The sequence below is a fragment of the Pseudoalteromonas lipolytica genome, from assembly GCF_001306915.1.
GTDB lineage: Bacteria > Pseudomonadota > Gammaproteobacteria > Enterobacterales > Alteromonadaceae > Pseudoalteromonas > Pseudoalteromonas simplex.
The window spans coordinates 57,672-115,342 of the sequence record NZ_LJTC01000001.1; the positions used below are offsets into that span (position 1 = coordinate 57,672).

49 protein-coding genes (2 of these 49 cut by a window edge) are annotated in these 57,671 nt (G+C 42.5%); 24 read left to right on the forward strand and 25 right to left on the reverse strand.

Annotated features, from left to right (window positions below; all coding sequences use genetic code 11):
* From cgtA to AOG27_RS00285, 3 genes are all read left to right on the forward strand, one after another.
* A protein-coding gene (cgtA, locus tag AOG27_RS00275; RefSeq protein WP_054551016.1) for an Obg family GTPase CgtA crosses the window boundary here: on the forward strand, positions 1 to 173 show its final stretch. It extends 982 nt beyond the left edge of the window; only the last 173 of its 1,155 coding nucleotides appear in the window; the start codon falls outside the window, past its left edge; its stop codon occupies positions 171 to 173.
* A 79-nt stretch (positions 174 to 252) separates the two neighbouring features.
* The gene (folA, locus tag AOG27_RS00280) at positions 253 to 732 is read left to right on the forward strand and encodes a type 3 dihydrofolate reductase (RefSeq protein WP_082389164.1); all 480 of its coding nucleotides are present in this window, start codon (positions 253 to 255) and stop codon (positions 730 to 732) included.
* 79 nt (positions 733 to 811) lie between these two features.
* Positions 812 to 1,189 (forward strand): DUF3718 domain-containing protein, encoded by a 378-nt coding sequence (locus AOG27_RS00285; RefSeq protein WP_054551017.1) that lies wholly within the window; start codon positions 812 to 814, stop codon positions 1,187 to 1,189.
* A 146-nt stretch (positions 1,190 to 1,335) separates the two neighbouring features.
* Here the strand turns inward: AOG27_RS00285 and AOG27_RS00290 are convergent, their stop codons facing one another.
* Positions 1,336 to 2,304 carry a class 1 fructose-bisphosphatase gene (locus tag AOG27_RS00290; protein ID WP_054551018.1) on the reverse strand — a complete coding sequence of 323 codons (969 nt, stop codon included), beginning with the start codon at positions 2,302 to 2,304 and terminating at the stop codon, positions 1,336 to 1,338.
* Positions 2,305 to 2,464: 160 nt separating this feature from the next.
* Here AOG27_RS00290 and AOG27_RS00295 point away from each other — a divergent pair, with 160 nt between their 5' ends.
* On the forward strand, positions 2,465 to 4,894 hold the full coding sequence (locus tag AOG27_RS00295; RefSeq protein ID WP_054551019.1) for a zinc-dependent metalloprotease: 2,430 nt from the start codon (positions 2,465 to 2,467) through the stop codon (positions 4,892 to 4,894).
* Positions 4,895 to 4,999: 105 nt separating this feature from the next.
* On the forward strand, positions 5,000 to 5,782 hold the full coding sequence (locus tag AOG27_RS00300; protein WP_054551020.1) for a YggN family protein: 783 nt from the start codon (positions 5,000 to 5,002) through the stop codon (positions 5,780 to 5,782).
* Positions 5,783 to 5,844: 62 nt separating this feature from the next.
* On the opposite strand, the gene AOG27_RS00305 is transcribed toward AOG27_RS00300, so the two are convergent.
* Both AOG27_RS00305 and rsuA read right to left on the reverse strand, forming a co-directional pair.
* A complete protein-coding gene (locus tag AOG27_RS00305; protein ID WP_054551330.1) occupies positions 5,845 to 7,419 on the reverse strand; it encodes a methyl-accepting chemotaxis protein in 1,575 nt (524 codons plus the stop codon).
* 154 nt (positions 7,420 to 7,573) lie between these two features.
* Positions 7,574 to 8,272 carry a 16S rRNA pseudouridine(516) synthase RsuA gene (rsuA, locus tag AOG27_RS00310; protein WP_054551021.1) on the reverse strand — a complete coding sequence of 233 codons (699 nt, stop codon included), beginning with the start codon at positions 8,270 to 8,272 and terminating at the stop codon, positions 7,574 to 7,576.
* Between the two features lie 58 nt (positions 8,273 to 8,330).
* Here rsuA and zapE point away from each other — a divergent pair, with 58 nt between their 5' ends.
* Entirely contained in the window at positions 8,331 to 9,440 is a 1,110-nt protein-coding gene (gene zapE / locus AOG27_RS00315; protein WP_054551022.1) for a cell division protein ZapE, read from the forward strand.
* A gap of 48 nt (positions 9,441 to 9,488) precedes the next feature.
* Here zapE and AOG27_RS00320 read toward each other — a convergent pair whose 3' ends face one another.
* Positions 9,489 to 12,509, reverse strand: a complete 3,021-nt coding sequence (locus tag AOG27_RS00320; RefSeq protein ID WP_054551023.1) for a TonB-dependent receptor domain-containing protein — start codon at positions 12,507 to 12,509, stop codon at positions 9,489 to 9,491.
* A 330-nt stretch (positions 12,510 to 12,839) separates the two neighbouring features.
* Between AOG27_RS00320 and AOG27_RS00325 the strand changes: the two genes are divergently transcribed.
* Positions 12,840 to 14,969: a winged helix-turn-helix domain-containing protein gene (locus tag AOG27_RS00325; RefSeq protein ID WP_161804333.1), complete on the forward strand. Its 2,130-nt coding sequence runs from the start codon at positions 12,840 to 12,842 to the stop codon at positions 14,967 to 14,969.
* A gap of 1 nt (position 14,970) precedes the next feature.
* Here AOG27_RS00325 and AOG27_RS00330 read toward each other — a convergent pair whose 3' ends face one another.
* Together AOG27_RS00330 and AOG27_RS00335 are read right to left on the reverse strand one after the other, a co-directional pair.
* Positions 14,971 to 15,300 (reverse strand): 5-carboxymethyl-2-hydroxymuconate Delta-isomerase, encoded by a 330-nt coding sequence (locus tag AOG27_RS00330; protein WP_054551025.1) that lies wholly within the window; start codon positions 15,298 to 15,300, stop codon positions 14,971 to 14,973.
* Between the two features lie 10 nt (positions 15,301 to 15,310).
* Positions 15,311 to 15,898, reverse strand: a complete 588-nt coding sequence (locus AOG27_RS00335; RefSeq protein WP_054551026.1) for an outer membrane beta-barrel protein — start codon at positions 15,896 to 15,898, stop codon at positions 15,311 to 15,313.
* A gap of 103 nt (positions 15,899 to 16,001) precedes the next feature.
* Between AOG27_RS00335 and AOG27_RS00340 the strand changes: the two genes are divergently transcribed.
* From AOG27_RS00340 to AOG27_RS00365, 6 genes are all read left to right on the forward strand, one after another.
* Complete coding sequence (locus AOG27_RS00340) at positions 16,002 to 16,472, forward strand: CreA family protein (protein ID WP_054551027.1); 471 nt, start codon at positions 16,002 to 16,004, stop codon at positions 16,470 to 16,472.
* Between the two features lie 3 nt (positions 16,473 to 16,475).
* Positions 16,476 to 17,258, forward strand: a complete 783-nt coding sequence (locus AOG27_RS00345) for a hypothetical protein (RefSeq protein ID WP_054551028.1) — start codon at positions 16,476 to 16,478, stop codon at positions 17,256 to 17,258.
* A gap of 6 nt (positions 17,259 to 17,264) precedes the next feature.
* The gene (locus AOG27_RS00350; protein ID WP_054551029.1) at positions 17,265 to 17,885 is read left to right on the forward strand and encodes a LysE family translocator; all 621 of its coding nucleotides are present in this window, start codon (positions 17,265 to 17,267) and stop codon (positions 17,883 to 17,885) included.
* Between the two features lie 7 nt (positions 17,886 to 17,892).
* On the forward strand, positions 17,893 to 18,408 hold the full coding sequence (locus AOG27_RS00355) for a gamma-glutamylcyclotransferase family protein (protein WP_054551030.1): 516 nt from the start codon (positions 17,893 to 17,895) through the stop codon (positions 18,406 to 18,408).
* On the forward strand, positions 18,405 to 19,952 hold the full coding sequence (locus AOG27_RS00360) for a serine hydrolase (protein ID WP_054551031.1): 1,548 nt from the start codon (positions 18,405 to 18,407) through the stop codon (positions 19,950 to 19,952). The genes AOG27_RS00355 and AOG27_RS00360 overlap by 4 nt, the downstream gene beginning before the upstream one ends.
* Positions 19,953 to 20,020: 68 nt before the next feature.
* Entirely contained in the window at positions 20,021 to 20,941 is a 921-nt protein-coding gene (locus tag AOG27_RS00365; protein WP_054551032.1) for a histone deacetylase family protein, read from the forward strand.
* On the opposite strand, the gene AOG27_RS00370 is transcribed toward AOG27_RS00365, so the two are convergent.
* A complete protein-coding gene (locus AOG27_RS00370; RefSeq protein ID WP_054551033.1) occupies positions 20,938 to 21,231 on the reverse strand; it encodes a hypothetical protein in 294 nt (97 codons plus the stop codon). The genes AOG27_RS00365 and AOG27_RS00370 overlap by 4 nt on opposite strands.
* A gap of 78 nt (positions 21,232 to 21,309) precedes the next feature.
* On the opposite strand from AOG27_RS00370, the gene AOG27_RS00375 reads away from it, so the two are divergent.
* Positions 21,310 to 23,814 carry an EAL domain-containing protein gene (locus tag AOG27_RS00375; RefSeq protein ID WP_054551034.1) on the forward strand — a complete coding sequence of 835 codons (2,505 nt, stop codon included), beginning with the start codon at positions 21,310 to 21,312 and terminating at the stop codon, positions 23,812 to 23,814.
* On the opposite strand, the gene AOG27_RS00380 is transcribed toward AOG27_RS00375, so the two are convergent.
* The 13 genes from AOG27_RS00380 to rsmD form a co-directional block, all read right to left on the reverse strand.
* On the reverse strand, positions 23,811 to 24,620 hold the full coding sequence (locus AOG27_RS00380; protein WP_054551035.1) for a DUF2797 domain-containing protein: 810 nt from the start codon (positions 24,618 to 24,620) through the stop codon (positions 23,811 to 23,813). The two genes, AOG27_RS00375 and AOG27_RS00380, sit on opposite strands and share 4 nt — an antisense overlap.
* A 46-nt stretch (positions 24,621 to 24,666) precedes the next feature.
* Complete coding sequence (locus AOG27_RS00385) at positions 24,667 to 27,165, reverse strand: EAL domain-containing protein (protein WP_152967102.1); 2,499 nt, start codon at positions 27,163 to 27,165, stop codon at positions 24,667 to 24,669.
* 93 nt (positions 27,166 to 27,258) lie between these two features.
* Positions 27,259 to 28,545, reverse strand: a complete 1,287-nt coding sequence (gene purD, locus AOG27_RS00390) for a phosphoribosylamine--glycine ligase (protein ID WP_054551037.1) — start codon at positions 28,543 to 28,545, stop codon at positions 27,259 to 27,261.
* 15 nt (positions 28,546 to 28,560) lie between these two features.
* Positions 28,561 to 29,382, reverse strand: a complete 822-nt coding sequence (locus tag AOG27_RS00395) for a class I SAM-dependent methyltransferase (RefSeq protein WP_054551038.1) — start codon at positions 29,380 to 29,382, stop codon at positions 28,561 to 28,563.
* Positions 29,383 to 29,481: 99 nt separating this feature from the next.
* Positions 29,482 to 31,068: a bifunctional phosphoribosylaminoimidazolecarboxamide formyltransferase/IMP cyclohydrolase gene (gene purH / locus AOG27_RS00400; RefSeq protein WP_054551039.1), complete on the reverse strand. Its 1,587-nt coding sequence runs from the start codon at positions 31,066 to 31,068 to the stop codon at positions 29,482 to 29,484.
* 337 nt (positions 31,069 to 31,405) lie between these two features.
* The gene (gene fis / locus AOG27_RS00405; RefSeq protein WP_002957804.1) at positions 31,406 to 31,696 is read right to left on the reverse strand and encodes a DNA-binding transcriptional regulator Fis; all 291 of its coding nucleotides are present in this window, start codon (positions 31,694 to 31,696) and stop codon (positions 31,406 to 31,408) included.
* A 21-nt stretch (positions 31,697 to 31,717) separates the two neighbouring features.
* The gene (gene dusB, locus AOG27_RS00410) at positions 31,718 to 32,689 is read right to left on the reverse strand and encodes a tRNA dihydrouridine synthase DusB (protein ID WP_054551040.1); all 972 of its coding nucleotides are present in this window, start codon (positions 32,687 to 32,689) and stop codon (positions 31,718 to 31,720) included.
* A gap of 270 nt (positions 32,690 to 32,959) precedes the next feature.
* A complete protein-coding gene (gene prmA, locus AOG27_RS00415) occupies positions 32,960 to 33,841 on the reverse strand; it encodes a 50S ribosomal protein L11 methyltransferase (protein ID WP_054551041.1) in 882 nt (293 codons plus the stop codon).
* 64 nt (positions 33,842 to 33,905) lie between these two features.
* Positions 33,906 to 35,765 carry an RNA polymerase sigma factor RpoD gene (rpoD, locus tag AOG27_RS00420; protein WP_054551042.1) on the reverse strand — a complete coding sequence of 620 codons (1,860 nt, stop codon included), beginning with the start codon at positions 35,763 to 35,765 and terminating at the stop codon, positions 33,906 to 33,908.
* A gap of 123 nt (positions 35,766 to 35,888) precedes the next feature.
* Entirely contained in the window at positions 35,889 to 37,640 is a 1,752-nt protein-coding gene (gene dnaG / locus AOG27_RS00425; RefSeq protein ID WP_054551043.1) for a DNA primase, read from the reverse strand.
* 136 nt (positions 37,641 to 37,776) lie between these two features.
* The gene (locus AOG27_RS00430) at positions 37,777 to 38,223 is read right to left on the reverse strand and encodes a GatB/YqeY domain-containing protein (RefSeq protein WP_054551044.1); all 447 of its coding nucleotides are present in this window, start codon (positions 38,221 to 38,223) and stop codon (positions 37,777 to 37,779) included.
* A gap of 21 nt (positions 38,224 to 38,244) precedes the next feature.
* Complete coding sequence (gene rpsU, locus AOG27_RS00435) at positions 38,245 to 38,460, reverse strand: 30S ribosomal protein S21 (protein WP_002957797.1); 216 nt, start codon at positions 38,458 to 38,460, stop codon at positions 38,245 to 38,247.
* Positions 38,461 to 38,605: 145 nt separating this feature from the next.
* The gene (gene rsmD, locus AOG27_RS00440) at positions 38,606 to 39,223 is read right to left on the reverse strand and encodes a 16S rRNA (guanine(966)-N(2))-methyltransferase RsmD (RefSeq protein WP_054551045.1); all 618 of its coding nucleotides are present in this window, start codon (positions 39,221 to 39,223) and stop codon (positions 38,606 to 38,608) included.
* 209 nt (positions 39,224 to 39,432) lie between these two features.
* On the opposite strand from rsmD, the gene ftsY reads away from it, so the two are divergent.
* The 5 genes from ftsY (at position 39,433) to glsB (ending at position 45,470) form a co-directional block, all read left to right on the forward strand.
* Positions 39,433 to 41,619, forward strand: coding sequence for a signal recognition particle-docking protein FtsY (ftsY, locus tag AOG27_RS00445; RefSeq protein WP_082389165.1), 2,187 nt, complete (start codon positions 39,433 to 39,435; stop codon positions 41,617 to 41,619).
* A gap of 53 nt (positions 41,620 to 41,672) precedes the next feature.
* A complete protein-coding gene (gene ftsE, locus AOG27_RS00450; RefSeq protein ID WP_054551046.1) occupies positions 41,673 to 42,350 on the forward strand; it encodes a cell division ATP-binding protein FtsE in 678 nt (225 codons plus the stop codon).
* Positions 42,347 to 43,333: a permease-like cell division protein FtsX gene (gene ftsX, locus AOG27_RS00455; protein WP_054551047.1), complete on the forward strand. Its 987-nt coding sequence runs from the start codon at positions 42,347 to 42,349 to the stop codon at positions 43,331 to 43,333. Before ftsE ends, ftsX begins: the two co-directional genes overlap by 4 nt.
* Positions 43,334 to 43,605: 272 nt before the next feature.
* A complete protein-coding gene (gene rpoH, locus AOG27_RS00460; protein ID WP_054551048.1) occupies positions 43,606 to 44,469 on the forward strand; it encodes an RNA polymerase sigma factor RpoH in 864 nt (287 codons plus the stop codon).
* Positions 44,470 to 44,549: 80 nt separating this feature from the next.
* Positions 44,550 to 45,470 (forward strand): glutaminase B, encoded by a 921-nt coding sequence (gene glsB / locus AOG27_RS00465; RefSeq protein WP_054551049.1) that lies wholly within the window; start codon positions 44,550 to 44,552, stop codon positions 45,468 to 45,470.
* A gap of 6 nt (positions 45,471 to 45,476) precedes the next feature.
* Here glsB and AOG27_RS00470 read toward each other — a convergent pair whose 3' ends face one another.
* Positions 45,477 to 46,781 (reverse strand): inosine/guanosine kinase, encoded by a 1,305-nt coding sequence (locus tag AOG27_RS00470; RefSeq protein ID WP_054551050.1) that lies wholly within the window; start codon positions 46,779 to 46,781, stop codon positions 45,477 to 45,479.
* A gap of 180 nt (positions 46,782 to 46,961) precedes the next feature.
* Between AOG27_RS00470 and tadA the strand changes: the two genes are divergently transcribed.
* Positions 46,962 to 47,459, forward strand: coding sequence for a tRNA adenosine(34) deaminase TadA (gene tadA / locus AOG27_RS00475; protein ID WP_054551051.1), 498 nt, complete (start codon positions 46,962 to 46,964; stop codon positions 47,457 to 47,459).
* On the opposite strand, the gene AOG27_RS21555 is transcribed toward tadA, so the two are convergent.
* A complete protein-coding gene (locus AOG27_RS21555) occupies positions 47,460 to 47,630 on the reverse strand; it encodes a hypothetical protein (protein ID WP_165385080.1) in 171 nt (56 codons plus the stop codon).
* A 94-nt stretch (positions 47,631 to 47,724) separates the two neighbouring features.
* The gene (gene mltF / locus AOG27_RS00480; RefSeq protein ID WP_054551052.1) at positions 47,725 to 49,194 is read right to left on the reverse strand and encodes a membrane-bound lytic murein transglycosylase MltF; all 1,470 of its coding nucleotides are present in this window, start codon (positions 49,192 to 49,194) and stop codon (positions 47,725 to 47,727) included.
* A gap of 311 nt (positions 49,195 to 49,505) precedes the next feature.
* On the opposite strand from mltF, the gene purL reads away from it, so the two are divergent.
* The 4 genes from purL to AOG27_RS00500 all read left to right on the forward strand — a co-directional run bounded on the left by purL (position 49,506) and on the right by AOG27_RS00500 (position 56,597).
* On the forward strand, positions 49,506 to 53,390 hold the full coding sequence (gene purL / locus AOG27_RS00485; protein ID WP_054551053.1) for a phosphoribosylformylglycinamidine synthase: 3,885 nt from the start codon (positions 49,506 to 49,508) through the stop codon (positions 53,388 to 53,390).
* Between the two features lie 203 nt (positions 53,391 to 53,593).
* The gene (locus tag AOG27_RS00490; protein WP_054551054.1) at positions 53,594 to 56,077 is read left to right on the forward strand and encodes an intermembrane phospholipid transport protein YdbH family protein; all 2,484 of its coding nucleotides are present in this window, start codon (positions 53,594 to 53,596) and stop codon (positions 56,075 to 56,077) included.
* Positions 56,070 to 56,252: a YnbE family lipoprotein gene (locus AOG27_RS00495; RefSeq protein WP_054551055.1), complete on the forward strand. Its 183-nt coding sequence runs from the start codon at positions 56,070 to 56,072 to the stop codon at positions 56,250 to 56,252. The genes AOG27_RS00490 and AOG27_RS00495 overlap by 8 nt, the downstream gene beginning before the upstream one ends.
* A 9-nt stretch (positions 56,253 to 56,261) precedes the next feature.
* Entirely contained in the window at positions 56,262 to 56,597 is a 336-nt protein-coding gene (locus AOG27_RS00500; RefSeq protein ID WP_054551056.1) for a YdbL family protein, read from the forward strand.
* Between the two features lie 75 nt (positions 56,598 to 56,672).
* Here the strand turns inward: AOG27_RS00500 and AOG27_RS00505 are convergent, their stop codons facing one another.
* Together AOG27_RS00505 and waaA are read right to left on the reverse strand one after the other, a co-directional pair.
* Positions 56,673 to 57,215 carry a DUF1415 domain-containing protein gene (locus AOG27_RS00505; protein ID WP_054551332.1) on the reverse strand — a complete coding sequence of 181 codons (543 nt, stop codon included), beginning with the start codon at positions 57,213 to 57,215 and terminating at the stop codon, positions 56,673 to 56,675.
* Between the two features lie 50 nt (positions 57,216 to 57,265).
* On the reverse strand, positions 57,266 to 57,671 hold the 3' portion of the coding sequence (waaA, locus tag AOG27_RS00510) for a lipid IV(A) 3-deoxy-D-manno-octulosonic acid transferase (RefSeq protein WP_054551057.1). The gene runs 854 nt beyond the window's last position; 406 of the gene's 1,260 nt are visible here — the last part of the coding sequence; its start codon lies beyond the right edge, outside the window — the gene reads right to left on this strand; it ends in the stop codon at positions 57,266 to 57,268.

The window sequence follows — 57,671 nt, forward strand, 5'->3', positions numbered from 1 at the left end:
TTATGGCGCTACTTGATAGTATGCCGAAAGAGAAATTCGCTGAAGAAGAGAAAGAAGAAGTTGAATTTAAGTGGGATACTTATCATCAGAAAGCGACCTCTCAAGATGATGATGATTGGGATGACGACTGGGATGATGATGACTACGATGTGGAAGTTATCTACCAACGATAAAATTTAAAACTGAAAAGGAGCCATGCGCTCCTTTTTTATTAATAAGAAAAAAGTATTAAGGTTTAGTGTGAAAATTTCAATGATTGCTGCGATGGCAAATAACCGAGTAATTGGCCAAGACAACCAAATGCCATGGCATTTACCCGCCGATCTGCAACACTTTAAAAAAGTAACCATGGCAAAGCCTGTGATCATGGGCCGTAAAACATTTGAATCAATAGGTCGGCCTTTACCGGGTCGTCAAAATATTATTATCACGCGTAATGCTGATTACACAGCTGAAGGTATTGAGGTGGTTACTTCACCAGAGGCTGCGCTGGAATTGGTTGCTGATGTTGAAGAAGTAATGATTATTGGTGGCGGAAATATATACGAACAATTCCTGTCTCAAGCAGATCGTCTATACTTAACTTTTATCGACCTTGAAGTGGAAGGTGATACGCAGTTCCCAGATTACGAAAGTGTTGCTAATTGGACAGTTGCCGAGCAAGAAAAGCATCAGCCTGATAACAAAAACCCTCACTCGTATACTTTTGTAACCCTGTACAAAAATTCGTAACATTATTGCGGTAAAATTAATTAGTTGGTACAATATTACACAATCTTGGTAAGAAAAAAGTATTACATAAGGGCAAAATATGATGAAGTTACCAAATATGTTACTTGCAGCGGCTGTTGTATCAGCGTCAGTTGCGTATACAGCACCAGCAAAAGCTGATGATCAATTAGCGGTTTCTATCTGTGAATATATCGCAGCTGATGATAAAAACCGTTTGCGTAGTAAGCTTAAAAGCTCACGTGTGAAAATTCGTAACATTTTTGATGCTGTGAAATGCAATGGCAATAACATGCTTCGTCATGCAATCGAAAGCGGCGCGGCAGATACTGGTGAGTATATTGTTAAGAACTTATCAAAAAGCTCTTTAGAAGATGGTGCTGATATTGCTTGGGCTGAGTCGAACGGTCACGGTGGTTCACCACTAATCGCTGTTATTAAAGACCGCGCAGGCCTTTAATTTAAGCGCCAAAAGAATATAAGAAACCGCACTCGTTGCGGTTTTTTTGTGCCTGTAAGGTAAGTAACTTGTTGAGAATCTCTCGTTTATTAAAAACTGGAAGCTTCTAAAGTTGAAGCCTTCCAGTTTGAGGCATTTACTGCTTGTTATTTATGGTAGCTTAAACAGGTTTCTACTTCGTTCTTCGAACCTAAGATCACCGCCACACGTTGGTGAATAGCGTCAGGTTGAATGTCCATGATGCGCTCAGTGCCTGTAGAAGCTATGCCGCCAGCTTGTTCGATTAACATTGCCATTGGATTTGCTTCGTATAATAAACGTAATTTGTTAGGTTTATTTGGATCTTTCGTGTCGGTTGGGTAAGTAAAAATACCACCACGGCATAATACACGGTGCACATCACCCACCATTGCAGCAATCCAGCGCATGTTGAAGTTACGACCACGTGGGCCTGTGACACCAGCAATTAAGTCATTGATGTAATTTTGCATCGCAGGTTGCCAATGGCGTTGGTTTGAAGCATTGATAGCAAATTCGCTGGTCTCTTCAGGTACGCTTGCAAAATCTTGTGTTAATAAGAAGGTACCGTGCGTTTTATCTAAGGTGAAAAAGCGTGTGCCCTTGCCGGTTGTTAACGCCAGCACGGTTGATGGGCCATATAATACATAACCCGCTGCAACTTGGTTTTTACCCGGTTGCATAAAAATACTAGGATCAGCTGGATCTGAACCTTCAGGCGCCGCCATAATTGAGAAAATCGTACCAACGAGTGAGTTGATATCAGTATTTGATGAGCCATCAAGTGGGTCGAATGCAACAATGTAGTTGGCATCTGGATTACCCGCAACGGTGAAGTCTTCTTCTTCAGAGGCAATGGCTTTTACGTAGCCCGATTCTAATAAAATATCTTTTAAAAGTTGATTAGTTAGAACATCGAGTTTTTTCTGAGTTTCACCCTGAATGTTTTCGTCTAGGGTTGAGCCTAATACGCCAGATAGGGCGCCTTGACCAACACGAAATGAAATTTCTTTACATGCCGCAAGTACCGTTCTGATCAATGAGATCAGTTCACGAGGGCAACCATCTTCTAACAATACCGGTGGGAGTCTACGCATTCTATTTTCCTGATAACGTTGTAGCCAGACATTTTTAGTGTGAGAGAGAATGTCTTAGCAAGCGCTGAATTTCGTCTTAAATAGCTGATTTTTATAAACGGTACTTTATACTGCTTAATACCTATACAGTATTTAAAACGCGAATAACAAAGATAAGATTATGCAAAAAATACCATTACTACGATATCTGCTCTTAGCTGTGCTACTTACTATGATAACTCAAGCACACGCAGCAATTAAGTCTATAAATGATTTTACTGAAAAAATGACTCATTTTTCAGGCTATTTTTCATTTTACTACGACACAGAAAACGGCAAATTGTATCTTCAAGTGGATAAACTCGAGCAACAATTTTTACTACAACAAAGCCTACCTTACGGTGTTGGTTCAAATGATATTGGCTTAGATCGCGGTCAGTTAGGTGACACACATTTAGTACAGTTTGAGCGTTTTGGCGATAAGGTAATGCTAAGAGCCATCAATACATATTACCGCGCTAATACTAATAACCTTGCGGAACAACAAAGTATTAAAGAGGCGTTCGCATCGAGTATTTTAGCGGGTTTTGGTGTTGTAGCTCAGTCAGATACTGCGGTACTTGTGGATTACACCCCTTATTTATTAAGCGATGTTCATGGTGTAAGCCGTCGTTTATCGGCAACCGGGCAGGGAAGTTTTAGTCTAGATAGTAACCGCAGTGCGGTATATTTAGCACGTTCAAAAGCGTTTGAAAAAAATACAGAATTAGAAGCCGTACTTACTTTTCAAGGTAATAACCCAGGAAAGTATGTACGCCAAGTGAGCGCAGACCCTTATGCGCTGACAGTACATATGCATCACTCATTAATTGAATTACCTGATGATAACTACACCCCGCGCAAGTTCCACCCTCAAGCAGGTTTTTGGAGCATTGAGCACAAAGATTATGCGGCAGCGCTGGGTGAGTCTATGTATGTGCGTTACATCCCGCGTCATCGTTTAGCAAAAAAAGATCCGAGCCTGCCAATCAGCGAGCCCGTTGAACCGATTGTTTATTACTTAGATCCGGGCGTACCAGAGCCAGTTAAAACAGCGTTACTTGATGGTGCTAAATGGTGGAATGATGCCTTTAATGCAGCAGGTTATAAGAGCGCATTTATCGTTAAAGTGCTCCCTGATGATGCCGACCCTATGGATATACGCTACAACGTAATTCAATGGGTGCACCGTGCAACCCGTGGTTGGTCGTATGGCAGTTCAGTGATTGACCCTCGAACTGGCGAAATTATCAAAGGCCATGTGACACTCGGGTCACTGCGTGTTCGTCAAGATATCCTAATTGCAGAAGCATTAGCAGCTCCCTATTTTGAAGGCAATGAAGTGGCTAAGCGTTTACAAGCCATGGCGCTTGATCGTATTCGTCAATTAAGCGCTCATGAAGTAGGGCATACTTTAGGTATTTCGCATAACTTTGCAGCGTCAGTGGCAGACAGAGCTTCTGTGATGGATTATCCACACCCACTACTGAGCTTCAATGAGCAAGGTAAATTAGATGTAAGTCGAGGCTATGCTGCTGGCATGGGCGTGTGGGATACCCAAGTTATTAAATATGGTTATAGCGATTTCACTAATCAAGATGAAGCACAGCAATTGGCTGCTATTTTAGCCGAGAACAAAAGCAAAGGGTTGGAGTTTATCTCAGACAGTGATGCCCGCGCTCAAGGGGGCGCTCACCCAACTGGGCATTTATGGGATAACGGCAGTTCACCGAGTGATGAGCTTATGCGGGTACTAGATGTTCGTAAACAAGCGCTGACGAGCTTTGGTATCGAAAACATCAAAACGGGCACAGCTTTATCACAACTAGAAGAAATGCTGGTGCCACTTTATTTGTTCCACCGCTATCAAGTTGAAGCGGCGGTTAAATTAATTGCCGGTGTAAATTACGAATACGAAGTTCGTGATGGTTCACAACCAAAAGGGGCGCAGGTTGTGGCAAAGCAAACACAACAAGCGGCAGTGGATGCCGTACTTGCGACATTAAAAGCTGAAAACCTTGTTTTACCTGAGTCGGTATTAGCGCTTATTCCACCAAAAGCGTATGGTGAATCAAAATCACGGGAGAGTATTGTTGGTCGTACAGGACTAACGCTTGATGCGATGGCGCTGCCTGAGGTTGCTGCAGCACATAGCTTGAGCCTACTTTTTAATAGCCAACGCATTAACCGTTTAGCACAGCAGCAAGCACGAAGCGATGCATTTTATGGTTTAGATGCGCTATTAGCACAAACTTATCAGCAAGTTTTTGAGCAAAAAATTGCTTCAGGGATGGCAGGTAAAATTAGCCAACGTGTGCAGCTTTTAACGGCGAAACAATTTGCTGACCTAGTCGCAAGCAATGAGGTGGCACCCGAAGTACAAGCTCAGCTTCGTTACTACTTAGCTAAACTTGCAAAGAGTTACCAGCAAGAATCAATGCTAGGCAGTGCATCCGTTGGTAATAGTGCATTTAAGCAATACTTAAACGAGCAAATCAGTCACTTTTTAGAAAACGGTGAATGGCCTGCAAACTTTAAAGTGTTACCAATGCCACCGGGTTCGCCAATTTAACTCACCTTTCTTTTAAGGCGCCTAGCATAGCTAGGCGTTTTACTTGCATAAAATTGGATATTTGCTAATCTAGCGGCCTTCCTTTTTTGTCTTTTTGAGGTGTATATGGCGTTCTTTTCTCGCTCGTTGTTAGCAGCGGCCATTACATTCTCTAGCTTTTCCAGTTACGCAACCCTAGAAAAAAAACAATGCGATGTAGAGCTAAGCCATGGCTTAATCATCACTGATGATGTCATTCGTATTGTTGATAAAGGTCAAACTCGCGTACAAATCAACAACGATAACCAATTGTTTATAAGAGGTTATTGGGTTGATTTAAGCCCAGATGAAAGCAAAGTTGTAGAGCAGTTCAGCCGCGGTATCAGGCAAACAGTCCCTGAACTTGTTGACTTGGCGACCGATGGTGTAAACCTTGGCTTAAGTGCCATCGAGCAAGTTGTTGAGGGCATGTCAGACAAAGAGCCCGAAGTACTAAAAACTCAGCTGCAATATGTTGAGCGTGCGCTGATGGATAAATTTAAGCGTGGTGATGACTTTTTCTTTATTGCTCCGCAGTCGCTGTCGAAAATAGATGACTTTTTTACCAAAGAAATCAGCCAAAAAATTCACTCTGCAGTGCATGGCTCACTTGGCGCTATTTTAGTCTCGTTAGGCGATGCTTTTAAATCGCGCGAAGGTAACATCGAAGACCGTATCAATGATATGGGGCAGCGTATGGATATCATCTCAAAAGAAATTGATAAATCACTACAAAAGAAAGCAGAGCAATTAGAGATGAAAGCCTCAGAATACTGTGAGTGTTTGAACTCATTAGATGTCACCGAATCGCGCTTACAACAAATGGTGCCTGGTATGGCCGATTTTGATTTGGTACAAATAAAGTCTTAATGCGAATTTAAAACGAAAAAGCCCAGCAACTGCTGGGCTTTTTCGTTTTTAGTTGATTTAAATTAACTGAATTTAGCGGTTTCAGTTTCTAAATTGCTAGTAAGACCTTTGATCAAATCAGTTGCTGTATGGGCCTGATTTGATACATCAGCCGTTTGTGAAGCCGTGTCTGAGATAGTTACGATGCGCTTGGCGGTGTCTTCACCTGCATCAAGTTGCTCTTTTGCAGCAATGGCTATTTGATGGCTCATTTGTGCAATTGCGCTGAGTGAGCTGGCAACGCGTTTTAGCTCTTCATTGGCTTTAGTCGACTTTTCAACGGTTTGTTCACTGGTACTAATGCTAAGCGAAACCGATGACTTGGCATCTTGGGTTGCAGCTTGTAGTTTGCCAATCATATTGCGGATTTCTTCAGTGCTGGTCTGTGTGCGCTGGGCAAGCCCACGAACTTCATCAGCAACTACTGCAAAACCTCGTCCTTGCTCGCCTGCACGGGCAGCTTCTATCGCCGCATTAAGCGCAAGTAAGTTCGTTTGTTCGGCAATACCTTGAATAACACTGAGCACATTTGCGATGTTATTTACCTCATCATCAAGCACTTGAATGTTATTACCAGCGCTGTCAATTTGCTGCTCTAAAAGCGCGATGGTATCAGCAGCCTCGCTGGTTAAGTGGCTGGCACTTTGACCTTGTTGCTCAGCTTCTTGCACTGAGTAAGCCGCTTGTTCAGCATGTTCTACAACGGTTTGCGCTGAGGCTGTTAACTCGGTAATTGCTGAAGCTACCATTTGAGTTTCTTCGTTTAGGCTACGAGTCAGTTTGTCAAGCTCAACAGAGCGAGATTCGTTATCAACACTTTGATTTTTTAAGCTATCTGTAACGCCTTTAATGCCGCCAACAACGCCACGTAAACCTTGCTGCATGTAATGCATGGCAGCAATAATGCTCTCAGGTGGAGCATCTTGGCGAATATGTGAGTTTAAGTTGCCGCGAGAGACGTTTTTTACAATACCAATTACTTCGTCAATTTCGCCGCCCAAGGCATTAGTGAGCGATGAACCAAAGCGGGCAATGGCAAAGGTCAGCGCAATGGCAATAAGCATAGATAAGCCCAGCAGCCACTTTGCAGTATTCCAATAACGTTCATCAACTTCTTTGGCGCTAATGCCTGTACCAACATACCACCCAAACAGCGGTGTTTTTTGTACTACAGAGGTTAAATCAACGGTTTCACCATCTCGCACTGAATCCCAGTGATAGGTGATGATTTTATTGGTCGTGTTACCCACGAGCTTTTCGACCATACGGCCGATACTGTTGCCGCTGGCATCTTTAAAATCGTTAAAGCTGGTGCCGTGTAGTTCTGGGTCGTGCGGAGTGGCGACAAAATCTAAGTTGTTGTCGACGACATAGACATATTCTGAGTCGTGGTATTTATTTTCTCGAAGTACCTGAATCGCGAGCTTCTTTGCTTGTGCTTCTTCGAGTTGATTGCTTTTAACCATCAACTCAAATTGCTCAACAATATTGGTGGTGCTCTTCATGAGCTGGTTGATACGCGCGATGTTGTCGCTTTCGCTGGCATGGCGTAAAGATTGTAAGCCAAGTAATGCTATCGCCGATAACGCAATAAACATAGCGATAGCAAATAAGGTGATTTTTGTTTTTAAAGCTAATCCTGATAACACAGTCAGCCTCCTTTATTATTTCCCCTGTTAACTTCTACCACGTTTGTCTGGTTTTATTAAGGGAAAATGACAGCGTTATCATGATTTTTACTCAAGTACCTATTTAGAGCTTCAGTTCGGCTTCTGTCAGGGCACGATATTCACCGCTTGCAAGGCTTTCATCAAGGGTGATGTCTGCTATTTTTTCACGATGTAATTCAACAACTTTATTACCTACAGCTGCAAGCATTCGTTTAACTTGATGGTATTTACCTTCGCAAATTGAAAGGCGTAAGCTGTAGCTTGCAAGCTTTTCAACAATAGCAGGGCGGGTTAGTTCTTTTTCGTTGTGTAATTGCACCCCTTGCTCTAATGCTGCAATGGCTTCTTCATCAATAGGTTCTTGAGTTTCAACTAAATAGGTTTTGAATTTGTTATGCTTTGGTGCAGTAATTTTGTGTGACCAGTCGCCGTCATTGGTGATGATCACTAACCCTGTGGTGTCGATATCTAAACGGCCGGCAACATGAAAGTCGCTCATATTTGGTTCATCAAGTAAGTCGAATACAGTTGGGTGAAGGTCATCTTTGTTGGCACACACATAGCCCGCTGGTTTATGGAGCATAAAGTAGCGTTTGCCTAAAAACACCAGCGGCTCGCCTTGCCAGCGCACGTCGTCATCTTGGTTGATTGAATAATCAAATGAGGTGATCACCTCGCCATTAACAGTGGCGTATTTACGTTTGATACCTGCTTTGGTTTTGCTGCGAGGTAACTCGGCAATATGGCTAATAAATTTATCTAAACGGCATGGAAATTTCATTGGGATCACATTTTTAGTCGGCTACAATGGCGGCGAGTATAGCGGATACTAGTTACCTATGACAGTACAGCAAGGACAAATATTACAGCATTACCAAGCGCAAATAGCCAAAGGTGATTTGCAAGAAGACCGTGCCCAGCGCATAGCGATAAATGCTCTTGATAATCTAGCCACAGAATTGGCTGCACCAAGCCATTGGTGGCAAAGCGCTAAGCCAATAAAAGGGGTTTATTTGTATGGTCCAGTAGGGCGTGGTAAATCCATGTTAATGGACGTGTTTTTCAAGCTTGTTAATATTGACGCTAAGCAGCGTTTGCACTTTCATCATTTTATGAAGCAAGTGCATGAGCGCTTAACTCAGCTGCAAGGGCAAAAAAATCCGCTGACGGTGATTGCTAAAGAGTGGGCAGAGCACATTCGCTTGATTTGTTTTGATGAGTTTTTTGTGTCTGATATTGGTGATGCCATGATCTTAGGTGGCTTATTCAAAGCCTTGTTTGAGCAGCAAGTAGTGTTAGTGGCAACGTCAAACTGCCAACCGGAGCAGTTATATCGTAATGGTTTACAGCGAGCACGATTTTTACCCACTATCGATTTATTAAATGAGCATTGCCATGTTTTAAGTGTTGAAGGCGACACAGATCATCGCTTTCGCTTTGGCAAACAAACCGCACATTATTTTATTAATAACAAAGAGGCGCTAACAGAGCGCTTTTTAAAGCAAGAGCAAGTAATACAAAGGCAAACAACGATAGAGGTTTGCCACCGCGAGCTTAGCTGTATCTTGCTCGCTCAAGACGCCATTATGTTTGATTTTATGACGCTTTGCTCAGGACCTAGAAGCACCGCGGATTATATTGATTTGGCAGAGCGTTTTCAGCGGGTGTATTTACTCAATGTGCCAGTAATGGGGCGCGGAGCCACAGGCAAACAAATTGTGCATGGTATTGAAGATAGCTACCAGCGAGAAAAGCAAGATTTACAAGAACACTTTTTAGATGATGAAGCGCGGCGCTTTATTGCTTTGATTGATGAGTTTTATGATCGCAGCCGATTATTGGTGATTTCGGCTGAGGTGGGCATTAGCGATTTATATCAAGGCCAAAAGCTGGCATTTGAATATGCGCGTACCGAGTCTCGATTAGTTGAGATGCAAAGCTGGCATTGATAAAGAAACACGCCACTGAGGCGTGCTTCTTATTTTCGAGCGCTGAGGCTAGAAGCTGTATGATACACCTATGTATGCATAGCGCCCCTTGCCACCACCGTATTTTGAATAATAATTACCGCGGCCTGATGGGTAAAAGTCCCCTTTATTATCAAAAAGGTTATTCACACCACCAAATAAACGTAAATCACTTTTGTTAGACAGTCCTAATTTATAAGAAACTGACAAATCATGTCTTAGGTATGAGCCGTAATCTTGAAAAGCTAGTTTTTCAGGGTTTGTAACGCATTCATCGCTTCCTTCTGCGCAGCGTTCATCATTATCTGCTAAGTAGCCTAAGTATTCTTCTTCTCTACTTTGGCTTGCTTTAAATGAGCCTAAGTATTTAGTGCGCCAACGGATCCGTAACTCATCTTTTCGCCAAGTTAAAGACATTGAAGCTTTATCTTTACTTTCGCCATAGCCCGCATAATGTGTAGTCACTTTACCGCCATCAGGGCTTTGGTATGTTTGCGAGTTCTCGATGACATGATTGTAGTCAAGTTTAAATGCCAACTGACCTAAACTTTGTAAATCATATTCATACTGAGCTGAAACATCATAACCACGTGCAGTTAGCTCATCGAGGTTGTATTTACGTTGTACTATTTCAATGATATTACCTTCATCATTACGGGTAATATCATTACAAAAAGAATTATTTTCACCCCATTGTGTACCTGAGTCATAACACTCTCGTTGAATATTATCATTACTTAATTCAGAGATAGCATCAGAGACAGATATGTCATAAAAATCAATCGCAAGATTAAAATCAGGGATAAACTGAGGGGCAATACTCACACCGAAAGTATAGGTATCAGCGGTTTCTTCTTTGAGCTCTTTATTACCCACACCCGGTGAATAACGGTTGTTATCATCATCAAATTCAAAGTTAGGATCTTCTGCAATTAGGGCTGCAAGTGTTGGCTCTTTGCGGCAGTTATCATGCCCTGCGTCAGTTGATGTAGCTGTTAGACCATCACAGATATCATCATAGCTGTCATAGTCGCCGCGTGGTGGTGATAATAATTCTGTGATAGTTGGAGCACGTTGAGCACGGGCATAATTAGCTCTAAAAGCATAGCCATTAGTAATTTCCCACATTACGCCTAATTTATAACTGGCAACAGTCCCGACATTATTCATACTGTAGTTAGCTACACGTAAAGATAGGTCAGTATCAAGTGACTTTGCAAATGTTGCATCCCTTAAAAGCGGGAGTGCAAGCTCAGCAAAAGCTTCATATACATCAACTTCACCATAAAAAGTAGGCACATAATTAAAAGTAATACCGCCTGCTTTTATATCATCACTGGTTTTGAGGTCTTGGCTATCTTTGCGGTATTCACCACCAAACACAGCTGCAACTGGCCCTGCAGGGAGCTCAAACAGGTCACCAGTAATGTAGCCTACCGCACCATATTGTTTTATCTCGGTATCAATAATTGGGTTGCTACGGATCCAAGCGGCCATCTCTTCGGTAATAGAGCCTTCACCAAATAAGTTAATTGCTACACAGCCTTCTGCGCGAGCCGCTTCATCAGTACACTGAATTGTGCCATCAGCTAACTCTTCAGCTTGTAAAGCTTGATTAAGTCTAACTGTATTTAATTCATTGCTCCGTACTTGATGTTGTTTAAATCGACCATAGCTGACTGAAAAATCCCAGTCCCACTCGTCATTAAATAGAGTGCCTTGAAGGCCAGCCCAGCTGCGAATAGTTTTTCGACTATTGTCAGTAGTGATGTTACCAACCTCATGAAAGCGACGATCCCAATAAATACGGTCTTTGTATGGGTTTGCATCAAGAATTTCTTGTGGAACATACGGATTGTCAATTGGAATATAACCCGGTTTTACAAGCCCTAAAGGCTCACCTGTAGCCGGATCAAACTGCGGTGCTGTGGCACCCTCATATTCGTCTTCTGGTGATTTATGATTGAACGAATCACTGTCACTGTATTGCACTTGCGCGTAAAACATCACATTGTCAGTAAGGTCATAATCAATTTTAACTGCAGTAGAGAAGTTATCGCTTGGTACATCAAGCATTACATACTGATTTGAATTGATACCATAAATTTCTTCATTACCTTTCCAATCATCACGCAGGGTTTGTCCGTCGTACCAGAACTGTGTGTCGTTTTTGCCATTTTCTAAAAACACACCACCAGGAAGACCATCACTTTTACTCACCCAATCAGCTTGCGTGATGTCGCGCATACATTGATCGCCATCTGCTGTTTGCATTACATTACACATGCGATCTTTATCGTAATCGTAGCTATCTTCTATTTGTGCGCGTTTACGGTCGTAAAAAGTCATACCGAAATCACGGTCCCAGTTTGAACTGAAATAAGCATAGCCGCGACCATTATCGAATGATGTACCATAGTTTAAATCGAGGCTAAACTCTTTACTGCCTCCTTCAGTTGACTCGCCAGTTTTAGCTTTAAAATCAAACCCTTCTTTTTTTGATTGAGTGATGATATTAACAACACCGGCCACAGCATCGGCACCATAAGTTGCAGAAGCGCCACCACTGATTATTTCAACGCGATCAACCATGCCGCTCGGAATAGTATTTAAACTGACATAGTTGCCGCTGTAGCTATTAGAAACTACACGACGGCCATCGATCAGCGTTAAGGTGCGATTAGGGCCTAAGTTACGTAGTTCAACTGTTGATAGACCGGTAGTTGAAACGCTTGATTGGCTGGTGGTGTTACCGATGCTCTCGCTAAGAGCTGGCATGTTATCAACTAAAATATCTGATAAGTTGCTTAATCCTGTATCGGAAATAGCGTCACGATCCATCGTTACTAAGGGGGTTGAAATGGAAAAACTATCACGCTTTATTCGTGAACCTGTCACGACAATTTTTTCAGGCTCTTCAGTTTGCTCATTGGCTGTTGGGGTGGTATTGGCAGTGCGAGCTATTTCAGCCTCATCTGCAAAAGCATGTTGACTAAAACCACTGGCAACGGCAAGTGCAATGGCACAAGGTTTGGTTAGTAGATTTCTCACAGGCGTTCCTAGTTGTTATATTTTTAGTTTTTAGAACCAGAGTGATGCTCTTTTTAAGGGCAGTTAAAATTTACAGCGAACAACACTCTGGTTGGTCGGTATTGACGTTAAAATAATTATAGAAATGTGAACTTAACTACAATCTTAGGTTGCTCGTTTATGTCTCTATTTTATATCTATTGAATATCTATTCATTTAAAAACAGTGCGTTAGGAAAATTCTTATTGTTAATTAAATTGCAATTCTAGACTGGTTAATACTTGGCTTTTACGTTAGATTGGTAGGGGCTTACACTGCTGTTTATCTAAAATGAGGTTTTATTTAGAGTTAATGGAAACATCTAATCGCGCTTATCAGCTGGGCCCATGTGTTGTTAACCCGCTCGAAAATAAACTGATATGCAATGGCAGTGAACAGCTTTTGCAGCCTAAATTCATTGAGCTATTAGGCTGTTTAGTTGGGCGCTACCCTGAACCTATCACCCGTGAAGATCTTATTAACCATGTGTGGGAAGGTAATTTTTATGTTGGGGAAAAAGCGTTAACGAATGCTATTTGGCATTTACGAAAAACATTTAAAGAACTCGACCCAGAACAAACTTATATAGAGACATTACGTAAAACGGGTTACCGGGTACTGTTAAAGCCTGAACCAATAGCTACAGCCGATGAAGTAAAAACCGAGAGCTTTAGTATCACAGCAGTACAAATAAGGCAGTTGTTTGTGGCTTTTTGTTTAATAAGCCTAGTGGGAATGTATTGGCTGTTCTCATCGCCCTCAGAGCAAATCAATTCAAGCTTTGTGTTGCCACTTAATAGCATCGAAAGTGTGACGGCAAGCCCTGGTCGTGAGATTTATCCTTCAATTTCAGATGATCAACACTATTTGGTGTATTCATGGCGACAACTTGGTAAACAAAATAACCTCTATTTACGCGATTTACATTTTCCTGAACACCCAGCCAAGCAATTAACAGACTCACCTTTTACCGAAGGACGCTCTGTGTTTAGCCCAGACTCAAATACTTTATACTATTACCGAATGGCGTCAGATGTTTGTGAAATTGTAAAACTGTCTTTGGTGAATGCCATCAGTGTTGTACTTGGCGAGTGCAGTAATAGCTATGCAGCAGATCTTGATATCAGTAGTGATGGCAAAACTCTAGCCTACATTGCAGATCACACTGGGCAGTCAGGCAACAGGGTGACTCGTATCAAGCTACTTGGGTTACAGGAAAAACAAACAAAAGAAACAGTTATTCCTTGTAATGATGACTGCGAAACTGTGTATGAGTCAGTGTCGTTTTCGCCAGATGCACAGCGAGTTGTGGTTACGCGTAATGTTAAAAACAACCAAAAAGCGTTGTTTTTAATAGATGTAAAAACAGGGCAAAGCCAACGGCTAACTCATGATTTTGTTGATATTCATGGTGTAGATTGGCATCCGTCTAAAGAGCAATTGGCGTTTAGTGCGGTAGAGGGCGCTAAGCGTTATGGCTATTTTTATGATATTAAGAATAAAACCTTAATCAACACGCAAATTGCTGGTATGAGTTCACCTAACTTCAGTGGCGATGGGAGTGTTTATTATCATCAATGGGATTTAGATAAGGTAATCACGCGACTGAAAATAGACGAACAGGTGGCAAGCTCGCCATTTTCTATGTTGTCGACTAACTTTAGCTCGCTCTTTCCCGAGTATAATCAGCAACAGAATAAACTGCTGTATGTGTCGAATGAGTCAGGCAGTTCGCAGCTTTGGATTGTAAACCCCGATAGTAGCTCGCGAAAACAGCTTACTAATATTTCACATAGTACCGCTGAGATCCGTGACCCGACCTGGTCAGCCGATGGACGTTATATCTTGTTTTCATTGAACGATAACGGCAGCGCTCGTTTATTTTTTTATGATTTCAAAGTAGAGCAAAGCCAACAAATCGAACTGCCATTTAGCTATGCTGCTAAACCCAAGTTTAGTGCTGATAGTCAGCATTTTTTAGTCTCTGATGGTGACTATCTTTACCGTTATGATTTATCAGGAAAAAACCAAGGAAAAGCTGTTGAAATGCCAGCACAGTATGGCGTTGAAACACAATCGGGCGATATTTTATTTACCAATTCGCGCCATGCTATTTGGATTAAACATCATGATACAGGTGTTGAAGAAATGCTGGTGAACGATGTTAAGTTGGCGCGCAAATATGCGTGGTTACAAGTAGCAAAAAACGCGTATCATGAAGGGCGTATTTATTATTATAAAGAGCGCCGAGGTGATTATCGTATTAGCTACTATGACTTAGCTAGTAAACAACATCATGATTTAATTGCTTTGCCTGAGCGCGCATATAGCCGTTCATCGGGTCTGACCTACATACCCGATGAACGTTGGTTGGTTTACACTGCGTATCTATCGCCTGAGATAGAAATCAAGCGTTTACCCGCAGCTTATTTACCAAAGTAAGTTAGCACTTACGATAGATATCAGCATCCATATCATAAATATTAACGCTTAGACTATACGAGCGGCGGCAGTATGTTCTTAAGCAATTTAATAATTGCTCACTAAGCATCTGCTTTTGCTCTACGGTTCTTCCTGCCATAATTGATGCGCCGATGTGTATAAAGCCATCTTTACCTTCACCTAATTCGTAATGTTGATAAGCGATTGCACGAGTCTTTATGGTCGAAAGATCAAATAAGCCTGAGTCAAAAACGGCTTGGTGAACTTTTTCAACTAACACTTGTGGCAGAATTGGCAAGTCTTCTGAGTGTTCTATAACAATGTGCGGCATGGGGTTTTCCTTAAAAGCGGTAACTAAAACCGATGTTTGTTTGAAATTGGTTTAATACATCACCATCAAAGTGCCATAGACATTGGCTGTCTTCAGATGCTGGTAATGTGCATGATACGTTACTTGCATTATTTACAATAGTTGCCAACCAGCGAGTTTCAATATAAACCCGTGCTTGATCAGTAAATAAATACTCGGCGCCACCATAAAGACCTGTGGTAAAAAACGTATCGGAGTCGGCAAAGTCAGTGCTGACATGATTTGCGCCAATTTGGGCACCAACAAAACCTACCATACGATTTGCTAATGGTACTTCTATAGCACTTTGAAATAGCAGGTATTGCATCTCGACTTGCTTGTTGGTTTGGTCTTTCATGTCGAGTTTGGTAGCTGAATAAAAGAAGCCATAGCGGGCATTATTAAGGGTTCTATCTAGGCTGACAGTAAAATGGCTGTCATCCTCAAGCTCAATTTTTAGGTTTTCTTCGGTTTGCACTGAGTTAGTAAAGTTTTTGCCGAAACCAGCGCTAATAGAGTAGCCAGCGTGAGCAGTGCTACTTAAGAACATTAAACACAGTAAACCAAGCGATTTTTTCATTGTTTAGGTGCTCGTTGTTGAAGATATTTTGAGATAGTATTGAAACATAGCAAGCAAATCGTTGTAAACGGACAACTATCGCTTTTTAATAAGGAACACTAGGATGAAGTTACTAAAATTAGCTGCACTTACTGCGCCACTGATTTTGTTGAGCGGTTGCTCGGATGATGCAGCTTCGGTGAGTTTGGGGCTATTCACTACCAAAGATATTAAAGTGGTATCACAACAAGACCCGCTTATAAGCGGTGTTACTTGCCATATTAGCCATATTGAAGCGAATCTTGATTTTGCTGATCCATCTGATATGTCTATTGCTTGTCGTCAAACAGGACCTATAACCGCTGAACAATTACAACAAATTGACCGCAGTAAATCGGGCGAAGTGGTGTTTAAGTCATCGAAAAGTATTTTGTTTAAGTCGTTAAAAGTGCGTCGTATTTATGATGCGCCAACACGCACTTTATTATATTTGTCTTATTCAACGAAAGAGTCGAGCGGCAGCCATCATCATGCTTTATCAACCGTGCCTCTTTACAATACGGATGCATGGCAGTGGGCACAATCACAAGAGTAATTTATGTTAGCGTTATTTAAGTCAGCCCCACTTGTTGATGAGCAAGAGCAGCAGTGGTTAATCGATACCTTTTTATGGGCTGTTGAACACTTTGATAGTGAATATTTTTTAAAACACACACAAATCATTTTACCTAACGGGCAGTTCTTTCCGGATAGGGTATCGAGCGTCAGTGAAATGGCTGAAAAAGTATTTAGCCGAGTTGTTGATTATGCGGGGATGCAGGCGTGGCCAATTAACTTAGTTGCGCCATCTGGGCTTACACCTCAGGTGTTTCCGCATTTTGAATTTCAAGACAATTTACGCGGTAGCGAGGCGAGTTTAATTGTGCCGGCAAATCATCCGGTGAATATCTCGTTTAACCCGAACCAAATCAATCAACCGCAAGATTTAGTGGCAAGTTTTGCTGGTACCTTAGCAACCATTTTGATTCACCATGTAGGTGTATTACCGCCCGGTGGTAAAGAGTACTTACCGCAAGCGAGCGATGCGTTGGCATGCTATTTAGGCTTTGGGGTGATGATGAGTAATACGGTGTATCAATTTAAAGGAGGCTGCGGCTGCGGTTATAACCCTTATGCTAATCGCCAAGCGGCGCTGACTGAGCCTCAAACGCTATTTATGCATGCGCTAGTTACGCATTTTAAAGGGGATAATCAGTCGAAGAAGTTTTTAAAACCCCATTTACGCAGCCAATATAAAAAAGCGCAAAAGCAAATTAAAGCATTGGTGAGTGACAGTGCAAATCCGTTGTTATTAGCATTAGATGAACAAGCAGTAGGGTAATATTGAGTGCAGTATTTAGATGAGTTTTTATTGATAGCCATTGCTCACTTTTTTGCAGTAGCAAGCCCAGGCCCTGACTTTGCAATTGTACTAAAGCAAAGTATTCAACAGGGTCGTAAAAATGCACTTTGGACCAGTGCTGGGGTTGGTGCGGCTATTTTGCTGCATATTGCTTATTGTGTATTAGGTGTGGCATTAATTTTATCCCAGTCACCTAGCTTATTCATGGCTTTAAAATACCTTGCAGGGGCTTATTTGGCTTACTTGGGTGTGCATGCTTTACGAAGCGCAAAACCTAGCGATAGTAAACAGCAACCCCTTGCTCCTGCTGAGCCTGAATCTGTGTATAAAGCATTTCGACGCGGCTTTTTTACCAATGCCCTTAATCCCAAAGCAACACTGTTTTTTATGTCGTTGTTTACTCTTGTAATAAGCCCTGAAACACCTGTTGTAGTGCAGGCTGGTTATGGCATGTATATGGCAATGGCGACTTGGCTGTGGTTTTCATTTTTATCATTGGTGTTATCAAAAGCATCAGTGCGAGCATTTTTCTTAAAAAGCGGATACTGGTTTGATAGAGGCATTGGCGTGATCTTAATTGCCTTAGCTATTCGCGTTGTTGTGTGAGGTAAGTATGGCGTTATATAACTTTTCATTTGGTTCAAATATGTCATCGAGCAGATTGCTGGCAAGGTTACCTGAAGCAAAGCGGGTAGGCACAGCTATTCTAAAGGGCTATGAGTTGACGTTTGATATGGTCAGTACCGACGGCTCTGCGAAATGCAGTGTGCGTAAAACAGCGCAGCAAGATGCCTTGGTATATGGTGTTGTGTATCAGTTAAACGAAGCTGAAAAGTCGATTCTTGATGATATTGAAGGGCCGCGTTATGACTGTGTGGATATCACCGTTGAACTCATCGATGGTGAGCAACTCGCAGCACATTGTTATATTGCCAACACCTTAGATGAGTCATTATTGCCATTCGACTGGTATCTTCAGCATGTTCATCGCGGAGCGCTTGAAGCAGGTGTACCAAATCATTACAGTGAAGCAATACTCGCAAGACCAAGTTGCGATGATCCAGATAAAACCCGAGCAGCGAGAGAGTTCGCTATTCACAACAATAAAAATCACCAAGGGACATTATGACATTTCGTAAATTAGCCGCTGCCGCGGCGCTGTTATCGAGCTGTTCGTTTTACAGTTATGCCGATATTGATACTAAAAAAATTGAAAAAGTAATCGAAACGTCAATGGCACGTTTTGATGTGCCGGGTATGGCAGTGGCGATTGTTGAAAATGACCAAGTCGTGCTAGCAAAAGGTTTTGGTGTATCTCACCTTGATACCGGTAAAAAAGTAAATAAAGACACTTTATTCGGTATCGCGTCAAACACCAAGGCATTTACCGCAGCAGCGTTAGCTAAATTAATTGATGAAGGTAAGCTTAGCTGGGATGACAAAGTAATTGATCATCTTCCTGAGTTTCGTCTGTATGACCCTTATGTAACACGTGAAATGACCATTCGCGATTTATTAAGCCACCGTAGCGGTTTGGGTTTAGGGCAAGGCGATTTAATGATTTGGCCAGATACTGACAAATCAGTTGATGAAATTATCGCAGGGCTAAAATACTTAAAACCAGCGAGTAGCTTTCGTAGTAAATACGCCTATAACAACTTAATGTTTGTAACAGCCGGTGAGGTAGTAGCCCGTGTTTCAGGCATGAGCTGGAATGATTACATCGAGAAGAATATTCTTCAGCCACTTGATATGAAAAACTCACGCGCAGGTTTTTCACGTATCCCTAGTAGCAATAAAAACTGGGCGACGGGTCATATTCCAATGGATGGCCAACTTCATCCATTTTTTGTGAACTACCTTGAAGATTTCCGTGGTGCAGGTGCGATTGCATCAAGCGTGAGCGATATGAGCCAATGGCTGCGCACGCAGCTTGCTCATGGCAAAATGCCAAATGGCCAGCAGTTATTCACTGAAAAACAGCAGCAACAAATGTGGCATCCACACATCACATCAATGGCATCAAAAAGTGCTTATGAAGCTTACCACCAACAATTTAGGGGCTATGGTTTAGGTTGGAGCATTGAAGATTTCCACGGCATTAAAAAGCTAGGCCACGGTGGTGGTATCTTAGGCATGGTGTCTCAAGTGACTTTATTACCTGAGAAAAACCTCGGTATTGTTATTCTGAGTAACCAGCAAGCATTTAGTGCGCTCTCTGCAGTGACCTATGAAGTATTAGAAGATGCATTAGATCTTGAAGATAAAGACTGGGTTGAAGATCTTGCTAAAAAGCACTTTGAAGGTAAAAAAGAAGCTTACGCAAACGCAAAACCAGAAACACCTGCTGATTATCAAGCGAAACTACCAAACATCAACTACACAGGCACGCTGCACGATAACTGGTATGGTGATGTGGTAATCGAGGAGTTAAATGAGCAGCTACGTATTGATTTTACTCATACAAAGCGTTTGAAAGGTCAGCTGGAGCATTACACCGGCAATACGTTTATTGTGAAGTGGGATGAAAAGTTACTCGAAGCAGATGCGTATATTGAGTTTCAAATGAGCCCAGATAACCGCGTGAGTAGTGCAAAAATGCGCGTTGTCTCAACGGCGGTGACAGACTTTAGTTTTGACTTTAGAAATTTAGATTTACGCGCTAAAAAGTAAACCAAAGTCGCAAAGCCACCGTTAGGTGGCTTTGTTATACTGGGGGAAAATAATTCAAGGAGCGTATTATGAGAACGGCTGTTATCTCACATCCATTTTGTCGTAAACATAAAATGATTGAGGATCACCCCGAATGCCCTGCGCGTTTAGATGTGATCACTGACCGCTTGCTAGCAAGTGGTGTTGATATAGCAATTACTCACTTACAAGCTCCTAAAGCCAGCCGCGACGACTTTTTACGTGCTCATGATGAATCTTTGGTTAGTCACGTAGAGCAAACAATTCCCGCTGAAGGGCTTGTTGAATTAGACGGCGACACTTGGTTGTGTCCTGATTCAATGAAAGCGATTGAACGAGCCGTTGGCGCTGGATTACTCGCCGTTGATGAAATCCTTGCTGATAAGCTGGATGCCGCGTTTTGTTCTGTTAGACCACCCGGGCATCATGCAAACCGCAGCACCTCTGCAGGATTTTGCGTTTTTAATAACCTAGCCATTGCCGTGAAGTACGCGCAAAGCAAAGGTGTAAAACGCATCGCTATTTTGGACTTTGATGTACACCACGGCAACGGCACACAAGATATATTTTTAGATGATGACACTGTGTTGTTTTGCTCTTTGTTTCAACACCCGTTTTACCCAAATACCGCCGTTGAAAATAACGCGACGTTAGTGAACTCACCGCTGCCAATTGCCAGTGATGGTAATGACTTAAAAGCTGTTTACCTTGAGCAGTGGCTACCAAAACTAAATGAATTTAAACCTGAACTATTGTTTATTAGTGCCGGGTTTGATGCTCACCTTGAAGATGACATGGCAAGCCTGAAGTTTGTTGAAGATGATTACGCATGGCTAACCACGCAATTAGCTGAATTTTGTCAGCAGCAAGGTTGCAAAGGGATTATCTCTTATCTTGAAGGGGGCTATGCTTTATCAGCCCTTGGTCGCAGTGCCGTTGCGCACATTAAAGCGCTGGTGGATGCCCCTTAATCTACCAGCATCGCAAAGGCTTGCGCTGGTGTAAGCCGAGTAACCTTACTTAAGCAGCACACTCCTTCTTGTGCTAGATACTCTGTCACTCTATTCGCAAGTTCAACGTCAGTTAACGCTTTCACGCTTTCTCCCTGCAAGTTGACATACAGCCCTGTTGTTAAAAGCAAGATAGCTTCTTGCTGCTGCTCTTCACTCAAACCATATACAAAGCTTTCTATATCGGCTTCATCTTCTACTAATGCTAATTCATGGTCTGAAAAAATAATCTTAGGAAATGATGAGTGCATTTATTGTCCTGTGTCAAAGCTGCCGAGGTTGAAATGATTATAATTGCCAATTCATGTAAGAACTAGGAAAGTCTACTTATGAATCAACCAAGACGACATCAAAAGGTGAGTGATGTTTTTTCGCAAAAGCTGGTATCGTGTCCTGCGCATACGCCTTTGGTCGATGCGGTGAGGTTGATGCATGTTCACAATGTAACGGCGATTTTTATCAAGCATGAGCAGTCTGTTGTTGGTATTTGGACTGAGGCTGATTGTTTGAAAATTGACATCAGCAGCCCGCTCTATAAGAACCTTGCCATTCACGAGGTCATGTCTGCGCCTGTTATTACAGTGCCGAATCAATGCTCAGTCAGTGATGCAACCCTGCGTTTTCAACAGCATGGCATTCGTCATTTATTGGTGATGGATAGTGAGAATCAGCCTGCAGGTATGTTGAACTTATCTGATATTGTGCATAACCAAGGTTTGGACCACTACCTACAATTTCGACCTATTCATGAACAGTATTGCACTGACCTAGAGATAGTTGATGCGCAAACACCGATAGAAGAGGTTGTGCAACTGATGCGTGCAGGCCGCCTTGATAGTGTACTGGTTTATAACCGAGAGCTTGAACTGCACGGTATTATTACTCAGCGTGATATTGTTGAGCTGATCATTCAAACTGAGTGGCTAAATCCTTGTTGGCAATATGCCAGCTACCCGCTCATTGAAATTGATTGTGAAAGCAGTTTATTTGATGCGTATCGCACTATGACAGATCGTAATGTGCGTCATTTGGTGGTCAGAGATGATGAAATTTGCGGGGTAATTTCATTCGCTGATTTGATTACTGAGATTGAGTCAGCTTATTGCTGCGAGCTTGAGCGGGCAATTGAGCAGCGTGATATTGCTTTGCAAAAGTCACAACGTAACTTGTTTTTGGCAAATAAAATTATTGATGCCTCACTCGATGGCATAATGCTAACCCGTAAAGACGGCACGATTATTCAAGTTAACCCTGCTTTTACTAAACTGACCGGCTTTGCTGAGCATGAGGTAATCGGTAAGCGTCCCAATATTTTAAGCTCTACAAAACATAGCCGTTCGTTTTATCAAAAAATGTGGCATGCCATTGAATACGAAGGGGTCTGGCAAGGGGAGATCTGCAATTGCAAAAAAGATGGTGAAGAGTTTGTTGAGTGGCTCACCATTATCCAGATTAAAGATCCTAACTTTGATGAAGTACTTTATGCGGCAATTTTTAGCGACATTACAGAGCGCAAGCGTGCAGAAGAAAAAATTGCCCAGCTCGCCTATTACGATGAATTAACCGGCCTGCCTAATCGGCGCTTATTTCATGACCGACTCTCAATAGCTCTTAGCAGCGCCAAACGAAACCATGATCTATTAGCGGTGATGTTTATCGACTTAGACCGCTTTAAAGAGGTGAACGACAGTTTAGGCCATGACGCTGGCGATAACTTATTACAGCAAGTGGCAGAGCGTATTTTATCAATTCTTCCTGAAGGGGATACCCTTGCACGCTTAGGTGGCGATGAGTTTGTCCTGTTATGTGAAGTAAATCGGGTTGAAACATTGCTAAACTTTGCCGAACAAGTGTTGCAGCAAGTGAGTATGCCGCTTGCTATTAACGAGCATGTAGTTGCAATTACAGCCTCAATTGGCGCTGCAGTTTTCCCTGATGATGGCGTAGATAGCGCTACGTTGCTCAAGCATGCCGATATTGCTATGTACCGTGCTAAAGAAGTGGGGCGTAATTCATTTCAATTATTCAAACCTGCGATGAATGCACGCTCTTTAGAGCGATTGGCTATGATGAGCCGATTACAAAACGCCATCGAAAGCGATGAGTTTGAGCTTTATTTCCAGCCTAAGCAGCAGTTAAATTCTGGCAAAATTTTAGGGGTAGAGGCACTGTTACGTTGGCATGAGCCAAATCTTGGGGTGATATCACCCGCTAAATTTATTCCTCTTGCTGAAGAGCTTGGCCTAATTGTGAAACTTGATTTATGGGTCATCGAGCAGGCCTGTAAAGAGTTAGAAAAGTGGCAGCAACAAGGCATTGAAGCAGGGCGCTTAGCAATTAATATTTCGGCTAATCACTTACGTCAGGGGCAATTAGCGTCGAATGTTGAGCGCTTACTCGAGCGTTACGATGTAGACCCTCACAAGCTTGAAGTAGAGCTTACTGAAAGCTGTTTTATCAGCCACTTTAGTGAAGCTAAGCAAGAGTTACTCGCGCTTAAAAAGCTAGGTGTGCATATAACGTTAGATGACTTTGGCACGGGCTACTCGGCTTTAAGTTACTTAACTAAACTGCCAATTGATACGTTAAAAATAGATGCTAGCTTTATCGCAAAAGTGCCAGATGAATACGGTAATAGTGAAATTGTCACGGCGATTATTAGCCTGGCGAAAAGCTTGAGTATTCATGTTGTCGCAGAAGGGGTAGAGAAGGTAGAGCAGTTAAATTACTTACGTTCACTTAACTGCGATACCATTCAAGGCTATTACTTTTGCCGTCCAATAGCGAAGCAGCAATGGTATGACTTTTATCTTAATACCGAAAAAAGTGCTTAACCTAGGCTAATTTCGTAAGAAGTAAACTTACGAATATTAATGACGCCAGTATCAAAAATTAAGTACTGGCCCTTAATGCCTTTTAAAATACCTGATACTTCTGGTGCTTTATCAAAATTAAAAGAGCTGATTTTGCTTGGGTATTCACTTACTGGGTAGTCTAGCTCAACCACCTCTTCATCGAGCTTTTCAATGGCTGTTGCGCCAAATAGCTCTGCAAGTTCACTTAACTTAGCATCAATTTGTGGGATCAACTCTGCAGCAGCGGCTTTTAAATCAATCGCTTCAGATTGGCCTTTTAGCATGTTTCGCCAATTGGTTTTATCTGCAATAAACTCGGCTAAGGCAACCTCAACTAAACCCGATTGAAGACGGGTTTGTACTTTGAAGATAGGTAAAGCTTGCGTCGCACCTTGGTCAATCCAGCGTGTAGGAATTTGAGTATGGCGGGTAATACCTACTTTTAGGCCTGAGGTGTTGGCTAAATAAACGTAATGCGGGATCATGCAGTTTTCTTCACCCCACTGTGGCTCACGACAGGTGCCCTTATCAAAATGGCACGTTTCAGGTTTCATGATACACATGTCACAGCTAGCCAGTTTACGCATACAGACAAAGCAGTGGCCTTGAGAGTAGCTTTTCTTGGTTTTCTTACCACAGTTACAGCAAAAAATATTGCCGGTAAAAGTCAGTGTGAGTGGCTTACCAATATAGTCATTTAATGAAACTAGCTCATCACCGATAGGTAATTGATATTCGACAGGAGAGGTCAGTGTCGACTTTAATTTTCTGATCGTACCTTGCATCTTTACATGGCCCCTAAAGATGTTAAAAAAGGCAGTGTAACACGGCCTATTTAAATTGTGAGGCAATAAAGCTTAGATACTCATTAATCGGCACCGCTTTGCTGTAATAATAGCCTTGCCCTTGATCTGCGCCCATCTTGATCAGCATTTTTTCTGTTTCTTGGTCTTCAATGCCTTCGATGGTGATATTCATATCAAGGTTATGAGCCATATCAATAGCCGTTTTTACCACTACCTGGTTGGTGGTATTATTCACTAAATCCAGAATAAAGCTCTTATCGACTTTAATCGTACTAAATGAATAATTTACCAAGTAGTTTAACGACGAATAACCAGTACCAAAATCATCGAGTACCACCTTGCTACCGAGTTTATTAAGTTCGCTGATAAAGCTGACCATTTCATCATGGTTTTTGATAAGCGCAAACTCAGTTAATTCAAACTTTAGCTGATCCGCAGTAATGCCATGCTTTAAAATGGTGTTTTCGACTTTTTCGACAAGCTTAGGGATCGCGAGATTCTTGGCACTTAAATTAACGCTAATGGTATGGTCGCGATAGCCTTGTCGATTAAGCTGGGCAGCGGCTAGGCAAGCCTGATCAATCACCCATAAGCTCAACTCGTTAATTAAACCAGTACGTTCAGCCAATAAAATGAGTTGCTCAATATCCAGGTATTTCCCTGCTGTAGGCCAGCGTAACAATGCCTCTGCGCCACAGGTAGCACCGCTGCGTAAATTGATTATGGGCTGTAAGTAAATGGCTAAGGTATTGCTTCGCATTGCTTGTTGTAACTCGGCGGCAAGGCTGACATCCATATCGATATGCGGTGTGTTAAAGTCGATGTTTTGCTGCTTTTGTGACAGACCTAAGTAGCCACGTTGTAGCCAAATATCAAAGCCATCATCACTAACCGGTTCGGTAATGCTATGGCGGTAGTAAAGCTGCAGGTCTAAGCCTGCCACTTTATATTGTTTAGGCAGCTGTTTGCATAAGTTGCTAAGTTCTTGGTGTAGCTCTGCTTGTGATTGAATTTTGGTAGAAATAAAAGCCAGTACACCATTGCCTAAGTCAGCTATTTTTGGACTGTTATCTAATGCCGATTCTAAATTAATAAATTGCCTATTCTTATTAATTTGGTGCTCTAGCGATTGGGCAACAGTAATAATTATTTGGCTGCTTTGACTTGGCTTTAGAATGCTCATAAGGGCATTGAATTGCTCTATTTTCACTAAACAAAGGTTAGCGAGTCTTTGCTCCGAGGCAATCGCCATATAGGCTTGTTTGAGCATTGCTTGGTTGAGTAGCTCAGTTTGTTGCGTATGGGTTGCATGATACAGCGCTTTTTCACGTTGATAACGAACACGGTCTGCCAGCGCCATTGCCATAAGCACAATCTCACAGAGAATGGCGACTAAAAATATGTGCCTAACAGCAAAACTGTAGGGAATAAAGCCCGTTAGTTCTAACGGCTGAATGGCAGCGCCTACAATCAGTGGCACCCACGACATGACATAAAACTTTGCCCACCGAAAACCACTCACCAACTTTTTGTAAATCATGCAAATACATAAAATGTATAACGGCACCATGATGGCAAAAAAGATTTTCGAGGAATGGTATTCCAACATAAAAAAGCTGAGCAAACCGAGGCTGAACAGCAAGGCTAAAAAGCTGATACTGAGTTTGTATAAGCGGCAATTGTCTTTATGGTAGCGTAAGAACATGGTGCAAAAGGCGACGGTGAAAAATGCAATCGCGTAGTTACTGAAGACCACTTGCTCATTAAAAAAGATTTGCCACGATAACGGCCATAAATAAAAACCAAAGCCTAGCACTGAGCCCATAAGTAGTAGTGCTGAGATGATGTAGCCTATATAAATAAGATAGACGCGGTCACGGATCCCTAAAAATAATACCAAGTTATACAGAGCTGCCATGATCAGCACACCAATGAAGATCCCCCAAATTCCTGATTGCGAACGTAGTAGGTCTTGAAACTCTTTTTCACCATAAATATTAATAGGTGTTTTGCTAATCCCAACCGTATCTATTTTTATAATGAGGGATGTTTGTTCATAGCCCTGCATGGTGAGCATGCTGTGCGGTGTACTGTATTGAAACAAACTAAGGCCAGAGATTTTATCACCTAGCTCGGTTGTATCTATAAGCTGCCCTGTATCATCAACATGATAAACGCTAAGGTAATCAACCATAGGGTTGTCAAAGTGAATCGCCAGCTCCACAGGCTTAGCTTGACGGTTTTCTAAATCAAGCTTTAACCAATAATCTTGCGCAGCTAAATCCCATTCAACATCTTTAAAAGGGCGATGTTTAAGCTTGTCTGGCTCAGCTAAAAACTGCTCGAGTGTTAGCGCTTTACTGCTATCTATTCGATACGCCGTATTACTGTAGATGGGGGCTGTTTTATCTATGGTGTAGCGGGTAGGGCTGGCTAAATGTGCAGCTAGGGTAGCAATGATAAAAAACAAAATTGTCAGAATAAGAAATGAAACAAAGTTATATTTCAGTGCTTTATTATTCAAAATTAGTTCTTTATCTAGGTAAATATTCTCATAGTGTAGCATTAAAAAAGCGCAGATAAACTGCGCTTTTTTCAGAATTAGACTGGTTTGACCTTAATTCTGTTCGCGAGCAATTGCACGATAGGCGATATCAGTACGATATTCCATGCCTTCCCAGCTGATTTGATCAACTAGTTTATAAGCACGTTGCTGCGCTTCAGTTACAGTGTTGCCAAGTGCCGTAGCACACAGTACACGACCGCCAGCTGTTACTACGTTGTCGCCGTCTTGCTTAGTCCCTGCGTGGAATACTTTCTCACCTTCAGGGTAAGTAACTTGCAAGCCATTGATAGTGTCACCTTTCGGGTAGCTATCTGGGTAGCCTTTAGCTGCTAATACAACACCGACTGCTGCACGTGGGTCGAACTCGATTGCTGTTTTATCTAGTTCTTCACGGTTAGCCGCTTCGATAAGTTCAACAAGGTCAGACTTAAGACGAAGCATCATAGGTTGTGTTTCAGGGTCGCCAAAACGACAGTTGTATTCGATTACTTTTGGCGTACCATCAGCGGTGATCATTAAACCAGCGTATAAGAAACCAGTGTAAGGGTGGCCTTCTTTTGCCATACCTTCAACTGTTGGATTGATCACTTCGTTCATAATACGTTGGTGAATTTCATCAGTCACCACTGGAGCAGGTGAGTATGCACCCATGCCACCAGTGTTTGGACCTTGGTCACCGTTGTAAGCGCGTTTGTGGTCTTGGCTAGTTGCAAATGGCAGTACGTTTTTGCCATCAACCATCACGATGAAAGAAGCTTCTTCACCTTCTAAGAACTCTTCGATAACTACACGGCTTCCCGCTTCACCAAAGCTGTTGCCTGCAAGCATATCGCGGATAGCTTCTTCAGCTTCAAGCTCAGTCATCGCAACGATAACGCCTTTACCAGCTGCTAAGCCGTCAGCTTTAACAACAATTGGCGCACCTTTTTCTTTTAGGTAAGCCAGTGCAGGCTCGATTTGTTCAAACGTTTGGTAATCAGCTGTTGGAATGTCGTGACGTGCTAAGAAGTCTTTAGTGAATGACTTAGAGCCTTCTAGCTGTGCAGCACCTGCTGTTGGGCCAAAGATAGCTAGACCGTTTTCACGGAATGTATCAACTACACCTAAAACAAGCGGTACTTCTGGACCAACAATAGTTAACTCAACGTTGTTTTCTTTAGCAAAAGTAACTAAACCTGCTAGGTCTTCAACGTTGATAGCTACGTTTTCAAGTTTTGGCTCTAGTGCAGTACCTGCGTTACCAGGAGCTACGAAAACGGTGTTTACTTTAGTATTTTGTGCAGCCTTAAACGCAAGAGCGTGTTCGCGGCCGCCACTGCCGATGACGAGTACATTCATGGCGTATAATCCTATTTATAGCGGTTTTTTAAACTTCAGCGTCATACGATCACTTTCACCAATCGCTTTATACTTCGCGGCATCTTGCTCGCCTAAACGAAGGCTTGGTGGTAGTGTCCACACCCCTTTAGGGTGATCTGCTGTATCAAGTGGGTTTGCATTAATGTCACTGCTTGCCACCAGTTCAAAGCCAGCTTGCTTTGCAATATCAACTACATAGCTTTGCTTCATATAACCTGATGATTTCTGATCTTCATCGCTGCGCGCTTCAGGTAGACGGTGTTCAACCACACCTAAAGTGCCGCCTGGTTTAAGTGCTTTATAAAATGCTTTAAACGCACTTAACGCGCCTTCTTTATCTTTACCCATGTACCAGTTGTGTACATTTCTAAATGTTAAGACAAGATCTGCGCTACCCGCTGGTGCAATATCAAGATGTGTTACTGGTGCAAATTCAGTTAGTTTAACTTCACTGAAGCGTGCGTCATCGCTCATCTTTTTCTTAAAACCAGCTAATGAACGTTGGTAATAACCCACCTCAGAATCAGCTGGGAAATGTGCCGCGTAGTAAACACCATGGCCTTTTACAGCTGGCGCAAGGATTTCGCTGTACCAACCACCGCCCGGCGCAATTTCAACAACGGTCATGTTTGGCTTAAAGCCAAAGAACTCAAGTGTCTCAACTGGATGGCGATATTGATCACGTGCGCTATTTTTAGTATCACGTTCGCTTGATTGCACGGCTTGTGTAAGCGCTGATTCATGGTCATGGCTTAGAGCCTGTGCTGATGTCAGTGCAAGGCTGGCAACAAGTAACGATTTTACGGCAAATTTCATCATCTATTCCTTCATTATATGGGCAATTATTATTAATCAGAATACGTGAATTTGTGGCAAACAAAAAGGGTTAAGCTATGTGCTTAACCCTTTATGTGATTAGTGGCGGAAATGGCGCATACCTGTAAATACCATTGCCATACCAGCTTCGTCAGCTGCAGCGATAACTTCTTCATCGCGCATTGAGCCACCTGGTTGAATAACTGCGGTAATGCCAGCCTCTGCTGCTGCATCAATACCGTCACGGAATGGGAAGAATGCATCCGATGCCATAACTGAACCTTTAACTTCAAGGTTTTCGTCAGCGGCTTTGATACCCGCAATTTTAGCTGAGTAAACACGGCTCATTTGGCCTGCACCTACACCAATCGTCATACCGTCACGTGCATAAACGATTGCGTTAGACTTAACGAATTTAGCTACTTTCCAGCAGAATAAAAGATCTTTTAATTCTTGCTCAGTTGGTTGGCGCTTAGATACAACTTTAAGGTCGCCTTGTGTAACCATACCTAGGTCGCGGTCTTGAACTAGAATACCGCCATTAACACGCTTGATGTCGTGACCTGTTGCATTACCCGTCCATTCACCACATTCTAATAAACGAACGTTTTGCTTAGCAGATACGATTTGTGCAGCTGCTTCAGATACTTTAGGTGCAATGATAACTTCAACGAATTGACGAGCAACAATTGCTTCAGCTGTGTCTGCATCAAGTTCTTTATTGAATGCGATGATGCCACCAAATGCTGATGTAGGGTCAGTTTTGAATGCACGATCATAAGCTTCAAGAATGTTGTCACCAATTGACACACCACAAGGGTTCGCATGTTTTACGATAACACACGCTGGTACGTCGAATTCTTTTACACACTCTAATGCTGCGTCAGTATCAGCAATGTTGTTGTAAGAAAGTGCTTTACCTTGCAGTTGAACTGCCGTCGCAACAGATGCTTCAGTTAAGTCGTTTTCAACATAAAAAGCAGCGTCTTGGTGTGAGTTCTCACCGTAGCGCATATCTTGCTTCTTAGTGAACTGCATGTTGATAGTGCGTGGGAACTTAGTCTCTTCAGCAGCTTCCTCTGTGTAGTCAGGAACCATTTTTCCGAAGTAGTTTGCAATCATGCCATCGTACTGAGCTGTGTGCTCGTAAGCCGCAATAGCTAGATCAAAACGTGTTTTATACGTTGTTGAACCGTTGTTGCTTTGCATTTCGCTGATCACGCGGTCGTAATCTTTTGCATTTACCACGATAGTTACGTCTTTATGGTTTTTCGCCGCAGCGCGAACCATAGTTGGACCACCGATATCAATGTTTTCAATCGCATCTTCTAGGCTGCAGTCTTCTTTCGCAACAGTGTTTGCGAAGGGGTATAAGTTAACTACAACGATATCGATAGCAGAGATGTTATTCTCGCTCATTACGTCTTCATCTTGACCGCGACGCGCTAAGATGCCGCCGTGAATTTTTGGATGAAGTGTTTTTACGCGACCATCCATGATCTCAGGGTGACCAGTATGGTCAGATACTTCAGTGACTTTGATGCCGTTATCAGCAAGTAATTTGCAAGTACCGCCAGTTGATAAAATATCCACGCCTTGTGCTTCAAGAGCGCGAGCAAATTCAACGATACCGGTTTTATCTGACACACTTAATAGTGCGCGACGAATTGGACGATGTGTATCCATTGTAGTTTTGATTACCTCAATGTTTGAGCTAGCTTAGAAAGGCGGTATTTTAACTGAATCTGCTTTAAAAAACGACGTTTAAAGCGTGAGGATTTTGCATAGTTTTTAACAGCTATAAAAAAAGCACCCTAAGGTGCTTTTTTCAAAACTTTTATATCAGTTCTTTAAAAACTTTTATATCAGTTGTATTGGATTAGTAAGCAATTATAACAACAGAGAAATAAGTCAATAACAAGGCAAAAATTTTGCAGTGTAGTTATTCTACATAAGAAATTTTTAACGCAGTTAGGGACTTATTTAGCTCGTTAGAATGATTACGGTTTCAATACAACTGGTATCAGTTCATGCCGTATTTTTTAAGCTTCTTACGTAAAGTACCACGGTTGATACCTAGTAAGATTGCAGCACGAGTTTGGTTACCACGCGTGTACGTCATTACTTCTTCAAGTAATGGTGCTTCTAGCTCAGAAAGAACAAGGTCGTATACGTCTTGTACGTCTTGACCATTAAGTTGCTTTAAGTAGTGATGAACAGCTTTTTTCACTGCATCACGCAACGGCTGTGGTTTCTCGTGTGACTGTACATGAGGGTTTGTGATAAATGGAGAAGTCACGTTTTGTTCGAACATCGTTATATGTCTCTTTCTTTCTTAGTTAGCTGCTAGTGTTTTAAAGTATTCTTCTAATGCGTCGACTTGTGCCTGTGGGTTATCTAACGCATTAAATACTCGCCTAAACTGACCGTCACTGTCATGGGTTTGCAAATACCAAGATACATGCTTTCGAGCGATACGCGCTCCCATTGGCTCCCCGTAAAACTGATGAAGATTGTCTAAATGCTCCATCAAAATGCTACGCACCTCTGCAATTTCAGGTGCTGGCAAATGTTCTCCAGTTCGCAAATAGTGGTCTATCTCCCTAAAAATCCAAGGGCGACCTTGGGCGGCTCGACCAATCATAATGGCATCTGCACCCGTATAATCCAAAACCTGCTTTGCTTTTTCTGGTGAAGTAATATCACCATTGGCAACGACAGGGATAGACACTGAACGTTTAATATCCCTAATTGTGGCGTACTCTGCTTCACCTTTATACATACATGCGCGCGTTCGCCCATGTACTGCCAGTGAGGCAATGCCATAACGTTCAGCTATTCTCGCAATCTCGACACCATTACGGTTATCCTGATCCCATCCAGTACGGATTTTTAAAGTGACAGGGACATCAACAGCGTTTACAACGGCATCGAGTATCTCTTGTACTAATTCAGGAAACTGTAATAAGGCAGAGCCTGCGAGTTTCTTATTCACTTTTTTAGCTGGGCACCCCATATTGATATCTATGATCTGTGCACCATTGCTGACATTGAATTGTGCTGCCTGTGCCATAAGCTCAGGATCGGCTCCGGCGATTTGCACCGAACGAATTCCCGATTCACCGCTGTGATCCATACGGTTCATCGATTTTTCAGTTTTCCATACTTTCGGGTTTGACGAGAGCATTTCAGAAACAGCAAGGCCCGCACCTAAGCGACGGCAAAGTTGTCTAAATGGTCTGTCTGTAATGCCTGCCATTGGCGCGACAATTACATTGTTCTCAAGTTGGTATGAACCGATACGCACTGTTATTCAATTGGCCTCTTTTCAAGGGGCGCTAAGTTTACGGTTTTTTTGGCAAAAATCAAAGGCTATAAATTGAACAAAAGTGACTTTTTTTTGCCCTTTTCGTATTGACTTTTGATAACAGTTTGACGGGTAGGTTGATTTGTTTGATATTTAAACAGAATTTTTTTTACTCGCAAAAAAGTGCGAAACGATTAACTGTAAAAATAAGGTAAAGCCTGTTAAATATAGGCTTTACCTATTATGTTTGAGTAAATGCTCTAGTGCTGTTTAAGCTTTTTTGACGCCGCTGATACGGGTCCATTCACCTTCAACAGCCACTTCATCAAGTGCTAAAAACGGGGCATAAACATCGGCTACAGACTGAGCTTGTTCTTCTAAAATTCCTGACATAGCAATTTTACCATTCGGTTTTAAAAGACCTAAAATCACTTCATGTAGTTCACGAAGTGGTTGAGCTAAGATGTTTGCAACCACAATATCGGCTGTAAACTCTGGTTGATCTTCAGGTAAATACACTTCAAGTTTATCTGCAACGCCATTACGTTTTGCATTATCGCGGCTTGCTTCAAGGGCTTGAGGATCTATATCGATACCGATCATACGCTCTGCCCCGAGTTTGATCGCCGCAATTCCTAAAATACCTGAGCCACAACCAAAGTCGACCACGGTTTTACCTGTTAAATCTTGGCTTTCTAGCCACTTTAAACAAAGCGCAGTGGTTGCATGGGTACCTGTGCCAAAAGCAAGGCCAGGGTCGAGCAATACATTAACCGCATCAGGGTCGGGAATATCGCGCCAACTTGGACAGATCCATAAGCGATCACCAAATTGAATAGGGTGGAAGTTATCCATCCACTCACGCTCCCAATCTTTATCTTCAAGCTGTTCAATTTTATAAACGAGCTTATCGGCGAGTGTTGCTTCAGCATTTAATGTTGCTACAACGCTGTCCATATCATGGTTTGCGTCATACAGGCCAATCACTGTGGTATCAGCCCATAACTGCACAGTACCAAGCTTTGGCTCATAAATAGGAGTATCTTTGGCATCAACATAAGTGACTGAGGCACTGCCAGTGTCCATGAGTAAGTCGCTGATTAATTCAGCGTTGTCTGCGTTTGCATTGATGCGAATTTGGATCCAAGCCATGAATATCTCTCGAATAGAAAAAAGGCCGCAACAGCGGCCTTTTAGTTAATAACACGATACTAAATTACTTAGCATCTAAGAAGCTTTTCAGTAAGTCAGAGCGAGAAGGGTGACGTAATTTACGTAACGCTTTCGCTTCGATTTGACGAATACGCTCACGTGTTACGTCAAATTGTTTACCTACTTCTTCTAATGTATGGTCAGTGTTCATGTCGATACCGAAACGCATACGTAATACTTTAGCTTCACGTGCTGTTAAGCCCGCTAGTACATCGTTTGTTGCGCCACGTAGTGATTCCATGGTTGCAGAATCAATAGGTGAGTCGATAGTGGTATCTTCAATGAAGTCACCTAAGTGCGAATCTTCATCATCACCGATTGGTGTTTCCATTGAAATTGGCTCTTTAGCGATCTTAAGTACCTTACGGATCTTGTCTTCAGGCATTAACATACGCTCAGCTAATTCTTCTGGGCTCGGCTCACGCCCCATCTCTTGTAGCATTTGACGAGAGATACGGTTTAACTTGTTGATCGTCTCAATCATGTGCACAGGAATACGAATGGTACGTGCTTGGTCAGCAATCGAACGTGTGATTGCTTGACGGATCCACCATGTTGCATAAGTTGAGAACTTATAACCACGGCGGTATTCGAACTTATCAACCGCTTTCATTAGACCAATATTACCTTCTTGGATAAGGTCTAAGAATTGTAAACCACGGTTGGTGTATTTTTTCGCAATTGAAATTACAAGACGTAAGTTCGCTTCAACCATTTCTTTCTTCGCACGGCGGGCTTTCGCTTCACCAATACTCATACGACGGTTGATGTCTTTAATTCGTTCGATGCTAAGACCTGTGCTTTCTTCAATTGCACTTAGTTTGCTGATGCAACGAATGATTTCTGGTTTAACTGATTCAAGTGCTACTGAGTATTTCTCGTTTGCAGCAATCTCAAGGTCGATCCAGCTTGTGTCTGTTTCGTTATTTGCAAAGTGCTTGATAAAATTCTTTTTCGGTAACTTAGCAATTTGTACAGCTTGCTTCATGATGATACGTTCTTGTACACGAACGCGGTCCATCATTTCACGCATGTTGTTAACCATGCGGTCAAACTGTTTTGGAACTAATTTAAATGTTTTAAATAGTTCGCCGATTTCTGCAATAGCTACAAGTGAGTCAGGGTGTGAGCGACCTTTTTCTTCGAACGTTTCGCGTGCTTTATTATAAAGCTCACGTAAGTTTTCGAAGTGAATACGGGCTTCTTCAGGATCTGGACCTGTGTCGCCATCGTTATCATCATCGTTATCATCATCACTATCTTCGTCATCATCGTCTTCGTCGTCTTCTTCGTCGAGTTGCTCTTCGTTTAACTCAGAACCGATGTGTGTTGCAGAAATTTGTGATTCGTCTTCATTATTAGGATCAAAGAAGCCAGAGATAATATCGCTTAAGCGCATTTCTTCAGCTTCGAATTTGTCCCATTGCTCTAGTAGATAAGTAATTGCTTCTGGGTATTCAGCAACTGAAATCTGTACTTGGTTAATACCTTCCTCAATACGCTTAGCGATTACGATTTCGCCTTCACGCGTAAGAAGTTCAACAGTACCCATTTCACGCATATACATACGTACAGGGTCAGTTGTTCGACCGATCTCTTTTTCTACAGTCGCAAGTGCAGCTGCCGCGGCTTCTGCTGCGTCTTCGTCTGTCGTTGTTTCTTGCATCATTAATTCATCGGCATCAGGTGCGTTTTCACTTACCTTGATACCCATATCATTAATCATGCTAATGATATCTTCTACCTGATCTGAGTCGATAATGTCTTGTGGAAGGTGATCATTAACTTCTGCAAAAGTTAAATAACCTTGCTCTTTACCTTTTTGAATCAGAAGCTTTAATTGTGACTGAGGAGTTGGATCCATAGAGATTTATTCTTCCACTCTGAAAGTTGATACAACAGGCGCCAGCTCGCTTACTAATTAAGCGACACGAAAACTAACTAGACGCAGTGAATAGCACAGTATAACAGCATTATTCAATTCTGACTAGCTGTTGCTGCCTTTTAACGCTTGCGTTAGTAAGTGGCATTCCAGCCTTTCTTCGCTGCTTAAGCCTTGGGTCTTGTCTTTTATTAATAGGGTCTCTAGTCGATAATTTAAACACTGGTCTTCAATAAATTTAAAAGTATTTTTAAAAACCGTCTCTAAACGATCGTCATTTATTTGATGCTGCCAAGTGGCTAATTTCACCAGCGCGTCATATTCAGCACCATCCCTAAATGACTCTAAAATTTGTGCGGTGGTGATACCTTCTCGTTCTAGTGCTAAGTGCTGAATGCGTAAAAATAGCTCTATTCCGGCTATTTTCATCTCAGCCAATTCTGGCATATAAGCAATGCTGGTCGCCAAATTGGGGTGTTGCAATAAAATACCAATCGCTTGGCGCATCGGTGTTATTTTAAATTTTCGCTCAATCGCATGCTGTTGTTTTGGTGACTTAACGCGGTTATTTAATTGCTCTCTTGTTCGACCAATTAAGCGGCCAAGATGTTCCAAAATATTTTCTTGATAAAAATCACTAGGGATTTTTTCAATTAGTGGTAGAGCATTACTAAGGAGCTTTGCTTTACCTGCGTCTTGTGTAAGGTCTATCTCTTGGCTGAGTTTATTAAACAGCACCTTAGTAAAATCATCCGCTTCGCTTAACCTAGCTTCAAAAGCGTCTTTACCTTCTTTTTGTACCAGTGAATCAGGGTCTTCACCATCAGGTAAAAACACAAACTTCAACGACTTACCGTCGGCAAGATAAGGCAGTGCATTCTCAAGCGCTCGCCAAGCTGCATCGCGACCTGCACGGTCACCGTCGTAGCAGCAAATCACTTTATCCGTGGTTCTAAATAAAGTGTGCATATGCTCTGCAGTGGTTGCTGTGCCAAGGGCGGCGACGGCATATTCGATGCCTTGCTCAGCTAAAGCAACGACATCCATGTAGCCTTCAACAATTAAAATATGTTCAAGTTTTTTATGCGCTTGCTTGGCTTCGTATAAACCATAAAGCTCAAAGCCTTTATGGAAAATACGGGTTTCTGGTGAGTTAAGGTATTTAGGACCTTGATCCGCTTGCATAACACGGCCACCAAACGCAATCACCCGACCGCGTTTATCGCGAATAGGGAACATAAGTCGGTCACGGAAGAAGTCAAATTGGCGACCAGGCGACTTTTCAGAGGCTAGTTTTAGTTCTACAAGCTGCTCTTTTTGTTCTTTGTTGCGGCCAAGTTGCTGGCATAGCGCTTCCCATTCACTAGGCGCATAACCAATCATGAATTTTTTCGCTGTTTCACCGCTTAAACCACGACCCTTGATATAATCGATAACCGTTTTCGAGTTGGCATGATGCTTTAATTGATGTTGGTAAAAGCGAGCAGCATGTAACATTAAATCGTAATCAGAGCGCTTTTGTTCTGCGGTGCGTTGCGGGCCTGAGCTTGTGCCTTGTTCGCGAGGTACGTCTAAATTGAGCATACTCGCTAATTCTTCAATGGCGTCAACGAACTCTAATTTGTCGTATTCCATGACAAATGAAATTGCATTGCCATTGGCACCACAACCAAAGCAGTGGTAAAACTGTTTATCTTGAGAAACGGTAAAGGAGGGTGACTTTTCGTTGTGAAATGGGCAACAGGCTTGGTAGTCTTTACCTGCTTTTTTTAGGCCAACTCTCGAATCAATTAACTCAACAATATCTGTGCGAGCGAGTAAATCATCAATAAACTGTCGAGGGATCTTTCCGGCCATAGCTGTTGTATTTTCCTGCGCTATCTATGCGTTGTAAAATAAGATTTGAACACAATTACTGTGTTTATGAAAGACTAAAAGCAAGAAACCGAGCACTAGGCTCGGTTTGCTTGAATCATACATCTGTATGTGGGGGTTAGGCAGTTAATCGTTGCTTAATTAAGCCAGAAATCTTACCTAAATCGGCACGACCTTCAGCTTTGCTTTTGATAACTCCCATTACCTTACCCATGTCTTGCATACCCGCTGCGTTTGTATCAGCTATAGCCGAGTCAATAAGAGCAATGATTTCTTCTTCACTCAATTGTTGAGGTAAGAATTCTTCAAGTGCTTTAATCTCACTGGCTTCAATTTCAGCTAAATCTTCACGACCCGCATCAATGTACTGGGTGTAAGAATCGCGACGTTGCTTAACAAGCTTTACTAAAACAGCGGTAATACCGTCGTCGTCAAGCGTAATTTGCTCGTCAATCTCACGTTGCTTGATTGCAGCAAGTACCATGCGGATTGGCTTAAGACGTTCTTTGTCTTTTGCCTTCATTGCATCTTTTTGCGCATCTTTTAGCGTTAATAAAAGGCTCATTTATACAAGACCAAATACTGATTAGTATAATTTAACGCGACGTGCGTTATCGCGAGAAAGCTTCTTCATGTGACGCTTTACTGCAGCAGCTTTTTTACGCTTACGCTCAGCTGTTGGTTTTTCATAGTGCTCGCGACGACGAACTTCTGAAAGGATACCTGCTTTTTCACATGAACGCTTGAAGCGACGAAGTGCTACGTCAAACGGTTCGTTCTCTCTTACTTTAATTACTGGCATTAAAAATTCACCTACCTAAATAATGAGCGTTGCTCAAGTTGATCGAATAACGACCAAGTGGTTCAAAAATGGTGCGGTATTGTAATCCGAAGCAACACCACATGTAAAGAATAATATTAACAGAAACTAGGTTTGCAAAACAGGGTTAATTTGTCTCGCGTTGATATAGTCGACAAATCACTTGTCCGGCAGTTTTTTCTTTTAAAAGCATCCAGTTATCTGGTGTGCTTAGGTCGCTTAGTTCGCTTTCGACCTCAACATATATAAGTGCTTGGGCAGATAACCAGTTATTTTTTTCGAGTAAAAAACAACTTTTTTCAGCCAAGTTTTGTCGAAATGGCGGGTCAACAAAAATTAGATCAAATTGCTCGTTTTGCGTGTTTTGTTCTAATAATGAAAGGCTATTGCCTTGTTTTACGACGGCATTATCCAATTTAAGCGTGCTAATGTTTTCTTTTAGCTGGCTAGCGGCGCCTTTATCTAGTTCGAAAAACACAGCATGATCAGCAAAGCGCGATAAAGCTTCAAACCCTAAGCCGCCAGAACCGGCAAAGCAGTCGAGTACCGCTGCGCCTCGGGTATCTTGCATGAGCCAGTTAAATACTGTTTCTTTTATACGGTCTGTAGTTGGACGCAAGCCTTGCACATCTTTTACTGGGAGTTTTCTACCGCGAAATTGCCCACTAATAATACGAATAAAACCATTTGCTGATTTATTGTTCGCTGCTTTTGCTTGGCGGTTAGCTGTTGATTTTTTTCTCATTTAACTCACTAATCATTGGTAACTGACCCCTAGCTCAGATAATATTGTATGCAATAGCTAGCGTGTCATTTTTCTACTGCGCTAAAAGTGATAGTATTGCGACCTTAGCGATAGATGGTACCTGTTTATGTTTGGCTAAAAAGCTGAACTGTCACCAAACTATTATTCATGTAAGTTTATCAGATTTTTATAAGTGGTTATTAGCAAGTATGGCAAAAAAAAGTAAATTCCTGTCTTGGTTTGGTTTTGGCAAATCAGATAAGCAACAAGCAGAGCAAGCAGCAAAAGAGGCTGATAACCAGAAGCAAATAGAAGAACAACAGCGAATTGAAGCCGAAAAGGCAGAAGCTGAACGTTTAGAGCAAGAACGCATTGCGGCAGAAAAGGCAGAGGCTGAACGTTTAGAGCAAGAACGCATTGCGGCAGAAAAGGCWGAGGCGGAGCGTTTAGAGCAAGAGCGCATTGCGGCAGAAAAAGTAGAAGCTGAACGTTTAGAACAAGAACGTATCGCTGCAGAAAAAGTAGAAGCTGAACGTTTAGAACAAGAACGCATTGCGGCAGAAAAGGCAGAGGCAGAACGTTTAGAACAAGAACGCATTGCGGCAGAAAAAGCAGAAGCTGAGCGTTTAGCTCAAGAGCAGCAAGCGGCAGAGCAGCAACGTCAAGAACAACAAGCTCGACTTGCTGAGCAAGAAGCAGCAATGAAATTAGAGCAAGAACGTGTTGCCGCAGAACAGGCGCAGCGTGAAGCCGAGCAAGTTGCTGCACAGAAGGCCGAGGCAGAACGTCTAGAACAAGAACGCATTGCTGCAGAAAAGGCAGAAGCAGAGCGTTTAGAGCAAGAGCGCATTGCGGCAGAAAAAGCACAAGCTGAACGCTTAGAGCAAGAACGTATTTCGGCAGAAAAGGCGGAAGCGGAGCGTTTAGAGCAAGAACGTATCGCAGCAGAAAAGGCGGAAGCTGAGCGTTTAGAGCAAGAACGCATTGCCGCWGAAAAAGCAGAAGCTGAGCGTTTAGAACAAGAACGCATTGCCGCTGAAAAAGCAGAAGCTGAGCGTTTAGAACAAGAGCGTATCGCGGCAGAAAAGGAAGAAGCGGAGCGCTTAGAGCAAGAACGCATTGCTGCTGAAAAGGCAGAAGCGGAACGTTTAGAGCAGGAGCGCATTGCTGCAGAAAAGGCAGAAGCTGAACGTATAGAACAAGAACGTATCGCTGCAGAAAAGGCGGAAGCGGAACGCTTAGAACAAGAACGTATCGCTGCAGAAAAGGCGGAAGCGGAACGCTTAGAACAAGAACGTATCGCGGCAGAGAAAGCGGAGGCGGAGCGCCTAGAACAAGAACGTATTGCTGCAGAAAAAGCAGAAGCGGATCGTCTAGAGCAAGAACGCATTGCTGCAGAGAAAGCAGAGGCAGAGCGTTTAGAGCAAGAGAAAGCTGCTCAAGCTGCTGCTGAAAAACCTAAGAAAGAAGGTTTCTTCGCACGCCTTAAAAAAGGTTTATTAAAAACTCGCGTTAATATTGGTTCTGGCTTTGCGTCTATTTTTAGTGGTAAGAAAATTGACGATGATTTATTTGAAGAACTAGAAACACAATTACTAACAGCCGATTTAGGTGTTGATACAACAATGAAGTTGATTGATAACCTAACCGATGCCGCTGATCGTAAGCAGTTAAAAGATGGCGATGCTTTATACGAGTTAATGAAGCAAGAAATGGCAAGTATGCTTAAAACCGCTGAGCAGCCGCTGGTTGTAAGTGGTGACAAAAAGCCATTTGTTATCTTAATGGTGGGTGTAAATGGGGTAGGTAAAACTACCACGATTGGTAAATTAGCGAAGCAGTTTCAAAACGAAGGTAAGTCAGTGATGCTTGCTGCCGGTGATACGTTCCGCGCTGCGGCGGTTGAGCAGCTGCAAGTATGGGGTGAGCGTAATAGCATTCCAGTGATTGCCCAGCATACAGGTGCAGACAGTGCGTCAGTGGTTTTTGATGCATTTCAGGCGGCAAAAGCCCGTAATGTTGATGTGTTAATCGCTGATACAGCAGGTCGCTTGCAAAATAAAGATAACCTAATGCAAGAGCTTGAAAAAATTGCCCGTGTAATGAAGAAAATTGACCCAGATGCGCCGCATGAAGTTATGCTAACTATAGATGCAGGTACAGGTCAAAACGCAATTAGCCAAGTTAAATTATTTAATGAATGTGTTGGTTTAACGGGCATTACTTTATCTAAACTAGATGGTACCGCTAAAGGTGGTGTGATTTTCGCCGTTGCAGATAAATTTAATATCCCAATTCGTTACATTGGTGTTGGTGAAGGTATTGATGATTTACGTACCTTTAATAGTAGTGACTTTATTGATGCACTATTTAGCCAAGACGAGGATGACGCATAATTAACTAAAGGGAGCTTGCTCCCTTTTTCGCTGCAAGATGATTGATAACTAAAATGATAAATTTTCAGCAAGTCAGTAAAACATATCCAGGTGGCCATCGTGCCCTTGAAAAAGTCAGCTTTCATATTAAGCCTGGCGAACTGGCCTTTTTAACCGGGCACAGTGGCGCAGGTAAAAGTACCCTATTGAAGCTTATTAGTTTAATGGAGCGTCCATCGGCTGGGCAGGTGCTTATTAATGGTGTTGATTTAAATGCTGTTAAATCACGCCAGATCCCTTATGTGCGCCGCGATATTGGTATCATCTTTCAGAATCACCGCTTACTAGAACGTTACTCAGTGTTTGATAATGTTGCCTTACCTTTAATTATTGAAGGTACGCACCACAAGCAAATAGCTAAGCGTGTTCATGGTGCGCTTGATAAAGTCGGGTTACTTGATAAAGCGAAGTGTAATCCAGCAACCTTATCAGGTGGTGAGCAGCAGCGTGTGGGTATTGCTCGCGCTATCGTTAATTCACCGCCAATTCTATTAGCTGATGAACCAACCGGTAACTTAGATCCTGAACTTTCGATGGACATTTTACGTTTATTCGAAGACTTTAATAATCATGGTACAACCGTGCTGATTGCAACCCATGATATTGGCTTAATTGCGCGTATGCGTTATCGCAGTCTAACACTGAAAGATGGCCGTATGATTGAGGATCCGTTAGCTGAGGGGGCACTATGAGTTTATTGTTTAAAAGCCGCAACAGCCAAAACGAACGTCAGAAAAAGTCATTTTTAGCAGCGCCTTATTTCTTCTTTATTAATCTTATTCGCCAAGGTGTGCACAGCCTCGGTGAAATGTGGCGAACGCCTTTAGCTTCATTGATGACCATTGCTGTATTAGGATTAAGCTTAACACTGCCAGCGACGCTTTATTTAGTGGTTAAAAATGTCTCGCAAGTGAGCAGTGGCTTTGAAGATGCTGCAGAGATTTCGTTGTTCGTAAAAGAAACTATGAGCGAACAGCAAACGCAAACCTTGGTTAAGCGTTTAGCACTCTACCCTGAAGTAGATAAAGTAGAGTTTATATCAAAGGGCGATGCTCTCACTGAATTTAAACAAGTATCAGGATTTGGCCAAGCACTTGAATATTTAGATGCGAACCCGTTACCTGATGTTGTTATCGTCACGCCGACAGCACGATACCGTCAGCCAAATACAGCAAAACAATTACTGCAAAAGCTTGAAGGCGAAAGAGAAGTGGATTTTGGTAAACTCGATATTGCTTGGCTTGAGCGATTAAATGCACTTTTAAGTTTATTAAAAGAAAGCGTGATCACCATTGCTCTACTATTATTAACCTCCGTCACCCTGATCATTGGTAATACTATCCGCTTATCAATCATGGATAAGAAAGATGAAATTCAGGTGATGAAGTTAGTTGGGGCGACAAACACCTTTATTCATGCGCCATTTTTATGGACAGGGATTTGGTACGGTATTATTGGCGGTTTGTTCTCTTTTATTTGTGTTGCATTAATGATGTGGTGGCTTGGTGCTGCTGTAAGTGATGTTGCGGGTGTTTATGAAACCAGCTTTGACTTAATTGGTTTAACACTCACAGAGTTTGGCATTTTAGTCGCTCTTGCAACAGGGTTAGGATTTGTTGGTTCTTACCTATCAGTTAACCGCTATATAAAAGAAATTGAACCCGATAAAGTGTAGCTATCAGCGCTATTATTTTAGCGCTTTTGCTTGTCGTTAATTTGTCATATTAAGCCTTTATGCTGTTTGTTTAGATTTTGAATGGTGGGCTATATATCTTTCAAAATACCTTTAAAAGCTAGAATTCATCGCTTATTCAGCGCCTTAAAGTAAAATAAAATTATCTTAAAAAAACCACTTGATTTGAACTTTAAAAAAGTTTTTAATTGAAGTTAGCACTCTCGCTTAAAGAGTGCTAAGATGGTTTCAAATGTTTATCACTGAGGTGAAAAATGAGTAAAGATTTATACGCAATGGCACTTACTGCAGGTCAACAGAGCGCAAGTATGGACGGCTACCTTCAAGCGGTTAGCACTATTCCTATGCTTGATGCAGAGAAAGAAAAGCAGTTGGCGACACGTCTTCAGGAAGAAGGTGATCTTGAAGCTGCGAAGCAACTCATTATGTCGCATCTACGCTTTGTTGCTCATATTGCGAAAAGCTATTCAGGTTATGGCTTACCGCAAGCTGATTTAATTCAGGAAGGTAACATCGGTCTGATGAAGGCGGTAAAACGTTTCGACCCAAGTGTAGGTGTTCGCTTAGTTTCATTCGCAGTACACTGGATCAAAGCCGAAATTCATGAATACGTACTGAAAAACTGGCGTATCGTGAAAGTTGCAACAACTAAAGCGCAACGTAAATTATTCTTCAACCTACGCAAAAACAAAAAGCGTTTAGGTTGGTTTAACCAAGCTGAGGTTAGCACAGTTGCTAATGAGCTAGGTGTAAGTGAAAAAGAAGTACGTGAGATGGAATCACGTATGAGTGGCCAAGATATGGGCTTTGACTTAACGGGCGACGACAATGACGACGCACCAACAAGCACATACTCGCCAGTACAGTATTTAACAGATGGCAGTGCTGACCTTGCTGATGATATCGAAGAGCAGCAATGGCAAGAACAGTCTCATGCACGTTTATTCAGCGCGTTAAAAACCCTTGATGAACGTTCTCAAGACATCGTAAGTGCACGTTGGTTAGCTGACGATAAAGCAACATTACAAGAGCTTGCTGAGAAATATAACGTTTCAGCAGAACGTGTTCGCCAGCTAGAAAAAACAGCGATGAAAAAACTGCAATCAGCTATGAGCTAATAGCAATCGCTATAGCAAACCATCTTTAGTAGACTACAAAGCCTCGCAAATGCGGGGCTTTTTGTTTTAAAGGACGCGGTATGTCACAGATTGATTATCAACATGTATTAGATGAAATCACAAAAGAAGTTCAACCATTACTGAGCCAAGGTAAGGTTGCTGATTATATTCCTGCGCTTGCAGAGGTTGAGCCAAACCAGTTTGCCATTGCTATTCATACAGTGGATGGGCAAACCTATTGCGCGGGTGATTGTAGTGCGCGTTTTACAATTCAATCTGTTTCGAAAGTAATGACCTTAACTTTAGCACTTCAGCGTTATGGTGATGAGCTGTGGCAACGAGTCGGTAAAGAGCCTTCAGGCACCGCTTTTAACTCACTTACACAGCTTGAGTTTGAACAGGGCATACCACGCAACCCATTTATTAATGCCGGCGCGATTGTCACCTGTGACGCGTTATATAGCCGTTTATCTGCGCCGATGCACTCTATGCTTGAGTCATTTCGTCAGTTATCAGGAAATGCTCAGGTTGTTATTGATAAGAAAGTGGCAAATTCTGAATATGAGTTTCGTCATCGCAACGCCGCGATGGGGCATCTAATGAAATCATTCGGCAACTTTAATAATGAAGTTGATGATGTGTTATGGGCTTACTTTAACTTCTGTGCCATAGAGCTAAACTGCGTAGAATTAGCAAAAGCTTACAATTACTTAGCAAACCAAGGTAAAGATGCCAATGGCCATGAAGTACTTAGTGCAAGGCAAAATAAGCAGTTAAACTCGTTACTGTTTACCAGTGGTTTATACGATGCAGCTGGGGATTTTGGCTACCGTGTTGGTATGCCGGGTAAGTCAGGGGTATCGGGGACTATTTTAGCTGTGTTACCAAATCAATTTACTGTGGCTGTGTGGGCGCCAAGACTTAACTCGTATGGTAACTCAGTGGCTGGGATAGCGGCTCTTGAGCGTTTATCCCAGAAACTGGATATTTCGATTTTTTAGTGGAGATTACTGATCCCAGTAAACTTGCTCTAAACAATCTTCACGTTCAGGTAAACCACGCGATAAACGTGGCGAGTGCTGAACAAGTACTTCATAACTTGCACGGTTAGCGTATTTACTAATTTGTGCAAGCGATGAGTAGGTCATAGCAGGTTGCTGATGCTTCGCTGAGTTTGCCACATTAAGTTTGTGGTAAACGTTTGCTGATAGGTCATGCAGTACCGCAGCCAGAGCGCAATCGCCTGCGCCATTGGTATTTTTAATGCTGTCAGGGCCGCCCATAAATGGTGCTGTGTGGCTGTACGCACGAATAGGGTTTTGGCAGTCGTCTTTACGCATTGCGCGAGAAAATTCATAACGGTTAAAGTCAGCAATTGCACCTGGTAATAACGGGTATTCTGTTTCACGCTTGAATGAGTCGTCGACGTAACCGGCCATAAACAAGCCTTTTTCACCAGCCGTGCAAATAACTAAATCAGTCCAATCTAGCGCTTTGTCGGCTGCCAGAAGCGGATCTTCAAAGCCGGTAATCGCAAGGCCTTCCTCTTCGTTCATAGCAAGAATATCAACATGCTCTTTTACAAAGTCAGCCCACCAAGTAGGGTCTTGTTCAATCAAGAACTTAGTACCAAGGGTTAAAACCACAGGGACACCCGCATCATTGGCATATTTCACTGCCTGCATGGTCGCTTCTGTCATGGTTTCATCACCTTGAGTTCGCATTAGGTATGCGCTGATCACTAATGCTGATGAATTCTCAATAAGTGCCTGATCGATTGATTCAGGGCGAAGATGGTTCATAAGCCCCGCGCTGATTGCGAAGGTACGTTCACCGGTCTCGTCAATTAAAGTAAAACAACGACCAATAGGGCCATCTACAGGCTGAAGGTAGTCAAGGTCAACGCGGCTAGAAGTGTTACATAAAAAACGGTATGCATAGCTGCCGATTTTGATATTTTCACTCATTACCCCTAAAAGTACTGATCGGTCATCAGCTAGGGTAGAGTAATTGTGCATGGTGTTACCTACCGTACCACCGGCAAACTCATAATCGATCATATTGTCGAGTTTTAGTCTGTCGTATAGTGCGTTGGTAATATCGTTATCGATCACTTGCGACATGCCACGGCGCAATTGAAATTCATCTAGGAAAGCTTGATCAACTTTCGCTTCAATATCTACCACAATTTGGTCGATACCCGTAATATAACTACGTTGTAGTCGGTCGGTTGAGTTAAGTTGATTCGTCAGTGGATCTTTGGCTTCCACCGGAAAATAATGTTTATGCCTGCGGCGTCCAGGAAATTTCATTTGCTACCCGTGTTGTAAGCTAAATAAAAAAAGCGCGAGATTATAGCGCAATATGGGTCCATTGAGCCATGAAAAAGCCACTAAATTTTGCGTTAATTTTTAAGTGTAGCAGTATTTATTGCCGACATTTTTCACTAACTAGGTATAATTACTCACAGTTTTACAAGATTTGTGTGATATATGAGCGAACAATTTAGCGACCAATATTGGATGGAAAAAGCATTAAACTACGCCAATGAAGCGGCTGCGATTAATGAAATTCCGGTTGGTGCTGTGCTGGTAAAAGACAATCAACTGATTTCTTATGGTTATAACCGCTCAATTATCGATAACGACCCATCCGCTCATGCTGAAATGATGGCAATCCGCGAAGCGGGTAAAGCTCTTAATAACTACCGATTAATCGATTGCACCTTGTATGTAACGTTAGAACCTTGTTCTATGTGCGCAGGTCTGTTGGTGCATAGCCGTATTAAGCGATTGGTATTTGGTGCTAAAGATGCCAAAACGGGATCGGCAGGATCAATTATGAATCTGCTGCAAGAACCTAGGCTTAATCATCAAGTTGAAGTAACCGGCGATGTTATGAGTGAGCAGTGTGGGGCGGTAATTTCAGCGTTTTTTAAGCGTCGTAGAGAAGAGAAAAAGGCGGCAAAGCTGGCTGCTCGCAACGCCTAGTTATACAACCGGCGTTGCAGGAACTTGTGCTTCCATTAACTGCATCGCAAATAAGCGGCGACGCCAAATAACTTTTTTGTGTGTATTACGTAGCATGATACGACGGCGGGTCGCCGTTGAGTAAATAACATTACGCTTAAACTTATGTGTCGTGCGTCTTCTTTTTAACATGAGTGCTCCTTAAGTGAGAGTAAAGCATTATATTGATCTCTACAGGAAGATAATGATCATTTGATGACAAGTAAACAGATTTCGGTGCTTGAAGTTAGTTGTTTTCTAATTCTTGCTGCTCTGAGTTGGTTTGTTGCGTGTTGTCATTTGGCTTTGGTTCGCTTACTTGCGCTTCAGGTTTAGCTTCTTCAGTGCTTTGTTCTTCTTCGCTTGGGTTAGCAATCGCATCATTTTCATCAAGCCAAACCAGTGCGTCGTAATAGCGACGAATATTATCAACGTATTTTACTGCAACATCGCCACGGGCATAACCATATTTGGTTTTTCGATAGTAACGCTTTTTAATTAAAAGCGGTAAGCGCTTTTTAACATCAGCCCATTTATCGGGGCTTGCACCTTCTTGCTCGGTAATAATGCGTGCGTCGTTGACGTGTCCCCAGCCAACATTGTAAGAGGCTAAGGCAAACCAGGTTCTGTCGGGCTGCGGAATGCGTTCAGGGATCCAAGAAATTACTTTGGCAAGATACTGCGCACCGCCTTTAATATTTTGCTCAGGCTCTAGGCGATTTGTTACGCCGACCTGTTTTGCTGTTGCTTGGGTTAGCATCATAATACCGCGAACACCAGTTGGTGACTTAGCCCTTGGGTTCCACATTGATTCTTGATAACTCAAAGCTGCCAGTAATCGCCAGTCTATGTTACCTGCGTATTGCTCAAACCAAGGTTGATATTTGGGTAAAGTGTCTTTTATTGCTTCGATATAAGCAAGTGTGTTCACATAATTAAACTGGCGAACATGGCCGAAGTATTTTTCTTCTAACACATAAAGCTGGTTGCTTTGTTTTACGTCGCCAAAAAATGGCACCATGAGGGCATATAAAGAGTCATCACCATCTTTTCTTAGTAACCAAGCGATAGGATCATTACGGGTAACCGAAAAGCCGATACTCAAGTTTGGGTGGTAGCGGCGAAACAGCGATAAGGTGTGCGAGTCTGCTAGGGTGTAATCAATTTCACCGTCGATAACAGCTTGCAGAAGCTCTTCTTCATCCATATCTTCTGTTTCGTTCCAGCTAAGTTCTGGATTAAGTTGTTTTAATTGTTGTAGTGCCAACGAGTGACTGCTTTTGGCGAGAACAGTCAGATTGCCGGTTAAATCCGCAAATTCACGGGGTCTATTACGGCCTTGTTTATAAACTAATTTTTGGCTTATTGTGCGATAGGTTGGGCCGAAGCGGTAATGCTCAGCCCGAATCGTATTATAGGTAAGACCTGACGCTATAATATCTAAATCGCCACTTTCTAAGCGTGCGAACATATCGGATAGATTAAAAAAAGGCACCATTTCAAGCTCAACACCAACATAGTCAGCAAATTCTTGGGCTAACTCATATTCAAAGCCTTGCACACCTTGTGGAGCCTGATAGTAATTACTCGCGCCAGCTAATGTGCCGACTCTAATTTTGTTCTGCGCCTTGATATGAGCAAGTTGCGACGGTTGCTGTTGCATATCGCACGCACATAACATGAGCACTAAACTAAAAATAGCGAGTAACTTTTGCATAAATTATAAATGCCCCTTAAACCATTACCTTAGTGTTATAACAAAACTTCTAAGCCACGTCACTTGGCGAATAGTGTTATAGATCTATTTAAAAATTAATAACTATAACAAGGCAGATGGTAGATAAGTCATACAGAACAAGAACCTGCAGAGAAATAAAGACGACTAAGCTAGTTAATTGTTGCAACCTTAAAAGCGGTTATGAAGATTATTTAAATAAAAGCGTAATTTTGAGTTAAATCTAGACGTTATTTGCACTATAATATGCGCCTAAAATATCGTTCAATCCCTAACCCCGGATGAAAATACCTATGTTGATCCTTCGTGGTGCACCAGCACTTTCCGATTTTAGAGTTCAGAAAATTTTAGCGCGTTGCCAACAGGCACAACTTCCAGTCACTGACGTTTATGCTGAGTTCATGCATTTTGCTGATCTTACAGCCGAGCTTTCAGCTGATGAGCAAACCAAGCTGGAAAAACTGCTTACTTATGGTCCAACAATTGCCGAGCATACCCCTGCTGGCACGTTAATTCTTGTAACGCCGCGTCCAGGTACTATCTCGCCTTGGGCATCAAAAGCAACTGATATCGCACATAACTGTGGCTTAAGCCAAGTTCACCGTGTTGAGCGTGGTATTGCATACTACGTAGAAGGTAACTTATCAGCTGAGCAAACAGCTGAAGTTGCAGCGTTATTACATGACCGTATGACAGAAGCAACGCACGCGGATATGGCTGATGCAGCTAAATTATTCCGTCACGATGAGCCGCGTCCAATGTCATCAGTTGACATTTTAGGTGGTGGCCGTGAAGCGCTTGCTAAAGCAAACGTTGAGCAAGGTTTTGCGCTTGCAGATGACGAAATTGATTACTTGGTAGAAAACTTCCAAAAGTTAGGGCGTAACCCGAACGACATCGAATTATTCATGTTTGCACAAGCAAACTCTGAGCATTGTCGTCACAAAATCTTTAACGCTGATTGGACAATTGATGGCATCGAACAGCCAAAATCATTGTTCAAAATGATCAAAAACACTTACGAGCAAAACCCTGAAAACGTACTATCTGCATATAAAGATAACGCAGCAGTAATGAAGGGGTCGTTAGCAGGTCGTTTCTTCCCGAATAACGAAGGCGAGTATGCATATCATCAAGAAAACATCGAAATCTTGATGAAAGTTGAAACGCACAACCACCCAACAGCGATTGCGCCATTCTCTGGTGCATCAACAGGTTCTGGTGGTGAGATTCGTGATGAAGGTGCTACAGGCCGTGGTTCTAAGCCTAAAGCTGGTTTAGTTGGTTTCACTGTATCTAACCTACGAATCCCTGGTTACGAGCAACCATGGGAAACAGACTTCGGTAAGCCTGGTCGTATCGTAAATGCACTTGATATTATGACTGAAGGCCCATTAGGTGGTGCGGCATTCAATAACGAATTTGGTCGTCCTAACTTACTTGGTTACTTCCGTACATACGAAGAGAAAGTATCAAGCCATAATGGTATCGAGGTACGTGGTTACCACAAGCCAATCATGCTTGCAGGTGGTTTAGGTAACATTCGTTCTGAGCATGTTCAAAAAGGCGAAATCCCTGTAGGTGCTAAGCTAATTGCACTAGGTGGTCCGGCAATGAACATCGGCCTAGGTGGTGGTGCTGCGTCTAGTATGACATCAGGCCAATCAAACGAAGACTTAGACTTTGCATCGGTACAACGTGAAAACCCAGAAATGGAACGTCGTTGTCAGGAAGTTATCGATAAATGTTGGCAGCTAGGTGATGCAAACCCAATCGCTTTCATCCACGATGTGGGTGCAGGTGGTCTTTCTAACGCATTCCCTGAGCTTGTAGACGACGGTGGTCGTGGTGGTAAATTCCAACTTCGTGACATTCCTAACGATGAGCCGGGTATGGCACCACACGAAATTTGGTGTAACGAATCTCAAGAGCGTTACGTATTAGCAGTTGCAGCAGAAGACTTCGCGCGCTTTGAAGCAATCTGTAAACGTGAACGTGCAGAATACGCTGTTATTGGTGAAGCAACAGAAGAGCGTCACTTAACGGTTGAAGATAGCCACTTTGGTAACAACCCAGTTGATCTTCCGCTTGATGTTTTACTTGGTAAAGCACCAAAAATGCACCGCGAAGTTGAATCGAAAAAAGCACAATCGCAACCATTAGACGTTGCTAACATTGATGCGGCAGATGCTGCACAGCGTTTATTACGCTTACCAACGATTGCTGAGAAAACATTCTTAATCACCATTGGTGACCGTACGGTAACGGGTTTAGTTGCGCGTGACCAAATGGTAGGTCCTTGGCAGGTGCCAGTAGCAAACTGTGCGGTAACAGCCGCTGCGTTTGATACTTACCACGGTGAAGCAATGTCACTAGGTGAACGTACACCAGCTGCACTTTTAAACTACGGTGCTTCTGCTCGTTTAGCTGTGGCTGAGTCACTAACGAACATTGCGTGTGCTAACATCGGTGGCCTTGAAAATATCAAGCTATCTGCAAACTGGATGGCCGCAGCAGGTCACCCAGGCGAAGATGCGGGCCTTTACGAAGCTGTAAAAGCGGTAGGTGAAGAGCTTTGTCCGGCGCTTGGTTTAACTATTCCTGTGGGTAAAGACTCAATGTCGATGAAAACTCAATGGGATGAAAACGGTGAGCAAAAATCGGTTACTGCACCATTATCACTGATCATTACTGCCTTTGGTCGTGTTGAAGATGTGCGTAAAACAGTAACACCACAGCTACGCACTGATAAAGGTGAGTCATCACTATTATTAGTTGATTTAGGTGCGGGTCAAAACCGCATGGGCGCATCAAGCCTTGCACAGGTTTATAAGCAACTAGGTGATGTAACGCCTGATGTTGATAACCCAGCACTATTAAAAGGCTTCTACGAAGCAATGCAAGCGCTTGTTGCTGATAACAAGTTACTTGCTTACCATGACCGTTCTGATGGTGGTTTATTCACAACTATCGCTGAAATGGCATTTGCTGGCCACACGGGTGTTACTGTTGACCTTGCAGGCTTAACAGGTTCAGACATCGAAGCGCTTTACAATGAAGAGCTAGGTGCGGTTATCCAAGTGGCAAACGCTGACTTAGACGCAGTTAAAGCCGTTCTTGCAGACCACGGTCTAGCAGCTATCAGCCATGAAATTGGTGCACTAAACGCTGATGACCGCGTGGTATTCACTCGTGGTGATGATGTGGTTCTTAACCACACGCGCACTGAGCTTCGTACTATTTGGGCAGAAACAACTTACCAAATGCAAGCGCGTCGTGATAACCCAGAGTGTGCTAAGCAAGAGTTTGACGCTAAGTTTGACGCAAAAGACCCTGGTCTTAACGTAAAACTAAACTTTGACTTAAACGAAGATGTTGCAGCGCCTTACATTGCAACGGGCGCGAAGCCGAAAATGGCTATTTTACGTGAGCAAGGTGTTAACTCTCACTTAGAAATGGCGGCGGCATTTAACCGTGCAGGCTTTGCTGCGGTTGACGTGCACATGAGCGACATACTTGAAGGTCGTTTAACACTTGAGCAATTTAAAGGCTTAGTAGCATGTGGTGGTTTCTCTTACGGTGACGTATTAGGTGCAGGTGAAGGCTGGGCTAAGTCAATCTTATTTAATGAGATGGCGCGTGAGCAGTTCCAAAGCTTCTTCCACCGCGAAGATACATTCAGCTTAGGTGTGTGTAATGGCTGTCAAATGCTTTCAACATTGAAAGAATTGATCCCGGGCACTGAGCACTGGCCACGTTTCGTAACGAATAAGTCAGAGCGTTTTGAAGCTCGCTTTAGCCTTGTAGAAGTACAAGAAAACCCATCGGTATTCTTTAACGGTATGGCAGGTTCACGTATGCCGATCGCTGTTTCTCATGGTGAAGGTCATGCTGAGTTCGCAAACACTGATGCAGTTAAAGCAGCGCTTGAGTCAGGTACTGTGGCAGTGAAGTTTGTTGATAACTACGGTAACCCAACAACGCAATACCCAGCTAACCCGAATGGCTCGCCAGAAGGTATCACAGGTATTACTTCTACTGACGGTCGTGCAACGGTTATGATGCCGCACCCAGAGCGTGTATTCCGTACTGTTGCTAACTCATGGCACCCAGATGAGTGGACTGAGGATAGCCCATGGATGCGTATGTTCCGCAACGCTCGTAAAAACGTTGGCTAGAACTTAATTGTGTGCCTAGCTATACAAGCTAGGTTCATACAAACCGTTTAAACTAAAAAGGCTGCACTATCATGTGTGGCCTTTTTGTTTATAATGTTCTGAGAAGCGAGAAGCGAGAAGCGAGAAGCGAGAAGCGAGAAGCGAGAAGCGAGAAGCGAGAAGCGAGAAGCGAGAAGCGAGAAGCGAGAAGCAAGGAGAGTTTTTTGAGTTTTAAGCGGGCGTGTGTTGGGTTGCTAGGTATCGTGCTAAGCATGGTGCTGTTGGCGTATTTGTTCAGATTACCACTGACATCGTGGTACTTAACGCCTATGCTCAGTAAAAATGGCGCTGAGCTTCACTGCATTGATTGGTCATTAACTCGCAAGCTTGATTTGAATATCGAGAAATTATGCTTAACCTACCAAGGACAGCAAATAGAGTTAGCTGGCATTATTGCGAATAAGCAGCAGGTTAGTGTTTCTCGAGCCAATCTTATAATTAGTAATCAGAGTAATAATCAACAACCTGACACTTCACAAACTGAATTTAAAAAGCTTGCCTTGGTATTACCCGAGCAAAGACCGCTAATTCGCATTGAGCAGCTTGATGTAGTCTCACCGTTTACCCAAAATCCTGTTAGGTTGGCGATACAAGAAAAACGCCTAAACCATTTTTCGATTTTGCGGGATCTTAATGCAGATGTTGAAATATCTAATTATGAAGTCAAAGCCAACATCACCTTTGATGAGCAAGTGGCAGAGCGATTCGTAACATTGCCAACAAGCAGCCATTTTACTATTCAGTCACAGATTAAGTTTGATGGAATTTCAGCTGCAATTGAAAGCTCAATCAATGCAAGTTATCAGCATGCTGTAGGGGAGTGTGACCTAGGTTTTGCCAGTGAAGGGCAATTGAGTGCTAAGTATCAATTAAATCAACAGCATTTATACGCGGATTTATCTGCTTTACAAAATCAACTGAGCGCAAACCGAGACTGCTTAAACACCATCGCAGACCAACAGCATCAATCATTTATTGAAGCGCAGTTACCACTTACTTGGCAGTTACACATTGAAAAACCAGTGATTGTAGAAGATAAAAATCTTTCAGCCCCAATCATAAAGCTGCAAGCTATAGAAGGGCAAAGTGAGGTGACAGTCAGTAATACATCCCTTTCTTTGCTGGATCCGCTCACATCACTGAATAGCCAAGTTAGCATTGATTTTAATAGTAAAGATATAGATGAGCTTAAGCTCAAAGCGAATTTGCATGAAAGTAGCGTTAGCGCTGATTTTCAACTGTCGGTGGATTCACTACCTGCATTTTTAGATTTTCAGGCTGATGGCGCTTTGACTGAGGGTGTTGGGGTTGAAGGTATTGGGGCTAAAGGAAAGCTAAATATCGATGAGTTATTTACTAGTCCTACAGCTAAACTGAATACCAATATTAGAGTTAAAAATGCCCTAATATCGGGTGCACAGATAGCTGATTTTAGCAGCGCAATTAACGCTGAGTATAATGCCCAGCAGCACCTCGTTGTTAACGCTAATAGCAAGGTTAAATCATTAACTTATGATGATATTAACGCAGCAAAAATTAGCAATGAGCTTACTCTTAGTACAGATCTCAGTGTGGGGGAGTTATTTGCTGATATTGATGCCAAAACCACAGCCGCTAAATTATCAACAGCAGAGCTTAGCTTAAATAAGTTGTCTGTTGTGTCAAAAGCTCTTCAAAGCCGCGCCTTGCAGGCAACGCATCATGTGTTTGCCGATGGCTTTGAAGCGCTTGTTAGCCATCATATGTCTGAGGTTGCTCACCCATTTGAATTAGTGATACCAGAGCAGGCAGTATCCAAGCTAAACCCGATAATTGCTCAGTTTGAGCCGCTTGCTACCGTCACTGATGGAGTCGTTTCGGGCAATATAAAAGGGGATGTAAATCTTCAACAAGCACAAGGGCGCGTGCAAATAAGTAAATTCAGTGCGCTTTATAATGATTATCTAGCGAATGATTTTGCAGTGAATTTGAACGGCACGTTTAATTCAGGGCAGCTTAATATTGCAGCGACTAAATTTACACTCAATGAACTGCGCGCAGGTGCCGTGGTCAAAAATATACAAGGTCAGTTGCAGGTAACAGCTAATCAGCCTTGCGCAGCTAATCTAACTGGTCAGGTTATGGGCGGGGCATTTGTGGTGAATAAGTATTGCCCACTCAGTGATAACCAAACCGCGACTGTTAAATTTGAAAATATTGATGCCAGTAAATTGGTCACCCTTGATGCTGAATCAGGGATTAGCTTAAGTGGGCGCTTAGCAGGCACTTTACCCGTTGTAATAAGTCAACAGGGTATCGAGGTAAAGCAAGGGCAGTTAGTTAATCAGGGTGATGGTAAATTACTGATCACTAATAATGCGGGCTTTGAAGCGGTAAAAGCGCAGCAACAAGAGCTGAGTACCACGCTGAGTTTACTTGAGAATTTAGATATTAAAAAACTACGCAGCAGTGTTAATCTCAAACCGGATGGTTGGTTACATTTAGGTGTAAATTTAGAGGGTTATAATGAAGCGCAGCAGCAAGCAGTGAACTTTAATTATAATCATGAAGAGAATGTATTTACTTTACTTAGAGCGCTGCGTTTAAGTGATGAAATTACTCAAAGAGTTGAGAAAGAGTATGCAAAAAAAGGAAGCAATGATGGCTAAGTGGTTAGTAATGCTGACGGCGGTAGGCATGCTGAGTGCCTGTACGCATCGTGTTGAGGTGGCAGCAAAAGAGCCGATTACAATCAACTTAAATGTAAAAGTTGACCATGAGATCCGCGTAAAAGTGGATAAAGAACTAGATACCTTATTCAGTGATGACAGCGAATTATTCTAAGGAGCACACATGCGTAAATTACAACTTAAAAAACTAAATGTGATCACCTTGATCAGTGCTGTTTGTTTATCTTTCTCTGCTTGGGCTATCAGCCTTGATGATGCAAAAAGCCAAGGCCTAGTGGGTGAAGACAGCTCCGGCTATTTAGGTTTAGTGGTTAATAATAGCGAAGCAAAAGCGGTCGTTGATGAAATTAATGCAAAGCGTAAAGAGCAATATTTAAAACTTGCGAAAAAGAATAACCTTTCGTTAGCGCAAGTTGAAGCCCTTGCTGCGGCTAAAACTATCGAAAAAACGAAGCCGGGTCACTACATTGAAGTGAACGGTGAGTGGGTAAAAAAATAGCTCACTAAATTTAATAGCTATAAAAAATAAAAAGCCAGCATTGCTGGCTTTTTATCTATTAAACGCCGGTAGGTGTTAGCGCTTATCGATGCAGTTTTGCAGCAGCTGCTGCCAAAAGTCGATGCCTTTGCGTCTTGTAAGTTTAATGTTGTGCTCTGGGATCGATTCAGGTTCATCGTAGCTGTCTAACGCTTCGCTCATGCTGGCTTCACGGATCAAATGCAGTGTTGGGTAAGGTGCACGATTCGTATAGTTTGCAGCATCGCTGTCATCGCTATCAGCAAACACATAGTCAGGATGAAAGTTGGCTATTTGATACTTACCTTCATAGCCTTGCGCAGCTAAAAGCGCATTGGCTAAATCGACTAAATCTAAGAACTCTTCAAAATCTTTAAAGCCTTGCTCAAATATTAACAAAGTGGTTTCGCGCTCTGCTTGTTGGTCTAACGCGCTACATTGCTCAAGCATATCCATTACTGCATCATCAAGCGTAATAGACTGACTGATTTGATAATGAATGCAATTGCTTTCAACTTCTTTACGGGCAAACGGGCAGAAATTGTATTTTACGATTACGCTTGATACCCATTCGCGCATTTGTATTTCTGGGCGGTTCATCGCTTGCTTTGATGTCACATTATTTCTCTATTCTATTTTACTTTTCTATCTTACTTTTCTAAGTAATGCTCAATTAATTTAACCGTTTTACTAATGGCGCCTTGGTTGTTAGCAACGCATTTCTGAGCTTGTTGACCGAGCTTAATCGTCTCCTGTACATCACTACTCAAAGCGATAAGTGTGTCAGCAAGGTGATTTTCATCGGTAACAGTTTTTGCTCCTTGAGCACTAATCAGCTCAGGATAAATATGGTCAAAGTTATAGGTATGAGGACCTGCTAATACGCCAACAGAAAACGCTGCTGACTCTAACGGATTATGGCCGCCTCGCTCGATTAAACTACCACCAACATAGCTGATGTTTGCCACACCATATAAGCATTGTAACTCACCTAACGTATCAGCTAACACAACTTGTTGCTTGTTATAGTTATCTTCACTGCGACGACTAAAGCTC

Bases quoted from the DNA above. Each gene is read 5' to 3' on its own strand.
- folA (WP_082389164.1), top strand. From the start codon at position 253: ATGATTGCTGCGATGGCAAATAACCGAGTAATTGGCCAAGACAACCAA.
- AOG27_RS00285 (WP_054551017.1), top strand. From the start codon at position 812: ATGATGAAGTTACCAAATATGTTACTTGCAGCGGCTGTTGTATCAGCG.
- AOG27_RS00290 (WP_054551018.1), bottom strand. From the start codon at position 2,304: ATGCGTAGACTCCCACCGGTATTGTTAGAAGATGGTTGCCCTCGTGAA.
- AOG27_RS00295 (WP_054551019.1), top strand. From the start codon at position 2,465: ATGCAAAAAATACCATTACTACGATATCTGCTCTTAGCTGTGCTACTT.
- AOG27_RS00300 (WP_054551020.1), top strand. From the start codon at position 5,000: ATGGCGTTCTTTTCTCGCTCGTTGTTAGCAGCGGCCATTACATTCTCT.
- AOG27_RS00305 (WP_054551330.1), bottom strand. From the start codon at position 7,419: ATGTTTATTGCGTTATCGGCGATAGCATTACTTGGCTTACAATCTTTA.
- rsuA (WP_054551021.1), bottom strand. From the start codon at position 8,272: ATGAAATTTCCATGCCGTTTAGATAAATTTATTAGCCATATTGCCGAG.
- zapE (WP_054551022.1), top strand. From the start codon at position 8,331: ATGACAGTACAGCAAGGACAAATATTACAGCATTACCAAGCGCAAATA.
- AOG27_RS00325 (WP_161804333.1), top strand. From the start codon at position 12,840: ATGGAAACATCTAATCGCGCTTATCAGCTGGGCCCATGTGTTGTTAAC.
- AOG27_RS00330 (WP_054551025.1), bottom strand. From the start codon at position 15,300: ATGCCGCACATTGTTATAGAACACTCAGAAGACTTGCCAATTCTGCCA.
- AOG27_RS00335 (WP_054551026.1), bottom strand. From the start codon at position 15,898: ATGAAAAAATCGCTTGGTTTACTGTGTTTAATGTTCTTAAGTAGCACT.
- AOG27_RS00340 (WP_054551027.1), top strand. From the start codon at position 16,002: ATGAAGTTACTAAAATTAGCTGCACTTACTGCGCCACTGATTTTGTTG.
- AOG27_RS00345 (WP_054551028.1), top strand. From the start codon at position 16,476: ATGTTAGCGTTATTTAAGTCAGCCCCACTTGTTGATGAGCAAGAGCAG.
- AOG27_RS00355 (WP_054551030.1), top strand. From the start codon at position 17,893: ATGGCGTTATATAACTTTTCATTTGGTTCAAATATGTCATCGAGCAGA.
- AOG27_RS00360 (WP_054551031.1), top strand. From the start codon at position 18,405: ATGACATTTCGTAAATTAGCCGCTGCCGCGGCGCTGTTATCGAGCTGT.
- AOG27_RS00365 (WP_054551032.1), top strand. From the start codon at position 20,021: ATGAGAACGGCTGTTATCTCACATCCATTTTGTCGTAAACATAAAATG.
- AOG27_RS00370 (WP_054551033.1), bottom strand. From the start codon at position 21,231: ATGCACTCATCATTTCCTAAGATTATTTTTTCAGACCATGAATTAGCA.
- AOG27_RS00375 (WP_054551034.1), top strand. From the start codon at position 21,310: ATGAATCAACCAAGACGACATCAAAAGGTGAGTGATGTTTTTTCGCAA.
- AOG27_RS00380 (WP_054551035.1), bottom strand. From the start codon at position 24,620: ATGCAAGGTACGATCAGAAAATTAAAGTCGACACTGACCTCTCCTGTC.
- purD (WP_054551037.1), bottom strand. From the start codon at position 28,545: ATGAATGTACTCGTCATCGGCAGTGGCGGCCGCGAACACGCTCTTGCG.
- AOG27_RS00395 (WP_054551038.1), bottom strand. From the start codon at position 29,382: ATGAAATTTGCCGTAAAATCGTTACTTGTTGCCAGCCTTGCACTGACA.
- purH (WP_054551039.1), bottom strand. From the start codon at position 31,068: ATGGATACACATCGTCCAATTCGTCGCGCACTATTAAGTGTGTCAGAT.
- fis (WP_002957804.1), bottom strand. From the start codon at position 31,696: ATGTTCGAACAAAACGTGACTTCTCCATTTATCACAAACCCTCATGTA.
- prmA (WP_054551041.1), bottom strand. From the start codon at position 33,841: ATGGCTTGGATCCAAATTCGCATCAATGCAAACGCAGACAACGCTGAA.
- rpoD (WP_054551042.1), bottom strand. From the start codon at position 35,765: ATGGATCCAACTCCTCAGTCACAATTAAAGCTTCTGATTCAAAAAGGT.
- dnaG (WP_054551043.1), bottom strand. From the start codon at position 37,640: ATGGCCGGAAAGATCCCTCGACAGTTTATTGATGATTTACTCGCTCGC.
- AOG27_RS00430 (WP_054551044.1), bottom strand. From the start codon at position 38,223: ATGAGCCTTTTATTAACGCTAAAAGATGCGCAAAAAGATGCAATGAAG.
- rpsU (WP_002957797.1), bottom strand. From the start codon at position 38,460: ATGCCAGTAATTAAAGTAAGAGAGAACGAACCGTTTGACGTAGCACTT.
- rsmD (WP_054551045.1), bottom strand. From the start codon at position 39,223: ATGAGAAAAAAATCAACAGCTAACCGCCAAGCAAAAGCAGCGAACAAT.
- ftsE (WP_054551046.1), top strand. From the start codon at position 41,673: ATGATAAATTTTCAGCAAGTCAGTAAAACATATCCAGGTGGCCATCGT.
- ftsX (WP_054551047.1), top strand. From the start codon at position 42,347: ATGAGTTTATTGTTTAAAAGCCGCAACAGCCAAAACGAACGTCAGAAA.
- rpoH (WP_054551048.1), top strand. From the start codon at position 43,606: ATGAGTAAAGATTTATACGCAATGGCACTTACTGCAGGTCAACAGAGC.
- glsB (WP_054551049.1), top strand. From the start codon at position 44,550: ATGTCACAGATTGATTATCAACATGTATTAGATGAAATCACAAAAGAA.
- AOG27_RS00470 (WP_054551050.1), bottom strand. From the start codon at position 46,781: ATGAAATTTCCTGGACGCCGCAGGCATAAACATTATTTTCCGGTGGAA.
- tadA (WP_054551051.1), top strand. From the start codon at position 46,962: ATGAGCGAACAATTTAGCGACCAATATTGGATGGAAAAAGCATTAAAC.
- AOG27_RS21555 (WP_165385080.1), bottom strand. From the start codon at position 47,630: ATGTTAAAAAGAAGACGCACGACACATAAGTTTAAGCGTAATGTTATT.
- mltF (WP_054551052.1), bottom strand. From the start codon at position 49,194: ATGCAAAAGTTACTCGCTATTTTTAGTTTAGTGCTCATGTTATGTGCG.
- purL (WP_054551053.1), top strand. From the start codon at position 49,506: ATGTTGATCCTTCGTGGTGCACCAGCACTTTCCGATTTTAGAGTTCAG.
- AOG27_RS00495 (WP_054551055.1), top strand. From the start codon at position 56,070: ATGGCTAAGTGGTTAGTAATGCTGACGGCGGTAGGCATGCTGAGTGCC.
- AOG27_RS00500 (WP_054551056.1), top strand. From the start codon at position 56,262: ATGCGTAAATTACAACTTAAAAAACTAAATGTGATCACCTTGATCAGT.
- AOG27_RS00505 (WP_054551332.1), bottom strand. From the start codon at position 57,215: ATGAACCGCCCAGAAATACAAATGCGCGAATGGGTATCAAGCGTAATC.